The 51,368-nt window shown below is 62.5% G+C and carries 53 protein-coding genes, 1 tRNA gene and 1 pseudogene; 28 read left to right on the top strand and 27 right to left on the bottom strand.

The genetic code is table 11. The features are described 5' to 3' along the window. Positions 1-98: 98 nt before the first annotated feature. The 5 genes from B2V90_RS11605 to B2V90_RS11625 form a co-directional block, all read right to left on the bottom strand. Positions 99-371 (bottom strand): hypothetical protein, encoded by a 273-nt coding sequence (locus B2V90_RS11605; protein WP_037516067.1) that lies wholly within the window; start codon positions 369-371, stop codon positions 99-101. A 12-nt stretch (positions 372-383) separates the two neighbouring features. Continuing rightward, entirely contained in the window at positions 384-668 is a 285-nt protein-coding gene (locus B2V90_RS11610) for a hypothetical protein (RefSeq protein ID WP_037516064.1), read from the bottom strand. Next, positions 668-985, bottom strand: coding sequence for a hypothetical protein (locus tag B2V90_RS11615; protein ID WP_037516061.1), 318 nt, complete (start codon positions 983-985; stop codon positions 668-670). Before B2V90_RS11615 ends, B2V90_RS11610 begins: the two co-directional genes overlap by 1 nt. Before the next feature lie 266 nt (positions 986-1,251). Continuing rightward, positions 1,252-1,785 (bottom strand): hypothetical protein, encoded by a 534-nt coding sequence (locus B2V90_RS11620; protein WP_037516058.1) that lies wholly within the window; start codon positions 1,783-1,785, stop codon positions 1,252-1,254. 413 nt (positions 1,786-2,198) lie between these two features. Continuing rightward, a complete protein-coding gene (locus B2V90_RS11625; RefSeq protein WP_245892687.1) occupies positions 2,199-3,509 on the bottom strand; it encodes an alginate export family protein in 1,311 nt (436 codons plus the stop codon). 79 nt (positions 3,510-3,588) lie between these two features. On the opposite strand from B2V90_RS11625, the gene B2V90_RS11630 reads away from it, so the two are divergent. The 3 genes from B2V90_RS11630 to B2V90_RS11640 are packed head-to-tail and all read left to right on the top strand — an operon-like array spanning position 3,589 to position 6,681. Then, positions 3,589-4,542, top strand: a complete 954-nt coding sequence (locus B2V90_RS11630; RefSeq protein ID WP_080727134.1) for a chromate resistance protein ChrB domain-containing protein — start codon at positions 3,589-3,591, stop codon at positions 4,540-4,542. Then, entirely contained in the window at positions 4,539-5,951 is a 1,413-nt protein-coding gene (chrA, locus tag B2V90_RS11635) for a chromate efflux transporter (protein ID WP_037516055.1), read from the top strand. The genes B2V90_RS11630 and chrA overlap by 4 nt, the downstream gene beginning before the upstream one ends. A gap of 4 nt (positions 5,952-5,955) precedes the next feature. Continuing rightward, on the top strand, positions 5,956-6,681 hold the full coding sequence (locus B2V90_RS11640) for a superoxide dismutase (RefSeq protein WP_037516052.1): 726 nt from the start codon (positions 5,956-5,958) through the stop codon (positions 6,679-6,681). Between the two features lie 10 nt (positions 6,682-6,691). Here the strand turns inward: B2V90_RS11640 and B2V90_RS11645 are convergent, their stop codons facing one another. Then, on the bottom strand, positions 6,692-6,961 hold the full coding sequence (locus B2V90_RS11645; RefSeq protein ID WP_037516050.1) for a metal-sensing transcriptional repressor: 270 nt from the start codon (positions 6,959-6,961) through the stop codon (positions 6,692-6,694). A 91-nt stretch (positions 6,962-7,052) separates the two neighbouring features. Here B2V90_RS11645 and B2V90_RS11650 point away from each other — a divergent pair, with 91 nt between their 5' ends. From B2V90_RS11650 to B2V90_RS11670, 5 genes are all read left to right on the top strand, one after another. After that, entirely contained in the window at positions 7,053-8,387 is a 1,335-nt protein-coding gene (locus B2V90_RS11650) for an MFS transporter (RefSeq protein ID WP_103097443.1), read from the top strand. A gap of 65 nt (positions 8,388-8,452) precedes the next feature. Next, complete coding sequence (locus tag B2V90_RS11655) at positions 8,453-8,830, top strand: hypothetical protein (protein ID WP_103097430.1); 378 nt, start codon at positions 8,453-8,455, stop codon at positions 8,828-8,830. Between the two features lie 53 nt (positions 8,831-8,883). Beyond that, positions 8,884-10,152 carry a TolC family protein gene (locus B2V90_RS11660; protein WP_037516042.1) on the top strand — a complete coding sequence of 423 codons (1,269 nt, stop codon included), beginning with the start codon at positions 8,884-8,886 and terminating at the stop codon, positions 10,150-10,152. Continuing rightward, entirely contained in the window at positions 10,149-11,300 is a 1,152-nt protein-coding gene (locus B2V90_RS11665) for an efflux RND transporter periplasmic adaptor subunit (RefSeq protein WP_037516039.1), read from the top strand. Before B2V90_RS11660 ends, B2V90_RS11665 begins: the two co-directional genes overlap by 4 nt. Further along, entirely contained in the window at positions 11,297-14,539 is a 3,243-nt protein-coding gene (locus tag B2V90_RS11670; RefSeq protein ID WP_037516031.1) for an efflux RND transporter permease subunit, read from the top strand. Before B2V90_RS11665 ends, B2V90_RS11670 begins: the two co-directional genes overlap by 4 nt. A 435-nt stretch (positions 14,540-14,974) precedes the next feature. On the opposite strand, the gene B2V90_RS11675 is transcribed toward B2V90_RS11670, so the two are convergent. Next, complete coding sequence (locus B2V90_RS11675; protein ID WP_252364876.1) at positions 14,975-15,907, bottom strand: hypothetical protein; 933 nt, start codon at positions 15,905-15,907, stop codon at positions 14,975-14,977. A gap of 386 nt (positions 15,908-16,293) precedes the next feature. Between B2V90_RS11675 and B2V90_RS11680 the strand changes: the two are divergent. Next, positions 16,294-16,818, top strand: a pseudogene (locus B2V90_RS11680) (GIY-YIG nuclease family protein); the annotation flags it as partial. Between the two features lie 34 nt (positions 16,819-16,852). Here B2V90_RS11680 and B2V90_RS11685 read toward each other — a convergent pair. Further along, positions 16,853-17,089: a hypothetical protein gene (locus B2V90_RS11685; RefSeq protein ID WP_037516025.1), complete on the bottom strand. Its 237-nt coding sequence runs from the start codon at positions 17,087-17,089 to the stop codon at positions 16,853-16,855. Positions 17,090-17,328: 239 nt separating this feature from the next. Here B2V90_RS11685 and B2V90_RS11690 point away from each other — a divergent pair, with 239 nt between their 5' ends. The 5 genes from B2V90_RS11690 to B2V90_RS11710 all read left to right on the top strand — a co-directional run bounded on the left by B2V90_RS11690 (position 17,329) and on the right by B2V90_RS11710 (position 24,694). Beyond that, a complete protein-coding gene (locus tag B2V90_RS11690) occupies positions 17,329-19,644 on the top strand; it encodes an AAA family ATPase (RefSeq protein ID WP_037516022.1) in 2,316 nt (771 codons plus the stop codon). After that, positions 19,641-21,545, top strand: coding sequence for a UvrD-helicase domain-containing protein (locus tag B2V90_RS11695; protein ID WP_037516019.1), 1,905 nt, complete (start codon positions 19,641-19,643; stop codon positions 21,543-21,545). The genes B2V90_RS11690 and B2V90_RS11695 overlap by 4 nt, the downstream gene beginning before the upstream one ends. A 334-nt stretch (positions 21,546-21,879) precedes the next feature. After that, the gene (locus B2V90_RS11700; protein ID WP_201282443.1) at positions 21,880-22,335 is read left to right on the top strand and encodes a DUF6932 family protein; all 456 of its coding nucleotides are present in this window, start codon (positions 21,880-21,882) and stop codon (positions 22,333-22,335) included. Beyond that, the gene (locus B2V90_RS11705) at positions 22,332-23,597 is read left to right on the top strand and encodes an XRE family transcriptional regulator (protein ID WP_037516014.1); all 1,266 of its coding nucleotides are present in this window, start codon (positions 22,332-22,334) and stop codon (positions 23,595-23,597) included. The genes B2V90_RS11700 and B2V90_RS11705 overlap by 4 nt, the downstream gene beginning before the upstream one ends. Positions 23,598-23,608: 11 nt before the next feature. Beyond that, the gene (locus B2V90_RS11710; RefSeq protein WP_146037329.1) at positions 23,609-24,694 is read left to right on the top strand and encodes a beta family protein; all 1,086 of its coding nucleotides are present in this window, start codon (positions 23,609-23,611) and stop codon (positions 24,692-24,694) included. Here the strand turns inward: B2V90_RS11710 and B2V90_RS11715 are convergent. Continuing rightward, positions 24,651-25,283: a sce7726 family protein gene (locus tag B2V90_RS11715; protein WP_146037330.1), complete on the bottom strand. Its 633-nt coding sequence runs from the start codon at positions 25,281-25,283 to the stop codon at positions 24,651-24,653. The two genes, B2V90_RS11710 and B2V90_RS11715, sit on opposite strands and share 44 nt — an antisense overlap. Positions 25,284-25,425: 142 nt before the next feature. Here B2V90_RS11715 and dut point away from each other — a divergent pair, with 142 nt between their 5' ends. Genes dut through B2V90_RS11740 form a run of 5 tightly spaced genes read left to right on the top strand, consistent with a single transcriptional unit; the run spans position 25,426 to position 28,032 of the window. Next, positions 25,426-25,896 carry a dUTP diphosphatase gene (gene dut, locus B2V90_RS11720; protein WP_037515999.1) on the top strand — a complete coding sequence of 157 codons (471 nt, stop codon included), beginning with the start codon at positions 25,426-25,428 and terminating at the stop codon, positions 25,894-25,896. 58 nt (positions 25,897-25,954) lie between these two features. Beyond that, on the top strand, positions 25,955-26,506 hold the full coding sequence (locus B2V90_RS11725) for a dUTP diphosphatase (RefSeq protein ID WP_293921389.1): 552 nt from the start codon (positions 25,955-25,957) through the stop codon (positions 26,504-26,506). Positions 26,507-26,510: 4 nt separating this feature from the next. Beyond that, a complete protein-coding gene (locus B2V90_RS11730; RefSeq protein ID WP_009820773.1) occupies positions 26,511-26,915 on the top strand; it encodes a hypothetical protein in 405 nt (134 codons plus the stop codon). Further along, complete coding sequence (locus tag B2V90_RS11735) at positions 26,912-27,679, top strand: HesA/MoeB/ThiF family protein (RefSeq protein ID WP_228221841.1); 768 nt, start codon at positions 26,912-26,914, stop codon at positions 27,677-27,679. Before B2V90_RS11730 ends, B2V90_RS11735 begins: the two co-directional genes overlap by 4 nt. Further along, on the top strand, positions 27,667-28,032 hold the full coding sequence (locus B2V90_RS11740; RefSeq protein WP_228221842.1) for a DsrE family protein: 366 nt from the start codon (positions 27,667-27,669) through the stop codon (positions 28,030-28,032). Before B2V90_RS11735 ends, B2V90_RS11740 begins: the two co-directional genes overlap by 13 nt. A 5-nt stretch (positions 28,033-28,037) precedes the next feature. Here B2V90_RS11740 and B2V90_RS11745 read toward each other — a convergent pair whose 3' ends face one another. The 3 genes from B2V90_RS11745 to B2V90_RS11755 are packed head-to-tail and all read right to left on the bottom strand — an operon-like array spanning position 28,038 to position 29,007. Next, the gene (locus B2V90_RS11745; RefSeq protein ID WP_009820770.1) at positions 28,038-28,214 is read right to left on the bottom strand and encodes a hypothetical protein; all 177 of its coding nucleotides are present in this window, start codon (positions 28,212-28,214) and stop codon (positions 28,038-28,040) included. Then, positions 28,211-28,420 (bottom strand): helix-turn-helix transcriptional regulator, encoded by a 210-nt coding sequence (locus B2V90_RS11750; RefSeq protein WP_009820769.1) that lies wholly within the window; start codon positions 28,418-28,420, stop codon positions 28,211-28,213. Before B2V90_RS11750 ends, B2V90_RS11745 begins: the two co-directional genes overlap by 4 nt. Continuing rightward, positions 28,417-29,007, bottom strand: a complete 591-nt coding sequence (locus B2V90_RS11755; RefSeq protein WP_228221843.1) for a hypothetical protein — start codon at positions 29,005-29,007, stop codon at positions 28,417-28,419. Before B2V90_RS11755 ends, B2V90_RS11750 begins: the two co-directional genes overlap by 4 nt. A 140-nt stretch (positions 29,008-29,147) precedes the next feature. Here B2V90_RS11755 and B2V90_RS11760 point away from each other — a divergent pair, with 140 nt between their 5' ends. Next, on the top strand, positions 29,148-29,822 hold the full coding sequence (locus tag B2V90_RS11760) for a glutathione S-transferase family protein (RefSeq protein WP_228221844.1): 675 nt from the start codon (positions 29,148-29,150) through the stop codon (positions 29,820-29,822). Between the two features lie 2 nt (positions 29,823-29,824). Next, the gene (locus tag B2V90_RS11765) at positions 29,825-30,499 is read left to right on the top strand and encodes a hypothetical protein (protein ID WP_228221845.1); all 675 of its coding nucleotides are present in this window, start codon (positions 29,825-29,827) and stop codon (positions 30,497-30,499) included. A 55-nt stretch (positions 30,500-30,554) separates the two neighbouring features. Here the strand turns inward: B2V90_RS11765 and ndk are convergent, their stop codons facing one another. The 4 genes from ndk to B2V90_RS11785 form a co-directional block, all read right to left on the bottom strand. Then, positions 30,555-30,977: a nucleoside-diphosphate kinase gene (ndk, locus tag B2V90_RS11770; RefSeq protein WP_009820765.1), complete on the bottom strand. Its 423-nt coding sequence runs from the start codon at positions 30,975-30,977 to the stop codon at positions 30,555-30,557. A gap of 71 nt (positions 30,978-31,048) precedes the next feature. Beyond that, positions 31,049-31,474, bottom strand: a complete 426-nt coding sequence (locus tag B2V90_RS11775) for a hypothetical protein (protein WP_293921393.1) — start codon at positions 31,472-31,474, stop codon at positions 31,049-31,051. 39 nt (positions 31,475-31,513) lie between these two features. Next, a complete protein-coding gene (locus tag B2V90_RS11780) occupies positions 31,514-31,951 on the bottom strand; it encodes a DNA polymerase III subunit chi (RefSeq protein ID WP_228221847.1) in 438 nt (145 codons plus the stop codon). Between the two features lie 10 nt (positions 31,952-31,961). Next, positions 31,962-33,401 carry a leucyl aminopeptidase gene (locus B2V90_RS11785; protein ID WP_228221848.1) on the bottom strand — a complete coding sequence of 480 codons (1,440 nt, stop codon included), beginning with the start codon at positions 33,399-33,401 and terminating at the stop codon, positions 31,962-31,964. 239 nt (positions 33,402-33,640) lie between these two features. Between B2V90_RS11785 and B2V90_RS11790 the strand changes: the two genes are divergently transcribed. The 4 genes from B2V90_RS11790 to rsmA all read left to right on the top strand — a co-directional run bounded on the left by B2V90_RS11790 (position 33,641) and on the right by rsmA (position 39,181). Next, positions 33,641-35,872 (top strand): LPS-assembly protein LptD, encoded by a 2,232-nt coding sequence (locus B2V90_RS11790; RefSeq protein WP_414711602.1) that lies wholly within the window; start codon positions 33,641-33,643, stop codon positions 35,870-35,872. 85 nt (positions 35,873-35,957) lie between these two features. Next, positions 35,958-37,346 carry a peptidylprolyl isomerase gene (locus B2V90_RS11795; RefSeq protein ID WP_009820760.1) on the top strand — a complete coding sequence of 463 codons (1,389 nt, stop codon included), beginning with the start codon at positions 35,958-35,960 and terminating at the stop codon, positions 37,344-37,346. Beyond that, positions 37,324-38,349, top strand: a complete 1,026-nt coding sequence (gene pdxA / locus B2V90_RS11800) for a 4-hydroxythreonine-4-phosphate dehydrogenase PdxA (protein WP_228221849.1) — start codon at positions 37,324-37,326, stop codon at positions 38,347-38,349. The genes B2V90_RS11795 and pdxA overlap by 23 nt, the downstream gene beginning before the upstream one ends. Continuing rightward, positions 38,342-39,181, top strand: a complete 840-nt coding sequence (gene rsmA, locus B2V90_RS11805; RefSeq protein WP_228221850.1) for a 16S rRNA (adenine(1518)-N(6)/adenine(1519)-N(6))-dimethyltransferase RsmA — start codon at positions 38,342-38,344, stop codon at positions 39,179-39,181. The genes pdxA and rsmA overlap by 8 nt, the downstream gene beginning before the upstream one ends. A gap of 3 nt (positions 39,182-39,184) precedes the next feature. Here the strand turns inward: rsmA and B2V90_RS11810 are convergent, their stop codons facing one another. The 4 genes from B2V90_RS11810 to rpoZ all read right to left on the bottom strand — a co-directional run bounded on the left by B2V90_RS11810 (position 39,185) and on the right by rpoZ (position 42,193). Further along, complete coding sequence (locus B2V90_RS11810; RefSeq protein WP_228221851.1) at positions 39,185-40,735, bottom strand: M56 family metallopeptidase; 1,551 nt, start codon at positions 40,733-40,735, stop codon at positions 39,185-39,187. Next, complete coding sequence (locus B2V90_RS11815) at positions 40,732-41,100, bottom strand: BlaI/MecI/CopY family transcriptional regulator (protein WP_009820756.1); 369 nt, start codon at positions 41,098-41,100, stop codon at positions 40,732-40,734. Before B2V90_RS11815 ends, B2V90_RS11810 begins: the two co-directional genes overlap by 4 nt. A 107-nt stretch (positions 41,101-41,207) precedes the next feature. Continuing rightward, on the bottom strand, positions 41,208-41,612 hold the full coding sequence (locus B2V90_RS11820; RefSeq protein WP_293921401.1) for a PilZ domain-containing protein: 405 nt from the start codon (positions 41,610-41,612) through the stop codon (positions 41,208-41,210). A 236-nt stretch (positions 41,613-41,848) separates the two neighbouring features. Next, the gene (rpoZ, locus tag B2V90_RS11825) at positions 41,849-42,193 is read right to left on the bottom strand and encodes a DNA-directed RNA polymerase subunit omega (RefSeq protein ID WP_009820754.1); all 345 of its coding nucleotides are present in this window, start codon (positions 42,191-42,193) and stop codon (positions 41,849-41,851) included. Between the two features lie 90 nt (positions 42,194-42,283). On the opposite strand from rpoZ, the gene B2V90_RS11830 reads away from it, so the two are divergent. Next, positions 42,284-43,522 (top strand): phospholipase D-like domain-containing protein, encoded by a 1,239-nt coding sequence (locus tag B2V90_RS11830; RefSeq protein ID WP_228221853.1) that lies wholly within the window; start codon positions 42,284-42,286, stop codon positions 43,520-43,522. A gap of 40 nt (positions 43,523-43,562) precedes the next feature. Here the strand turns inward: B2V90_RS11830 and B2V90_RS11835 are convergent, their stop codons facing one another. The 6 genes from B2V90_RS11835 to ald all read right to left on the bottom strand — a co-directional run bounded on the left by B2V90_RS11835 (position 43,563) and on the right by ald (position 49,209). Beyond that, positions 43,563-43,943 carry a hypothetical protein gene (locus B2V90_RS11835; RefSeq protein ID WP_228221854.1) on the bottom strand — a complete coding sequence of 127 codons (381 nt, stop codon included), beginning with the start codon at positions 43,941-43,943 and terminating at the stop codon, positions 43,563-43,565. A 174-nt stretch (positions 43,944-44,117) separates the two neighbouring features. Further along, entirely contained in the window at positions 44,118-44,672 is a 555-nt protein-coding gene (locus B2V90_RS11840) for a hypothetical protein (protein WP_228221855.1), read from the bottom strand. Further along, a complete protein-coding gene (locus B2V90_RS11845; protein WP_323132796.1) occupies positions 44,669-46,018 on the bottom strand; it encodes a HAMP domain-containing sensor histidine kinase in 1,350 nt (449 codons plus the stop codon). Before B2V90_RS11845 ends, B2V90_RS11840 begins: the two co-directional genes overlap by 4 nt. Then, positions 46,011-46,721: a response regulator transcription factor gene (locus B2V90_RS11850; RefSeq protein WP_009820749.1), complete on the bottom strand. Its 711-nt coding sequence runs from the start codon at positions 46,719-46,721 to the stop codon at positions 46,011-46,013. Before B2V90_RS11850 ends, B2V90_RS11845 begins: the two co-directional genes overlap by 8 nt. A 192-nt stretch (positions 46,722-46,913) precedes the next feature. Next, the gene (locus B2V90_RS11855; protein WP_228221857.1) at positions 46,914-47,744 is read right to left on the bottom strand and encodes a sulfite exporter TauE/SafE family protein; all 831 of its coding nucleotides are present in this window, start codon (positions 47,742-47,744) and stop codon (positions 46,914-46,916) included. A 349-nt stretch (positions 47,745-48,093) separates the two neighbouring features. Continuing rightward, positions 48,094-49,209 (bottom strand): alanine dehydrogenase, encoded by a 1,116-nt coding sequence (ald, locus tag B2V90_RS11860; protein WP_228221873.1) that lies wholly within the window; start codon positions 49,207-49,209, stop codon positions 48,094-48,096. A gap of 156 nt (positions 49,210-49,365) precedes the next feature. Here ald and B2V90_RS11865 point away from each other — a divergent pair, with 156 nt between their 5' ends. Next, positions 49,366-49,839, top strand: coding sequence for an Lrp/AsnC family transcriptional regulator (locus B2V90_RS11865; RefSeq protein ID WP_228221858.1), 474 nt, complete (start codon positions 49,366-49,368; stop codon positions 49,837-49,839). Here the strand turns inward: B2V90_RS11865 and B2V90_RS11870 are convergent. After that, the gene (locus B2V90_RS11870) at positions 49,823-50,716 is read right to left on the bottom strand and encodes a peptidylprolyl isomerase (protein ID WP_228221859.1); all 894 of its coding nucleotides are present in this window, start codon (positions 50,714-50,716) and stop codon (positions 49,823-49,825) included. The genes B2V90_RS11865 and B2V90_RS11870 overlap by 17 nt on opposite strands. Positions 50,717-50,869: 153 nt before the next feature. Here B2V90_RS11870 and B2V90_RS11875 point away from each other — a divergent pair. Then, positions 50,870-50,960, top strand: a tRNA-Ser gene (locus B2V90_RS11875). Positions 50,961-51,368 lie beyond the last annotated feature (408 nt).

A 51,368-nucleotide genomic window follows, 5' to 3' on the forward strand; every position in this document is an offset into this window, starting at 1 on the left:
TGGGGCTGGGACAGCGCTTACGATTCAGTCGATGGACTTCGGGAATGTATCTGGCTTCATTCCGGTGAGGAGCTCGTCCAAGTCATAGGACCGCCCCGCTAGTCAATGACGACGCGCCCTTGCGCATTGCGAATTTGATCGAGCACCCTCTTTACAAGCGCCCAAGGTCCATCGCTGCGAGCATGCGAACGTACCTGCGTGCGAAGATCGAATGCTGCCACCTGCAATCGCGGCGTGTCTCGCTGAATAATATGGGCGGAATAGCCGCTCACCTGCGATAGACCGCTCTCATTGACGACTTCCATGCGCCCGATTTCAAACGCACTGGCTTCATGGCCTCCCGGCCATATTTCGACTTTCACGACAAGCATCTGATCTCCTGCTCAGTCGAGCGTGATATCCTCCCGCGTGCCTCTCTCGCGGAGACGATAGCGGGTGTTCTGAGTACGTATCAGCCCGCGCGGCACAATAAGGCGCATCGGTGTTCGGAGAGCCGAGGTGATGACCCATTTGCCATCAGGGTAGCGCTGGCGTTGATCATTGAAGATTCTCCCCGCCAAGCGCAGTTCCTTGCGGGCCGGATCAAACGTTCTCATACTGGTGACGAGCAGCCATTCAGCGAGGTCAGCATCAGGGGGAACCGGCGACCGAGGCTGTACTTTTGGCATCAGTCATCTCGCCCCCAAAACATCGCAAAGCCGTCATGATCGAGTTCGTCCGGCCGATCTCGCAGTTGCAAATGCTTCGGCAGTGCAAAGGTCGAAGGTATCCCTCGCTCAAGGATCTCTTCCGCAGGAATGGACAAGCTGACGATCCGGGCATCAGCATTTATGATCTGCGTTCGGACCTCGCCCCGCCACGCACGAAGGTTGAGCGAAACCTCGTCAATCTGAGTGATCCCCTCCCGCTCGAGGAACTCCATTAAAGGGCCAGTGATCTGCTCGAGGCTGCTGGGGCTAAGCTTGCCGTTAAATTTCAAGTGCATTGGGTCACCCCTCTGTTTCGACAAGGGCGACCGGCAAAAGCCGGGTGTTGGAAACCTGATCGGTAGAGCAGGCGCATGCGCCTTTACCCTCACGGGTTGGACATGCGCGCATGCCACCCGGCCTCATAGAGAAACCGAGTCTACCGAATTCGGGGTTTCCACGCCCCATCGCCGGGTTTGATCGACGACACTGCGTAGGTCGCAGATCATCCGCGCATCTGCAAGTCGTCAGTTCGCGTTAACAGCGGCTGCTGTGGAGATCCGCGTTAGGCACGATCGTCACGCCAAACGGGTCTCCATCCGCCTGTCGATCTCAATGTACTCCATGTCGATCGAGAATTTCCAGCTATGACGGGCTGGAAGAAGTGCCACTGCTCGGTCGCGGTATCAGCCAAAAAGACGTAATCTGGGCAGTCGCTCCGTCCAGCGAGCGCGGCTTCGAGCGCGCGGCCTATGACCACATGGTTGCTGAGCGCAATGTCGGACCATTCGAGAATGAGGAAGGTCGTATCGCCCAGAACCGTGCATTCAGTCAGCTTGGGCAGTTTCTTGTCCAAGGCCGTCCGCATACGAATCAGTCGCTGTTCCTCAATATCAACCCCTGCCTTTCGCGAGAGAAACAGCGCCCCGTCGTGGCGCCCACTTTCGGACCAGTGCACACGCAGCGACAGCGTTAGCGGGATGCCATCGACGACGGATTCCCGCCGCCCTTGATAGCCGTGCGGGGCGTGATGACGATCCTTACGGAATGGGCACTCTTCGTGAAGCTCCTGGCCGGCTTCGATGATCCAATCGAGCAAACGCTCCCGCAGCTGCTCATGTGTATGTTCCCGGATGCGAGAGCGTGTTTTCCGAAGGAGGCGCATGTGTCCGGCTCTGGCCGGTAGGCGACCGTCCGGTTCCGAGTTGGGTTTCTGAGATAGCTGACGCTCACTCGGTGTCGGCTGCCGACCAGACTCAGTCGTTCACAACTGCTCCCTATAAGGTCTGGGTATGCCGAAAGCGGCCGATCATTCCGGTCCAAGCGGACCATCAGCATCGCGCCCCATCATCGGTCGTCAGCAATCTATCGAGAACGCCCGAACTTTGCGAGACAGCTTGGCGGGCTCAGCCCGATGAAGATGGGCAATATGCCTACGCTACAGCGCTACGATAGCGTCCGCCATGCGATCCACTCACATTGCCCGGCTCCCAGAACAAAATTCTAAGTCGCTTAGAAAACGGCGGTGAGATTGAATGACCCATAGCGCGTCCATCCCTTTGCCGGTGCGTTGGGCGCTTCACGGAGCAAACGCCCCTTCGCCAGCAAAAGCCCATCAAATTCGAAACGTAGTCGATCAGGAACAAGCCAGTAACGAAGCCGCACTTCAACTTGATTCCCGGCAAAGCTTCCCGACAGCCCGCCGGCATCGCGGACGCCGGTCGTAGAAAAACTGTCTTCACGCGCGTCAGCCCACATCGCGCGATAAACGACTAACCAGTCGAGCCGCTTGTTCGGTGTCGCCTCTAGTCGAACACCAGGTGTCACGAGATTGGCGCGCCCGATGGCATTATACAGGCCGGCCGGTGCCAGCTCGGCGCGGCGCATGCCGAAAAGCGTATCGAAGCGCCCGTAATGGCCACCTGGTTTGTGGCCGCTCGCCCGATCGAATTCGATCGATAGGCGCGGTTTCCAAGGACCGGCAAAGCTAAAGCCGACATCCGCGTGCAGAAAGCTCGCCCTTACCAACTGCGAAGGCGCAAGCGCGGCCGTCGACATGCTGATGTGACCGGTCTGATAGAGTGCTTCCATCTCGAAATCGACCTTGCCGGCGCGCGGTTCTGCGATGAGCCGGCCACCGATGGTATCGAGCGACCGATCTCGGGTCGGACGGCCTGGCGCATCGCGCTCCCCCAAATGAAAATAGGTCATCTCAGCCATCGCCGGGCCGATCGCCTTCGCCTTACTGATCTGGCCGCCCCAGAGCACGAGATCGAAACTCTCGCGGTCGAGCCTGACCTTGCTGCTGCGCAGGCTGGCATTGTCGTCAGGAAGCCGAACCTGCGGCAACGTGTATATCAGCGTCGCCTTCCAACCGCCGCGCGCCGATATATCCGCGCGAAGCCCGGAATAGCCATTGGTAGTGTTACGATAGTCGTCGGCGGCGACCAGCCGGCGCGAGCCGAGATTGAGCATCATGCGCCCGGCGGTCAGCGTCAGCTTCGAACCCTTCCCGAACACATTGTCGAAGTCGCCCGCGACATAGGCTTGGACCGGCTCGAGCGTGTTGACCTCGTTGGTGGTGACGGGCGTCCCATCACCCTCGCCCCACACGCGGCTGTCGTAGAGCTCGATCGCCGCACGCCAATGGTCCGAACGATATTCGGCGAGAATGTTGGTGCGCAGGTTCACGAGATCATCGCTTTGATTGAATCCGACACGCGGCTGACCGTCGATGACCTCGTAGCGCAGGCGCATCGCGCCCGAGAGCGACAAGCCGTCGCCTGCCTGCTGCGCCTGCGCGGCGCCTGGAGCGGTAGCCACGACCAGCGCTGATACCAGCCAAGTTAGTTGTGATATATGTGTTCTATCGAATCGCATTGTATGATATACATGCACCATTATGGCATCGATCGAAACTGCGAACTGGCTGGCTCTGCTCCATCAGCTCCCGACCAAGCCACCCTATCTGCGGGTGAAGGTCTGGCGGAGGCTCCAGACGATCGGGGCGGTGCCGCTCAAGAATGCTGTGCACGTCCTTCCCAAGAGCGATGCGAACGAAGCGACCCTACGCGTCTTGCTGGAGGAGATCGTCGTGGCGGGCGGCGACGCCATCCTGCTCGATGCGATCCTGCTGGCGGGACAGAGCGATGCCGACGTGCGCGGATTATTCGATGCCGCGCGCGATGCCGATTATTCCGAGATAGCGCAGGCGGCCCGCCTGCTGCTTGAAACCGGGCCGGCAAGCGGCGCCGAGATCGTGAAGCTGGAGAAGCGCCTCGGCGACGCCGCAATGCTCGACTTCTTTGGGGCACATGGGCGGCAGGATGCCGAGGCTGCGCTCGCCGAGCTTGACCGTCAGCGCTACCAGCATCCCGACGTCAGTCGGTCGATGCCGGCCTCGGACGAACCGCGCGATCTAATCGGTAAAACCTGGGTGACCCGGCGCGGCGTGCATGTCGATCGCATCGCCTGTGCCTGGCTCATCCGCCGGTTCATCGACCGCAATGCAGTCTTCAAGTTCGTCGATGGACGCAGCTATGCGCCCGAAGCCGGAGAGCTTCGCTTCGACATGGCCGATGCAGAGTTCACTCATGAAGAGGATCGGTGCAGCTTCGAGACCATCGTCATGCGCGCAGGCCTGGGCGAAGACGCCGGACTCGTCGCAATCGGCGAGATCATCCACGACCTCGACATTGCTGACGCCAAGTTCAACCGGCCTGAAACAGCGGGTCTCGGCGCGATGCTGTCGGGCGTGTGCGCATCCACCGACGACGATCTGGAGCGTATCGCAAAGGCCGGCGATGCGCTCGACCAGTTCCACGCCTTTTTCAGTGCCCGGAGGGTCGAGCGATGAGCAGCGTTATCACCGACGAGCAGATCGCGCTCCGGCTCAAGGCGCATGATCACGGCATTGCCTTTGGCGAAGCGGTGCGGGTTTGGGCGCGGATCGCAGCACTGAGTTTCGGCGGCCCGGCCGGGCAGATCGCGGTGATGCACCGCATCCTCGTCGATGAGAAACGCTGGATCGGCGAGGAGCGATTTCTCCACGCGCTCAACTACTGCATGCTCCTGCCGGGGCCGGAAGCCCAACAGCTCGCCATCTATATCGGCTGGCTGCTCCACAAGACGAAAGGCGGGCTGGTCGCAGGCACATTGTTTGTGCTGCCGGGCTTCCTCGCGATCCTCGGGCTCAGTTACGTTTACGTATTACTCGGGCATGTCCCGCTGATCGAGGGCCTGTTCTTCGGGCTCAAGGCCGCCGTGCTGGCGGTGGTGGTACAAGCGGTGGTTCGCGTCGGATCGCGCGCGCTCAAGAACAGTGTCATGCGCGGTATCGCCGTCGCCGCCTTCGTCGCGATCTTCTTCCTCGGCGCGCCGTTCCCGCTGATCGTGCTGCTCGCCGGCATTGTCGGCTATGTCGGCGGCCGATCTGGCAGTCCAGCGTTTCGCGGCGGCGGGGGCCATGGTCCGGGCGGCGGCGCGATCGTGCATGACCGTGATACCGCGCTGGGAGAAGCGCTGCCCGAGCATGCCCGCGCCAATCTCGGGTGGTCGCTCAAGATCTCGGGCGCGCTGCTCATGCTCTGGCTTGCACCAGTGCTGGCGCTCGTCCTGTTGCTTGGTTCCGACGACGTCTATGCGCGCATCGCCACGTTCTTCAGCCAGATGGCGGTGGTGACCTTCGGCGGCGCCTATGCGGTGCTCGCCTACGTCGCGCAGCAGGCGGTCGACCAATATGGCTGGCTCAAGCCCGGCGAGATGCTCGACGGGCTCGGCATGGCGGAGACCACGCCCGGGCCGTTGATCATGGTCACGCAGTTCGTCGGCTTCCTCGCGGCCTATCGCGATGCCGGCGGGCTGGCTCCGCTAATCGCCGCGACGCTCGGCGCCATCCTGACCACCTGGGTCACCTTCGTGCCGTGCTTCCTCTGGATCTTTGCCGGTGCGCCGTTCATCGAGCGGCTGCGCGGTAACAAGGCCTTGTCGGCAGCACTGACCGCGATCACGGCCGCGGTCGTCGGCGTCATCCTCAACCTCGCCATTTGGTTCGCGATCCACACGCTGTTCGGCCGCGTGCAGCCGATCGGAATCATGGGCCACCGCTTCGACGCGCCGGTGCTGGCCTCGATCAACTGGCCGGCGGCGCTGCTGTCGGCCGCCGCCGCACTGGCGATCTTCCGCTTCAAGCTAGGTGTGCTCACCGTCCTCGCCGGCTCCGCGGCGATCGGCGCGGCCTGGTTCCTTTTCGCTCAAGGAGTATGAGCCCATGACCGACGTTACACGACGAGGTGCTGTAAAAACCCTTGGAGCGAGCGCCTTGCTCGTCGCCGCAGCCGATGGTGCGGTTGCGCAATCGGGCGTCGCCGCTCCCGTACCCGCCTTCACCGGCAGCTTCCAGCCCAAGCCGCTCAAGTTCGATCCCGCCAAGCTGCCCGGCCTTTCGGAGCGACTGCTGAAATCGCATTGGGAGAACAACTATCAGGGGTCGGTCAAGACGCTGAACGCAGTGCGGTCGCGTCTTGCCTCGGCCCTTGCCGACAAGGATGCGCCGCCAGCGATATATGGCGGTCTCAAGCGCGAAGAGGCGCACCGGACCGGCTCGGTCGTGCTGCACGAACTCTATTTCGACGGGCTTGGCGGCAACGGTCAGGCGGGCGGCCGGATCAAGCAGGCGATCGACGCCGCCTATGGCTCGTTCGCGACCTGGGAGGCCGAATATCGGCGCACTGCCATGTCGCTCGCCGGCGGATCGGGCTGGACGATCCTCTCCTACAATCTCCACACCGGCGCGCTCGGCACCAGCTGGTCGTGGGACCATATGCATGCGCCGGCCGCCGGCATTCCGCTGCTGGTGCTCGATATGTACGAGCACAGCTTCCACATGGACTATGGCACGCAGGCCGCCAAATATATCGACGCCTGGTTCGCCAATCTCGACTGGGAGGAGGTCGACCGGCGTTACGCGCGGGCGGCTGCCATCGCGCGCGGCTGACGAGAGCCCCTCACCAATATTTGGAGATGGCGCGGAACTGGTCGATCGCGTGCTGTGGGCCTTCGCCTTCCTCGGCGTGGACGAGGCAGTGATCGATATGGTCGTTGATCAGCGCTCGCTTGGCGCTGGCGATAGCGTTTTCCACCGCCTGCAATTGCTGGGCGATGTCGACGCAGGCGCGCTCCTCCTCGATCATCCCGACAATGCTCTTGAGGTGCCCCGCCGCACGATTGAGGCGCTTGATGATCGCGGGATGGGAGGAATGGGTCTGATGGGCCATGCAATCCTATCCCACGGGCGACGATCGCTGTCGAGAAAATATCCCCCCGGGGGGATAGACATGTATCCCCCAGGGGGGATATGGGATGTGGGTGTTCGAGGTGCTCGCCAATCGCGTCTATCGCCATCTGTTCCTCGCCCAAGTGATCGCGCTGGTCGGCACCGGCCTCGCGACGGTGGCGCTCGGGCTGCTTGCCTATGACCTTGCCGGCGGCAATGCCGGTGCCGTGCTCGGCACGGCGCTCGCCATCAAGATGGTCGCCTATATCCTCGTCGCGCCGATTGCGGGCGCCTTCGCCGATCGCGTACCGCGCAAGGCCCTGCTGGTGGCGCTCGACCTCGTCCGGGCCGGCGTCGCGGTGTTCCTGCCGTTCGTCAGCGAAGTCTGGCAGATCTACGTCCTGATCTTCGTCCTGCAATCGGCATCGGCCGCGTTCACACCGACCTTTCAGGCGACCATTCCCGATGTGCTGCCGCAAGAGCGCGACTATACCCGCGCGCTCTCTCTTTCCCGGCTCGCCTACGACATGGAGACACTGACCAGTCCGGTCCTGGCGGCCGCGCTGCTCACCGTGATAAACTTCCACTGGTTGTTCTCGGGCACCGCCCTCGGCTTCCTTGCATCGGCCGCGCTCGTCGTCAGCTCCGGCCTGCCCAGCCTCGTCAGTCAATCGACCGCCGTCCGCGACGGCATATATGCCAAGACCACGCGCGGCATCCGCATCTATCTGCGCACGCCGCGTCTGCGCGGCTTGCTCGCGGTCACGCTTTCCGCCGCTGCCGCGAGCGCGATGGTCATCGTCAACACGGTCGTGATCGTCCGCGCGCTCGGGCTCGGCCAGCGCGAGGTCGCGATCACGCTCGCCGCCTATGGCGGTGGTTCGATGCTGGCCGCCTTTGCACTGCCGCGCATTCTCGACCGGTTTTCCGATCGGCGCGTGATGCTGATCGCGTCGGTGGCGCTGGCCATATTGCTCGCGGGCCTTGCCGCAGCCGGCTTGACGGCGCCGGGCCACTCGCTCGCATGGCCGGTCATTCTCATCGGTTGGCCGTTCCTCGGCATGGCTTATGCGGCAAGCATCACGCCATCGGGCCGCCTCATCAAGCGCTCGGCGAACGCCGAGGACCGGCCGGCCCTGTTCGCGGCCCAGTTCGCGCTCAGCCATGTCTGCTGGCTGATAGCCTATCCGCTCGCCGGGCAGCTGGGTGCGGCCTCTGGGTTGTCAGCGGCGTTTGCCGCCATGGCGGGTCTGGCGGCTTTCGGTACGGTTGCGGCTTTGCTGGTCTGGCCGGCACGCGACGCGACCACGGTCGAACACAATCATGACGATCTTCCGGCCGATCATCCGCACTGGCGCGATCACGGAAAGTCGGGACACGACTATGTGATCGACGATCTTCATCCACGCTGGCCGCGCCGGTCATGACAGCAATATTTGCGATAGTGCGGGATTACTTGCCGCTCATGCACCGTGGCGATAGGTTGCGCGCCATGGCCCGACCGTTGGTCCTTGCTTCCCGCCGCGCGCCGGCGAGCCGTCTGCAGTGCGTCGCCGCATTGTTGGGACTGCTCGCCATGATCGGCGTGATCGGGCTTGCGACCTGGCATGACGGCCTGCCGCACAGCCATGCGCCAGTTCATGCCGCGAGCATCGATACCGACCACCATGACCATGCTCCCTCGGATCAGCCCGATCCGTCGGACGCGCTCCATCTGGCAGCTCATGCCGTTGCCCAGACCGTGGACCTCTCTTCGCGACCGCTGGTTAGCGTAACGCTGTTCATCGTGTCGCTGCGCTGGACGCTGGTCACCACCAGCCTGCCGGTCTCGGCGAGGCCCGTCGAGATATTGCGACCCCCACGCGGCTGAACGCTCGGCGCCGATCTGGCGCGCGTTCGACATGCCGTTAAGGGGATTGATCCATGAGAGCCTATTCAGGCCGGCTGCCGCGCATTGCGGTGACCGGCATGCTGGTCGCGAGCGGCGCGCTGCTGCTTGTCCAGTCAGTGCGCGCGCAGGTTGCGCCGCCCTTCGCCACCTTGCTGCGCGACAGCGAGAACGCACCCCGTTCGGCAGCGATTGCCGCCGATGTCGCTCGCGCCGAAGGGCTTGCCGAACAGGCTCGTGCCCGCCCCAACCCGACCGTCAGCGTGATGGCCGAGAACATCGCGGGCCGCGCGCCCTATCGCGGCTTCGACGGGGCGGAGAACACGCTCCAGTATAACCAGCCGTTCGAACTGGGCGGCAAGCGCTCGGCGCGTATTGCTGCCGGAGAGGCCGAGGTTGGCGTCGCGAGAGCAAGAGCCTCGGGTGCCAGGGCGACCTATGCCCACGATCTCGCGCTCGCCTACGCCATGGTTGAAATCGCCCAGCGCCGCGTCGAACTGGCTGATGACGAGGTCGAGGAAGCCGAGGCCGACCTGAAGCTCGCACGCGCGCTGGTTGATGTCGGCAAGGAAGCAAGATTGCGGAGTCTTCAGGCCGAGTCCGCGCTGAACGCGCTGCGGGCCGATCGCGACCTCGCACGCGCCAATTTGACCGGCGCGCTGGCGCGGCTGTCCGCCCTTGCCGGTGCGCCCCAGACCTTTACCGGCATCAGCGGCTCGGTGCTCGCCATGTTCGAGCGGCCGGCGATCGTCGGCCCGGTCGATGCCGGCAGCTCGGCGATCTACCGGTTGGCGCTCGCCGAACGCGACGCGGCGGCGCTGCGCATCCGGGTCGAGGAGAAGCGCGCAATCCCGGACGTCACCGGGCAGCTCGGCGTGCGCCGTCTGGAGCGCGACAATGCGACCGCGATGATCGTCGGGGTCTCGGTGCCCCTGCCGCTGTTCGACCGCAATCGCGGCAATGTCGCCGCGGTCCGCGCCGAGGCGCAGGGAGCGGCCTCGCGCGCCGAGGCTGCGCGGATCGAGACCGAAGCCGAACTGCGCGGCGCCATCGCCCAGGCCGAGGCGAGCGAGAGCCGCGTGACGGCCGCGCAAGCGTCGCTCGCAACGGCCGATGAAGCCTATCGGCTCGCCCGGATCGCCTATGAATCCGGCAAGGCACCGCTGATCGAATTGCTCACCGCCCGCCACAATCTCGGCAGTGCTCGCGGGGTCGTGCTCGACACGCTCGCCGCGCGCTTCGCCGCCAACGCTACGCTCGCCCGCCTCCAGGGCCGCACCATCACCGGAGACCTGATCCCATGACCTCCGACAAGAACCGCCTGTATATCGGCTCCGCCGTCGCTCTCCTGCTTGCCGCCGGCGCCGGGTTCGGCATCGCCCGTTTCACCCAGCCCGCGCCACCCGCTGCGCAAACCCCCGCCGCCGAGGCGAAGCCGGGCGACGATGTCGCCATCGACGCTGCTGGTATCCGCAGCTCGCAGATCGTGGTGGCGCAGTCTGCCTCAGGCGAACTCGACGCCGCGATCGCAGCCAGCGCCACGGTGGATTCGACTCCCGACGCCGAAGCGGTGCTGACACCGCGCGCGGCCGGTACCGTCGTTCGCATCTTCAAGCGCATCGGCGATCCGGTGCGCGCAGGCGAAACGCTGGCGCTGGTCGAGAGCCGCGACGCTTCGGCGATCGCCGCCGACCGCTCGGCGGCAAGTGCCCGGGTCACGCTCGCCACGAAGCAGCTGGCGCGCGAGCGCAGCCTGCTGGCCCAGGGCGTCAGCCCGCGCGCCGATTATGAAACCGCCGAAGCCAATCTCGCGGTTGCCCGCGCAGATGCGATGCGTGCCAGCGCCGCCGCAGGGGCCGCGCGGGTGGCGGGTGACGGCCGCTCGGTCGCAGTGGTGAGCCCGGTCAGCGGGCGCGTGACCGCCGCGTCGGCAAATCTTGGCCAGTTCGTCTCCGCCGAAGCTGAGTTGTTCCGCGTCGCCGATCCCAGCCGGTTGCAGATCACGGCGAGCGTGCCGCCCGCTGATGCGACCCGCGTGCGGGTGCGTGACCGCGTCGAGTTGAGCCTCGCCGATGGCGCGATCATCGCCGGGCGGGTCCGGTCGTCGACCGGGGTCGTCGATGCGCAAACTCGGGGGGCGACCGTCGTCATCGAGGCGAGTGCCGGGAGCAGCGTGCTTGCGCCAGGGCAGCTCGTGCAGGCGCGTATCTTCGCCAGTGGCGGCGCGACCAAAAGCGGCGTGATGGTGCCACAGGATGCGGTGCAGACGCTCGGCGAGCGCACGGTAGTGTTCGTTCGCACAGCCGCCGGGTTCAGGGCGCAGACGGTGCAGGCAGGCGCGCGCAGTGGCGGGCTGGTCGCGATCGTCTCCGGCCTCAAGGGCGGGACACAGATCGCTACGACCAACGCCTTTCTGCTCAAGGCCGAACTCGAGAAGGAGTCGGCGGAATGATCGGTCGCATCCTTGCGCTCTCGGTTCGCGGACGATGGCTCGTCGCGTTCCTCACGCTCATCGTCATCGGCTTCGGCGCGTGGCAGATCACCAAACTGCCGATCGACGCGGTTCCCGACGTTACCAACCGGCAGGTGCAGATCAGCACCTTCGCGCCCACGCTCGGTCCAGTCGATATCGAGAAACAGGTGACCTTCCCGGTCGAGACCGCGCTCGCCGGTATTCCCGGGCTGCAGATGACGCGCAGCTTCTCGCGCAACGGCTTCAGTCAGGTGACCGCCGTGTTCGAGGATTCGACCGACATCTATTTCGCGCGCCAGCAGGTGACCGAGCGGATCGCGCAGGCGAAGGACAGCCTTCCGGCCGGCGTCCAGCCCAATCTCGCGCCGCTCAGCACCGGCCTTGGCGAGATTTTCTTCTATTCGGTCGCCTTTCGTCACCCCGACGGCAAGGGCGGTGCCGAGCATGTCGATGGCAAGCCCGGCTGGCAGACCGACGGCAGCTACCTCACGCCCGAGGGTGAGCGGCTGACTACCGAACTGGCGAAGGCAGCCTATCTGCGCACCGTGCAGGACTGGATCATCCGTCCGCAGATGCGCAACGTGAAAGGCGTTGCCGGCGTCGATTCCAACGGCGGCTATGTGAAGCAATATCTGGTCGAGCCGAACCTCAATGCGCTCGCGACCTACGGCCTCTCGATCACCGAGCTGGCCGATGCGCTGGAGAAGGCCAATTTGTCGGCAGGCTCCAACTATGTGCGGCGCGCCGGTGAAAGCTTCCTTGTGCGTGCCGACGCGCGGCTCCGCTCGATCAGCGAGATCGAAGAAGCGGTGGTCGCGACCCGCGGCGGCACCCCGGTGCGGGTCAAGGATGTCGGGCAGGTCGTGATCGGCGGCGCGGTGCGAACCGGCTCGGGCAGTCGCATGGGATCGGAGGCGGTCATCTCGACCGTGCTGATGCTGGTCGGCGAGAATAGCCGCATCGTCGCCAACAGCGCCGCCGAGCGCCTGACCGAGATTAACAAGGCGCTGCCGCCCGACGTCTTCGCCGAGCCGGTCTACAACCGATCGAAGCTGGTCAACGCGACGATCGCGACGGTCGAGAAGAACCTCGTCGAAGGCGCATTGCTGGTCATCGTTATCCTGTTCCTGCTGCTCGGCAATGTCCGCGCGGCCCTGATCACCGCGGCGGTCATCCCGATCACCATGTTGATGACGGCGGCGGGGATGAATGGCCTCGGCGTCTCGGGCAATCTCATGAGTCTGGGCGCCCTCGACTTCGGCCTGATCGTCGATGGCGCGGTGATCATCGTCGAGAACGCCCTGCGGCGCCTTGCCGAACGACAGGAGCATGAAGGGCGGTTGCTGAGCATGGACGAGCGGCTTGAAGAGACCACGCTTGCGGCCAAGGAGATGATCCGCCCAACTGTCTATGGCCAGCTCATCATCTTCCTCGTGTTCGTGCCGTTGCTCACCTTCCAGGGTATCGAGGGCAAGACCTTCTCGCCGATGGCGGTGACGCTCATGGTCGCGCTGGCGAGCGCGTTCGTCCTGTCGCTGACTTTCGTTCCGGCGATGCTGGCGATCCTCATCAAGGGCAAGGTCAGCGAGACAGAGGTCAAGCCGATCCGATGGTTCAAGGAGAAGTACGCCCCGCTGCTCGAACGCGCAGTCGCTCGCCCTTTGCCGTTCGTACTCGGCGGCGCGGGCATATTCCTCGCGGCCGTGCTCGCGTTCGGGCTGCTCGGTGAGGAGTTCATGCCTCAGCTCGACGAGAAGGACATCACGGTCACCAACTTCCGGGTGCCGTCCGCCTCGATCGATCAGTCGACGCAGATGCAGCTCCAGATCGAGAATGCCCTCAAGACCCTGCCCGAGGTGGCGCTGGTCTTTTCCAAGAACGGCAACGCCGATCTCGGCACCGATCCAATGCCGCCAAATGCTTCGGACACCTATGTCATTCCCAAGCCCGAGAGTGAGTGGCCGGCCGAGGTGCGGAGCAAGGAGGATATCCTCAAGCGCATCGAGGCGCGGATGAAGCCGCTGATCGGCAACCGCACCGAGATTCAGCAGCCGATCCAGATGCGGTTCAACGAGTTGATTGCGGGCGTGCGCGCCGATGTAGCGGTCAAGCTTTATGGCGACGATCTCGACCAGATGAGCGGTGAGGCGCGGCGCATCGCGGGCGTGCTGCGCTCGATCCCCGGTGCGGGAGATGTCAGCGCCGAACAGACCGACGGTGCGCCGACGTTCGACGTCAAGATCGATCGACTGGCGGCGGCCCGCTACGGTCTGACGGTCGAGGAGGTTGCGAACACGGTATCCGCGGCGCTCGGCGGTCGCGAGGCCGGCCTTCTGTTCGAAGGCGACCGACGCTTCTCGGTCGTGGTCCGGCTTCCCGACGCGCAGCGCGACGATCTCGAAACGCTGGGGGCTATCCCGATCATGCTGCCCGCTTCGGACGGGCAGGTCGCGCGATCGATCCCGCTGAGGGAAGTGGCGCGGTTCAGCTACACGCAGGGTCTCAACCAGATCAGCCGTGAGAATGGCAAGCGCATGGTCACCGTTCAGGTGAATGTTCGCGGTCGCGATCTGGGCGGGTTCGTCTCGGACGCGCAGGCACGGATCGGGGCGATGACGCTGCCGCCGGGCATGTACACGGAATGGGGCGGCACGTTCGAGAGCCTGCAATCGGCACGGCTGCGGCTTTTGATAGTCGTGCCGATCTGCTTCGTCGCGATCTATGCGCTGCTCTATCTGGCGCTTGGCGGGTTTATTCCCGCAGCCATCGTGTTCTCGGCCGTGCCGATGGCGCTTGCGGGCGGCGTCTTCGCGCTGCTGTTGCGCGGCATCCCGTTCTCGATCACTGCGGCGGTAGGGTTTATTGCATTGTCAGGCGTCGCGGTCCTCAACGGCCTCGTGATGATGAGCGCAATCAGTAAGCGACGGGACGACGGTGCGGGCGGGGACAAAGCAATCATCGATGGCGCCATGGAGCGCGTGCGTCCCGTGCTGATGACGGCACTGGTCGCAAGCCTCGGGTTCGTTCCGATGGCGCTAGCAACCGGAACTGGCGCGGAAGTTCAACGACCATTGGCGACCGTCGTGATCGGAGGTCTCATAACCTCCACGGCGCTCACATTGCTCGTGCTTCCGGCAATTGCTGCATTCGTCGATCGATGGCGGACCCGATTTGATGGAGTGCAAGCGCAGACCCCAGTCATTTCACAATCTGGCTGAGACGTCGCAGCTGCGGCCGCTTTTGACAATAGCCGCCATTGGCGCTGCGGGCGCCAAATGGCGGCTTAGTCCCAGCCCCGGTCACAAGCGGACTGGCGACTCATGGGCACGCCATTTTCCCAGTTGAACGGCTTGGTTGGGCGCGTAGAAGCCTTTGCCGCCCTCGACCCATCGTTGCCTTTCAGGTTCTCATTTCAGTTTCCCAGAACCAAACATTCTCTGGAGCCCCGACCACGGCGGAAAGCCGGTGTAAACGACTGTCCAATCAGGAGCCGGATTGCGGGAATAGCTGACGCTTACTCTGACTCCGCTGCCGACGAAAAAAGGTCGTTTAGATCTGCCTGGCAGACGTCCAAATCAAAAAGCAACTGTCGATGGGGCGCCACTAGGGCAACTGCCTGATTGCCTCAATTTGGACATGAGCGAGGAAGCATCTCAGTCTTCCCGCAAAATCTTTTCCTGCATGTGAGAGCAGTAGGAGCAAAGCCCTTCATCGAGCCCGTCTAGATAATCCTGTATGCTGATGCCTGCTCCGCAGCGAAAACATTCAGCGTTAAAATCCAAAGCTTCGCCGCAGTTCGCACAACCGTCTTCCCCTTCCAACAACGTCGACCGCCCGCAAACGGGACACTGATAGATCGGGCCATCCTCGAATGCATCCTTGTAACGGACATACGCCTCGGCTCCATGCGCCTTCTCGATCGCCTGTTCGATGGCATCGGCTACATCTACATCTTGCCCGCAGGTCTTGCAGCGCAGCTGTGCGTAATCTTGGCTCTCGTTTTCGGGTTCGACCTGCTCGACGAGCTCGGACTGACAATCTCCGCATTTGATGACTTCAGCCATGATTGAGGAAGATCGCCATCTAATTTTCTCTAGTGTGGCCCGCGCTTCCCGGAGCTCTTGGTCGTACAACTCCTTAGTTTCCAGCATGGTTGTCCATGCTTCTCCCAAAAGCGCGACTGGATCTTCCTCCATCTGGCGAAACAGGGAAGCCACAACCGGAAAACCCTTGCTGATCGCCGCGCGGATCGCGGTCGCCGACTCCGATGTGTAGTGATGTTCCATATCGTTGCGGATGGTGTTGAGCGCTTTGAGCGCCTTATGGTCCAAGGATATTCCGAAATCTTTGGCGCGTTCACCGATTTGCTGAAAGTCTATGGTCGAATGGCCTACTTGTGCCAGCTCGATGCCGCCCTGACCGTCTGGCACAGGCTTAAGCTTGGCACCAATGACGTGCTGCGGATCAGCATTCGGGACTGCTCGGATCAGCGCCTCCTTCGCAAGCAGGAGCACACCCGCATAGAAATTACGGACCGCTGAAATATCGCGATCGTGATCCTGCTGGCGGAAATCCTCGACTCCCATCCGGATCGAAGCAGTCGCGTTCTCTAACAATGAAGGCATAGTCTCTCAGGAGATTGCAATGAATGCCTGCCAATTAGATGATTGGCGATGATTCTTCTATCGGCCAAGCGAAGTTCGGGGCGAGGAAACTGACTCGCTCCGGCAGTGAGGCATAACTCAGCGTGTAGACAAAGTGTTGAGTGGAGGAAATGGACGTGATGATATGTCGCGTAGGAACGACCCGCATCAGCGAACTTCCGCCCCGCCCAATAGAGATTTCCGTCAGTGCTCAAACTGAAAGTGCAAGAGCTATGCCTGTCTACTTCATCTACCAATTGAGCGCTGGCGAGCCGTTGCTGAAAATTGGACGCGCCAAGGACATTTAACAGCGCCGCGACGCGCTACAGACCGGAAATCCGCATACGCTGGTGCTGGTTGGGTGGATTGAGTCCAATACGGAAAGCCTCCTTGAGGCAGAGTTGCACCGCAAGTACCATGCCCACCGCGTCGCAGGCGAGTGGTTCCATCTCGAGCCCGGCAAAATTCTGGAGGATCTGGTGCACGCCGGCAGCGATGGCTTCGTCGCTCGGCATGCCGACGCATTCGAAATCATCGGCCATGATCGTGACGCCGTCCCAGAATATCTCGGTGTCTGGGAATGGGCGGACCTCGAATTCGAAGAATGCTGTCCATTCTGTGGTGCCATGTGCGGGATGCACTTCCAGGAGGCATCCCAAGCCTATCATTGCATCAGCTGCGGACGTCTGAGCGACTTCTCCCATCAGACGCCAGACTTCGACACTGAAGAGGCATATCGCGCCTGGCTGGCGGACAATCCTCCGGCTCCCCCCACAGGAATGGACCGGCTCGCGATTTTGGGCGGCGCACCGGATTATCCCGAGCATCTTCGCCGCAATGGACGTCTGCGTTAGTCCGTCAGCGCCAAGCTGAGATCCGTGATCGCATCTACATCTCGATCCAGAGATGATTGATCTGGATTGGTTCGAGGCCGACGCACCGGTGATGGCGCGATCGCAACGCTGCCGTGCGCCGCAGAAGACCACCTAACTTCGCCAGCGTCGCCGCCCGGTCGAATTTGTCCAACCGCGCGGCGAGCCTCGGCAGGCGCTGCTCGACCGCGCCCACCGTCATTGCGCCGCCCGCCGACATCATCGCGTCAAACATCATTTCCATGCCAGCCATCGACCTCTCCTCGCCCGGCGAAGCTGACGCGTTATAGCGAAGGGCCGACGAAACACCCTGGAGATGGTGGCGACAACAGCGCCGCGAAAGAGCGGTTGTGAAATTGGGAAAATCCACAACGGTCTCACGGCTTGGCTTTGGCTTCCCAACTCAGATGCGGCAGCAGGTCAGGCGCCAATAGTGTTGCGTCTCAAGAATTTGGCGTCACATTATATAGCCCAAAAGCCGGGAGGGTCCGCGTGCACATCGAGTTTGTCGAGATTGCCAATTTTAGGAAGCTGCTGTCCGCGCGTGTCGATCTTTCTACCACAACAACGCTGTTTGTCGGGGCAAACAATAGCGGCAAGACCTCGGCGATGCTTGCAATGCGGCGGTTCCTCTCGCCGCGACGCTGCCCGTTTGAGATTCACGACCTGACTCTATGCCACTGGCCGAACCTTATTACGCTCGGTGAAAGCTGGATTGCAGCACGCGATGCGGATGAAGTCGTCGATCTGACGATCGCACCGTGGGTGAGTTCGTTGCCGACGCTCGATCTCTGGCTTCATGTCGAGACGGGCGAGATGCACCATGTGCGCGATCTCATACCGACGCTAGACTGGGAGGGCGGCCGTCTCGGGGTCCGGCTACGGTACGAGCCCAAAGATCTCGGGCTGCTCTACAAGGATTTCATGGGCGCCGTGACCGATGCCGAGGCCATGAAGGCCGCTGCCATCGCCGCGGTCGCGGTCGAGCACCCGGACGTCGATCCGCAGCCCGACCCGCCCAAGCTAACGGTATGGCCGACCAACCTGATCGACTTTCTCAGCAAGCGGCTCTCTGCGCATTTCACGATCCGCGCCTATACGCTCGATCCGGCGCTGCTTGTCGACCCGGTCAAATCACAGGCCCAACCGCAAGCACTGCCTCTCGCCTCGTTGCCGATCGAGGGCGATCCGCTGAAGGGTCTTATCCGGGTCCATGATATCCCCGCCCAGCGCGGCTTCGGCGAAGAGCAGTCGGGGGACGATGATGACGATACGCCGGTGTCCGCATCGAGCAACCGGCTCTCGGACCAGCTGCGCAGCTATTATGCGAAGCATCTCGACCCGACCAAGGGCCCCGACCCTAAGGATCTCGGTGCTCTGCAGGCAATTGAAGCTGCGCAGGACGCCTTCGATAAGCGGCTGACCGAAAGCTTCACGGCGGCGTTCAGCGAGGTCGAGGGCATGGGCTATCCCGGCGTCACCGATCCCCGGCCTCGAGTCTCGACGCGGCTCAAGGCAATTGACGGGCTCAACCACTCAGCCGCGGTCAGCTTTGAAGTCGATGTCATCGCAGAGGATGGTGTGACCATGCCGCTTCTACGGCTACCCGAGGCTAACAACGGCTTAGGCTATCAGAACCTCATCTCGATGATCTTTCGGCTTATGAGCTTCCGCGACGCCTGGATGCGGGTGGGCAAGGCCTCAAAGGGCGGTGTCATTAATAGCACCGAACCATTGCACCTCGTGCTCGTCGAAGAACCCGAGGCGCATCTGCACGCCCAGGTGCAACAGGTCTTCATCAAAAAGGCCTATGCGGTGTTGCGCGCGCATGACGACCTGATCGGCAATGACAAGCTGCGCACCCAGCTCGTCGTCAGCACCCATTCGAGCCACGTCGCACACGAGACGTCGTTCGCCTGCCTGCGTTACTTCCGCAGGCTGCCGGCCGGCATGGTGGCAAAAGTGCCGGTCTCGACGGTCATCAACCTCTCCGAGGTATTCGGGACCAGCAACGATACCGAGCGGTTCGTGACGCGCTACCTGCGTGCTCAGCATGCCGATCTGTTCTTCGCCGACGCGGCCATCTTGGTCGAGGGTCCGGCCGAGCGCATGCTGCTGCCGAACTTCATCCGCGCGCATTACGACGAGCTCAACCAATGCTACATCACGCTGCTCGAGATTGGCGGCAGTCACGCGCATCGCTTGAAATCGCTGATCGATCATCTTGGCCTACTTACCCTTATCGTTACCGACCTCGACACGCTCGACAAAACGGGCGGCGCATCGGTGCAGCCGGCAATGGGTGTTGATCAGAAAACCAACAATGCGACCCTCAAGACCTGGGTGCCGGGCACCGATGACGTCGACACGCTGCTCGATGCACCAGTCGCGTATAAGATCCAGTCGCAGCCTGAAGATCAGCTCTTTGCGGTGCGTGTCGCTTATCAGACCCCGCTTACCGTGACGCTGCCGGGAACCGATGCCCCGGAGATCGCTCTGCCCTACACGTTCGAGGACGCGCTGGTGTTCGAGAATTTGGCGTTCTTTGCTGCGTTGAAGGGCACCGGTCTCGTACGCAAGTTCAGCGACGCAATCGAGGCAGGCGGCGGGGCCGCCGCAATCGGCGAGCAGATGTACCTTGCCCTCAAGAATGGCAAGAAGGCTGAATTCGCCCTTGACGTGATTGAGACCGAAGGATTCAAAGATCTTGTCGTTCCGCGATACATCGCTGAAGGGCTCGAGTGGCTGCTACTGCAGCTCAAGAAGAAGCGCGTCGAGATCCTGCCCAAGGTGGAGGTAGCCGTGTGAGCACCGTGCCTGACGATGATGTCTTTGACGCTAAGGCCGACGAGACCATCCTTGCCTGCCTTGATCTCGACAAGCCTAAAAGCTTCTTCCTCTATGCCGGTGCGGGGTCCGGCAAGACGCGATCGCTGGTCGAAGCGATCCGTATCGTGTGCCGTGAACAGGGGCGGCGTCTCTCGCTCGCCGGACAGAAGATTGGTGTCATCACCTATACCAATGCCGCCTGCGACGAGATTAAGCAGCGTCTTGAGTTCGATCCCCGCGTAGAGGTCTCGACCATCCACGCCTTCGCCTGGTCGCTGATCGGCGGCTACGACGGTGACATCCGCAAATGGGTCGCTGCCCGAATGCTGCAGGACATCGCGGAACTGGAAAAAGCGCAGGCCAAGGGCCGCGCGACGAGCAAGGCCGCGATCGATCGTGCCCGTTCGATCGAGAGTAAGCGCCGACGCCATGCCGGGCTCGATGCTATTCAGCGGTTCATCTACAGCCCAACCGGAGACAACCGCACACGCGATGCCCTCAATCATGCCGAGGTGATCGCGATGACAGCGGAGTTCTTGACGGCCAAGCCTGGTCTACGTCGGCTGTTAGTTACGCGATTTCCAATCCTGCTGATTGACGAGAGCCAGGACACAAGCCGACGGCTGATGGATGCGCTGCTCGACGTTCAAGCGGCGCATCGCGAAAGCTTCATCCTGGGCCTGTTCGGTGACACGATGCAGCGCATCTATGCCGATGGAAAGACCGGCCTTGCCGAAGCCATTCCAGAAGACTGGGCAAAGCCGCGTAAAGAGATGAATCACCGCTGTCCGACGCGGGTCATTGAGCTTATCAACAAGGTTCGGCGTGACGATGACGGCCAAGAACAGCGGCCGCGCGCCGATGCGCAACCGGGGGTAGCCCGGCTCTTCCTGCTTCCCCATACGACCGCAAACAAGTCAGCGGCGGAAGCAGCGATCGCGCAACGAATGGCTGATATTGCTGGAGATCCAGCCTGGGCAGACGGTTCGGAAGCGATAAAGACGCTGGCGCTTGAGCATATGATGTCGGCGCGCCGGTTCGGGTTCGAGCAGTTCTTCGAACCGCTCTATGCCGTCCAGCGTATCAACACCGGGCTGCTCGACGGGACTGGTGCTGGCCTGGGCATCTTTACGCGTGAGATCCTGCCGTTGGTCAAGGCCCTACGAGTTGGCGATCGGTTCGCGACGGCGGCAATAATCCGCAAGACCTCGCCGCTGCTTGACCGTGACGCGCTGAGGGATGCCGGCGAGGCGCAGCAGGACCTGCTCGATCGAGCGAAAGGGGCCTGTTCGGGGCTGCTGGCGCTGGTCGACGGGCAACCCTCGGCGAGCCTGCGTGACGTGTTGCGCTATGTCGCCGAGCACCGATTGTTCACTGTGCCGGACGTGCTGTTGCCCTTTGCCGCCGCCGACCCCGACCCCGACCCGGTAGACGGGAACGACGCGGACGAGGACGAGGAAGAAATCGACATTAAGAGTGAGATCGCCGCCTGGCGGCAAGCGCTTGAGGCGCCGTTCGGTCAGATCGACAAATATGACCGCTATGTCTGCGGCTTTTCGCAGTTCGACACCCATCAGGGCGTGAAGGGCTTGGAGTTTCCAAGGGTGATGGTCGTCATCAGCGACGAGGAGGCTCGCGGCTTCTTATTCAACTATGACAAGTTGTTCGGCGCAAAGGGGAAGAGCAAGACCGATCTCGACAATGAGGCGGCAGGCGAAGAGACGACAATCGATCGTACACGGCGCCTTTTCTATGTGACGTGCAGCCGCGCCGAGCGGAGTTTGGCAGTCGTCTATTACGCTGAGAATCCCACAGCATCGCGCGACGCGCTGCTGCAGCAGGGTTGGTTCGCAGAAGATGAAATCGAGATTGTGAACTGAGGCCGAGTGTCACAACCGAGTGGTTGCGAAACCTGTCAAATAGCCGCATTTTGCCTCCCGCAGCTGAAAGCAATATGTCAGCAGGCGGTCCAATCTCAGTCGGCCAAAAAGATTAGCGGTGCGATCGCAGAACGTCGGTATTTGACAATGCCCGCCGTTCGTCGCTTCGTCGGTGAATGGCGGTTTTGTTCCACGATGCGGAGTTTCGCTTTCAGCAGCAGCCGACGAGTCGCCGTCAAATGAGGCGAATGCTTGGTTCTCGCAAACCGCAAACGCCACTATTTCGCTGGACAGAAATGGACACAACGATATAGTTGTGTTCATGATACCAGACTTGATCGAGCTGGGCTCACCTTGCCCTTGGGCCGTGCTGCCGCCCGGCATTCACGACACGACCCTCGCTGAGGTAGAGGCTCGCTTCGCGACCACACCTCATCGCAAGTGGCTGTTCGATGGCTTCGTCCGCATGGTTCAGGTTCTGGCCGCCGCCGGCTGCCGTTATGTTTATCTGGATGGAAGCTTCGTGACCGCGAAACCGCACCCCGGTGACTACGACGGCTGCTGGGAGCATGTCGGGGTCGACCCGGCCAAGCTCGATCCGGTTCTTCTCGATTTCGACAACAAGCGAGCAGCGCAAAAAGCAAAATACCTCGGTGAGATGTTCATTGCCGGAATGCCCAACGGGCCGGGCGCACCCTTTCTCGACTTCTTCCAAGTCGAGAAGTCATCCGGCCAAGCCAAGGGCATTCTCCGCATTCCGCTCGCGCCGCTGAAAGGAGCGACGCCATGATCACCAACGAAAAGCAGTACAGGTCGTCGAAGGCTTCGATCGAAAAGCTCGCGGAAGCCTTTGCCGCACTCGAGACGCCGACCAGCGACTTCCCTGAAGTGTTCGCGAAGGCGCAGCGCTCGGCACTGCGCAGCCAAATCGACGAACTCGAGGAGGACGTGCGCTTCTACGAAGACCTCCGCGCGGGCAAAATTTCGGAATTCTCGGCGGATAGCCTTCACGATCTTCCTGATATCCTCATTCAGGCCCGCATCGCGCGCGGCATGAGCCAGAAGGATCTCGGGGATTTCCTCGGCGTCGCCGAACAGCAAATCCAGCGCTACGAATCCGACCGCTATCGCATGGCAAGCCTCGACCGACTCACGGAGGTGGCCGACGCCCTGAACGTGCGCATCGTCGAGCGCGCCCAACTGGTCGGAGGCCCGAGACTCGATAGCGTCGATCCGACGGTTTGGCAGGCATTCCCGGTCGCCGAAATGTATAAACGCGGCTGGTTCGAGGACTTCTCGGGCACGCTCTCACAGGCAAAGAAGACTGCCAGCGATCTAATCCCGTCATTCCTGCGGGGTACTCACTCGCAGTTTGCGCCGATGGCCCTTCACCGCAAGTCGGTACGATCGAGCGGACAAGTCCATGAAGCCTCCATTGCCGCTTGGGAAGCGCGAGTTCGGGCACTGGCCGATCGAAATCCGCCCGACTGCGCGTTCGACCGAGACCGTCTCACTGCGGAATGGGTGCGCGGCCTGGTCGGGCTCAGTCTGGAACACAATGGACCACGCCTTGCAGCCGACTATCTGCGCGATGTAGGCATATCGCTGGTGATCGAACGCCACCTGCCAGGCACGTTGCTTGACGGTGCCGCGCTGGCGTCAGCCGATCATCATGCCATTGTCGCGATGACCCTGCGTCACGACCGGCTCGACAACTTCTGGTTCACGTTGCTCCACGAGATCGGCCATCTGAAGCTGCACATCCGGTTGGGAGAATACGCGGCGATCTTTGACGACAACGACTCGCCGGCAGCCGACAAGGTTGAGCAGGATGCCGACTATTTTGCGCAGGAAGCCCTGATCCCAGAGGCAAACTGGAACCTTGCTGTGTCGCGCTTCACCCGCAACGACAAGGCGGTCGTGGCCGATGCCAAACGCTTTGGCGTGGCACCTGCGGTGATCGCTGGCCGGATCCGGCGGGACGCGAATGACTACACGCTGTTCCGGACGCTCGTCGGCAATGGCGAAGTTCGCCGCCAGTTCGATATTTGAGGGACGACGACATGCCAATTACGCACACCGACTACGTGCCGATCCTCAAATGGCGGCAGGGCGAGTACCAAGCGCTCTTTCGCCTGCCGGACGCCGTTAAGGACAGGACCGTTCCTCTTATCGAGATCACACCCCCGGATTTCGATTTCGAGGCGTGGACACCTTCGAAGTCGATCGACGATCACGTTGCAAAGTTTGCCGCTCGCTTTCGAGCCAAATGGGGAACGCGCCTCGCGCTGCTCGACTGCGGCCTGCTGGATCCGGCTGAGGTGATGCAGGGCGGAAAGCATCCAATGCTATACCTGTGCGAGGAGGCTTTCGCACAGGGAGCCACGCTTGTCCCGGTCATTAGACTGAACAGCAACGCAGGCTATCGCACGGCCGTGAGAGCCGCGAACGCATTGATGCAGACCGGAGTGATATTGCGCTGTTCTCTGGACGAAGCTCTGGATCCCGATTTCGACCGCAATGTTGGTGTAGCACTTCAGCAACTCGGTGTGACCATCGCCGAATGCGATGTGGTTCTCGACCTCGAAGCCCCTGCCTGGGATCCTCAGGACGTGCTGATCAACATAGTCACCGCTGCGATCCAAGCATCGAATGCCATGGCGACTGCGCGCAGCCTCATCCTCGCGGGTACATCATTTCCCGCTTCTATGGGCGAGGTGACCGGACCCATTCAGTTCTGGCCTCGGCGGGAATGGACGTTTTTCCGGGCGCTACTGGCTAATCTGGGCGAGACCCTCCGCAAACCGACATTTGCTGACTATGCCATTGCCGCCAATGGGTACTCACAAATGGACATGAGGAAAGTGAAGCCTTCGGCAACGATCCGCTACGCCTGTGACGATGGCTGGATTATTGCCAAGGGTGTCAACGTGCGTGACAACGGGTTCGGGCAGTATCGGGGATGCAGCGGCACCGTTACAGGATCAGCCCACTTTCTGGGTTCGGGTTTCTCGCCCGGCAGTGACTATATCGAGCAGTGCCGAGACGGGATTGCCGGCACCGGGAGCCTGTCCACATGGCGGTGGGTAGGCTCGAACCATCACATCACAAAAGTGGTGGCCGATCTCGCCACGATGTTCGGGCCTTGAGAGTCTCGCGGACAGTCTGCGATAGACGGCGCAGCGGCAGCCTATCCACCAACATCTTGTAGAGCGTCGCGCGTGGAGCGCGGAGTTCTCGCTCCGAGACGCCAAGACTTCTCAGGATCGCTTGCGCTTCAGGTCGCCACAGCAGACGAGCCAGAATAAGTGGATCGATACCCTTGTTTGCTCGTTCCGGTCTGACACGACGGAACCGCACGCCCTGGGTCGCGCCGCGCTCGGCGACCATGATGCCCCACCAATCAGGCACCATCGTCATGGCCGATGCGAGATGTTTGGGATCGACGATCAACAAGGCCTTATCGACGACCTCGCCATAGGCGGCCACCTGCCTGGGCAGGCGCTCGAGAGTGTCAGCCTCTGCCTTGATTTCGACGCCACGGATGTGCCCGTTGATCACAGCAATGTCGATCCGGCAGTTGCCGTGATCGAGGCCGAGTTCGTCGATGACCAGAGTATCGGGACAGGCTCGGGCGTGCGTCAGCAACCGCCGATAGGCGGCCTGCCTGATATCACTGTCTCGAAGCCGTCTCAAAGCCATCCCGAATCGATAGCCGTGGTTATAGCTGAGTGGCAACGGTCAATGTTACGCCGGGCCTGCCATGACTTATCGGATTGGGAATGTACGGTGTGTTGGTGCCCCCCTTTATAGCTCTGCGAGGTTAGGCTAACCTAGGTGCCTAGCCAGATTTAGAAAACAAATTTTCGAAGGAAATGAGTTGAACACCCCTGAATTTGAACTGCGCGTGCTTGATGAACGAGTCAGAGAATGGGGCCTTCCCTCGTTTCAGACGGATATGTCGGCAGGTATCGACATGTATGCATGCCTTGATGAGCCACTCGAACTTCAGCCTCAAGCTGATGCGGTGCTTATCCCAACCGGCGTGGCGATACTTATGAACGACCCTAACATTGTCGCTTTTCTTCTCGCTAGGTCGGGGCTGGGTCACAAAAAGGGTGTCATACTCGGCCAGTCCGTAGGCACCATCGATGCTGATTATGCCAATCAGATCTTTATTAGCACGTGGCTGCGTACCCCGCCGGGGAGCGATCCGGTCATGATCAATCCGGGCGATCGCATCGCACAACTCGTCTTCTTGCCTATCCTGCGACCTTCGTTCCGCGTTGTAGAGGAATTTTCAGCCACCACCTCTCGTGGGATGGGTGGGTTTGGCTCAACCGGTGTTTGAGATCGAAAGGTTTCAGTAGATCACTCCCAGACATTTGGGCGCTCGCCGGCGTTCAAGGATGGGGGCGAATCTGACGGAACTGAAAGAGGACATTAAAGTGACCAGTGCGGCTCTTAGGCGACAACCCTTCAAGTGGCATCCAAGCGGTGAAGTACCTGGCTTTAGCCCGGTCACCCGCGCTCCTTGGCTTGCCCGCAGGCGCTTCCTCAGCGACACCAGTGCACTTGGCGAGCGAGTTGCCGCCTTCGGCGGTTACGATCGGTTGACTTCGAAAATAAATTTCGAAGTCAACCGATCGTCCAGAATGGGCGTCGGTCTTACCAACAACCGTCGCGAATCAGGGGTCAGGTTCACCCAAAGAAAATGGGTGAACCTACAAACACCCCTATTCCATATAGGGTTCACCCAAACTGGTGACCTGAAGCCTGACTATCGCGGCGAAGTGAAGATCATCCTTATCAATTTGGGCGACGAGCCCTTTGCCATCGCGCGCGGCGACCGGGTCGCCCAATTGGTGGTCGCGCCGGTCCAGCTTGCCAGTTTCGCAGAAGTCGATAGTCTCGACGATACCGCCCGGGGAAAGGGCGGCTTTGGTTCGACCGGAGTGTGACGCCATGACCATCCTGCTTTCCCTGATGCTGGCCGCGGCGCCTGTACCGGCGGCGCTACCCGCGATGCCGCAGGATCTGAGCCAGGTTCCGGTCATCGACCGCTGGCTGGGCCGCAGGATTTCGCCGCGCTGGTCGGAAGATGTGGCGCGTCAATATCGCAAGGGCAATTGTTCGGGCGCGGTGCCCTATGAAGGGTCCAACCTGCTGGAAATCGACATGCTGTTCCTGCTGTCGGGTGATGGCAAGCCGCTCAAGGTCGCGCCGGTCAACGCCCAATGCCCCGAAGTCGAACAGTTTGTCAGCAATCGCATCCTGGGATCACTGCGCGGGTCATTCCCGAAAAGCGGATCGGCAGAACCGCACTGGATGCGATCGCAGGTGCGTTTCCTCTGGTCGGACGCACCGTGACGCTCACCGACGCGCAACTGGACCGCTATGCCCGGCATATCGTGTTGCGGGAAATTGGCGGTGCGGGCCAGATGCGACTTCTGAACGCGGACGTCGTTGTTATCGGCGCGGGCGGCATCGGCAGCCCCGCGATCCTGTATCTGGCGGCTGCGGGCGTTGGCACGATCCGCGTGATCGACGATGATGTGGTGGCCCTGTCCAACCTGCAACGGCAGGTGCTGTTCGGCACCGACGATATAGGGAGTCCTAAGGCGGAAGCGGCAATGGCGGCGGTGGCGCGGATCAACCCCGACGTGAAGCTGATCCCCATCAACGCGCGGATCGATGCCGACAATGCCGGCCTGATGTTCCGCGACGCGGACGTGGTGCTGGACGGGTGCGACAATTTCGCGACCCGGTTGATCGTCGCCGATGCCGCGCAGCGACTGCGCATCCCGCTTGTGTCGGCGGCCGTCGGCCCGTTCGAGGGTCAGATGGCGACCTATCGGGGGTGGGAGGCCGACAAACCCTGCTACCGCTGTCTGGTGGGCGATCCGCAAGATGCGCCGGAGCGCAACTGCGCCGAAACCGGCGTGATCGGCGCGCTGACCGGCACGATCGGCAGTCTGGCGGCGCTGGAGACGATCCGCGCGCTTGTCCCGTTCGGGACGGACATGGCCGGCCAATTGCTGATCGCCGATCTTTTGACCATGCGATTTCGCACAGTGGATGTTGCCAAGGACCCGGCCTGTTCGGGATGCGCGATGGAACTATGCGCGCCCTGACCATCATCGTTGCGGCACCGGACCCGGAGCGTTTGCGCGGTGCGCTGACATTGGCGGCAGCGCAGGCGGCGCTAGGCGGACAGGCGCGGCTTTTCCTGCAACTGGATGCCGTCGCACTGCTTCGTGCACCGATCGCGGCGCCGCGTGATGCCGGTCATAAGGCTGCGGGACTGCCGTCGCTTGAAGAACTGCTCGCAGAGGCGCTTTCGCTGGGCGTCGCATTGAGCGCCTGCCAGAGCGGGATGAGCCTTGCCGGCCTATCCCTCGCCGACCTGCCCCTAGGGACAGAGGTCACCGGGCCGATCGCCCTGTTGCAGGCCCAGACCGAGGCAGATCGCCTGATCTTCGCCTGAACCGATCAACGCAGGATCGGCAGGCGCCAATGGAGACCCGGCGGCCGGGCGTGGACTACGGGGCCGGGCGACAGGGCTTCCGCCCGCCAGCCTAACGCCACGGGCAGCACGCCGACATGCGCCGCGCCCCATAAGGCGGCAAGGCATATCAGGATAGCCGCACTGGCGCGCACCAGCTTCATTCCCCCGCTCCTTCTTCGTCGCGCAGGAAAATATCCTCTATTTGCAGCGCAAACAAGTCAGCGATGCGGAAGGCGAGCGGGAGCGAGGGATCATATTTCCCGGTTTCGATCGCGTTGACGCTCTGGCGCGAAATGCCCAGTCGCGTAGCAAGCTCCCCCTGGCTCCAGTCGCGCTCGGCGCGCAGCAACTTGAGCCGGTTCTTCACGCCCGCGCCCAGGTCAGGCAGCGGGACACGCCGATCGCGATGACGAAGACGGGGATGGCCGCCCACGCAGGCACATGAGGAACGAGTCGGAATTGCTCGAGGAAACCCCAGATGGTTGCCAGCACCAGCAGGGCTCCGGTGCCGAACAGGGCGGATTGCGCCAGTTTCAGGCGGAGATACTCATCCTTCTCCTCGATCAGCAACCGCGCCATCGCGGCGACCATGGCCAAGGCGCCGGCGGCCGGCAACAAGGCAAGCCCCCAGAGCAGCGCGCCTGTCGGTTCCCAGTTTTTGTAGGCATAGACCGCCAGGAACAGGCCCAGCGTGTAGAGCAGGCTGCCCGCCACCATCCGGCGATTGTAGCGGCGCATGGCGGGCGACAGATTGCCTTCGAACCGTGCCGACCGCTCGGCCGCCCGGACGATCGGAATGGTCATGCCAGTGGCGGTCAGCATGATCGCCAGCGTCCCGGCCCAGCCAAGGTCGAATTTGTGGACAATGAGGCCTGCAACACCCATCGCGCCGCAAAAGGCGAGGCACCACAGAAGGACGGGATGCCGCGAACGGGCGGTCGGAATAGGCGGCATGGCAAAGCTCCTTTGACATAATGTAAAGCTTCATTGACATACACGAATGCAGATTGTCAAGGACAGTTGACATTGCGGTTCATGGTCGAGACTCGTCTTCCCGCTCGACTTGGGTCCGGCCGGGGCGCTAAGAAGGGCGCATGATGAAGCTCTTTATCGGCAACAAGGCCTATTCCAGCTGGTCGCTACGCGGTTGGCTGGCGTGCAAGCTGTCCGGCCTGCCCTTCGAGGAAGTCGTCGTTCCGCTCTATGACCAGGCATGGGAGCAGCGGCGCGAGGGCGACGAATTCGCGCCATCATCAGGCAAGGTGCCGATCCTGTGGGACGGCGACGACATCGTCGTGTGGGACAGCCTGGCCATCGTCGAATATCTGAATGAAAAGAGCGGCGGCGACCGGTTCTGGCCGGCCGATCCCGCGCCGCGCGCCATGGCGCGGTCGATGGCGGCGGAGATGCACAGCAGCTTTGCCGCGCTGCGCCGCGAGCACAGCATGAACATCCGCCAGATCTACCACCCCGTCCCGCCATCAGACGGCGTCGCGCAGGATATAGCGCGTATCATGGAATTATGGGCGCAGGCGCGCGCGCGTCATGGCGGCGAAGGCGATTTCCTGTTCGGCGAATTTGGCGCGGCCGACATCATGTTCGCGCCGGTCGTGACCCGATTCATCACCTATCAATTGCCCGTCGCGCGCTTCGCCCAGGGCTATATGCAGGCGATCATCGCCCATCCCTGGATGCAGGAATGGATTGGCGGCGCGCAGGCGGAGGATTGGGTGATCGACCGTTTCGAAAGCCCGCCGCAAACGGTGTGAGCATGACGGACGAACCGGAAGCAGTCAGCGAAACGGCCAAGGAAGCCCGTGCCAAGGAAGCCGCCGCGATTCGGCGGCGCTGGATCACTCTGGGCGAAGGCATTGCGGTGCTGGCGGTCACGATTTCGGCCCTGACGCTTTATATCAACTGGTCGGACAAGCAGGACCGGCGCGCCGAGAAAGCGGCGGAAAGCCAGGCGGCGTCCGTGCGCGCGGCGCGGCTGGTGCTGCATGCCGATTCGGTAGAAGGCGACCGCATCCGGCTGCGCACGACCGACCCGGCCCAGATCGTGCAGAGCCAGACCATCCTGTTTCCCAAGGCGCTGGAGCTGACGCCGGTCGATACCACCGGCGAACCGCGCATCGAGGCGGACTGGTTCGCCAATCCCCTGAAGCGGGCGCGGGAACAGGCGAAGCTGCCCGATGACAGCGTGGGCGACGAAAAGCTGCCCGTGGCGATCGTCACCCGCTTCGTGGTCGATGGCGAGCCGCATGAAAGCGCGGCGCTGTACGATATCGGCTATGGCATTACCGGCCGTTGGCTGGCGGGGCATCGGTTGAGCCTGCGCGGTCTGTCGCTGGTGGACGCGGTCACGGTCGCGGGTGCGCAAAAGGCGCTGGACCGGCGCTGGGCGGGGATGCCGGCGGGGCGGCCAGCCCAAAAGCCCGGCGCATAGAAAAAGGGGCCACCTTGCGGCAGCCCCTGTTCATCCTGAACGGGTCAGGCGTCGATCAGCCGACGATTTCCTCGGGCTTGAAGAAATAGGCGATCTCGATTGCGGCATTTTCCTCGCTGTCCGAACCATGGACCGAATTGGCTTCGATCGATTCGGCATAATCCTTGCGGATCGTGCCTTCGTCCGCATTGGCGGGGTTGGTGGCGCCCATGATGTCGCGGTTGCGCTTCACGGCGTCCTCGCCTTCCAGCACCTGGACGACGACCGGGCCGGAGATCATGAAGGCGACGAGGTCGGCGAAGAAGGGGCGTTCCTTGTGAACGGCGTAGAAACCCTCGGCCTGTTCGCGGCTCATTCGGATACGCTTGGAAGCGACGACGCGCAGGCCGGCCTCTTCCAGCTTCTTGGTGACCGCGCCGGTCAGGTTGCGACGGGTCGCGTCGGGCTTGATGATCGAAAAGGTGCGCGTGACGGCCATGGCCCTCGTAACTCCGGATTGTTGGAAAGTTGCGCGCCCTTTAGACGCGGGCGGCATGGGCTGCAAGAGGCTTAACCTTGCGCCTTATCCTCATCGTGATCCCCACTCGCTTGACTATAAAGCAAATGGTGGACAACCAATATCAAACCGACAGCTATCCCTGACATTGCGGCCAGCGCAATCGAAAGGAAAGGGAGGGCTACGACGGCCGTAGATTCTGTCGATCGACGAACATCCTGCAAAGCGATCCAATACACCGCGATCATCGCCAGGGACGCCGCGACGAATAGCAACTTTAAGCCCTTATGTTCAGTTGCCAAAATGGCCACAAGCATGGCGATCTGCGGTGCACCGAAGAAAAAGCCCGCGATAAGCAGCAGGAAAGGAAGCGCCACCCAGCTTACGTCATCGGGCAAAGCCATTACAAAGCTGGTAGCAACCAAGCAAGCAGGGCATAGGAATGCCCCAAATAAGGCATATGCGTCCCATTTGAACATGCGCTACGTATAAGCTTGTGCAGGACAGGCAACAACCGCCTACGGCCCCTGCACCCACTTCCGTCCCTCCTGCCGCCAGAAGCGCGGTTCGACACCTTCCGCCTTGCTGAGCGTGCGCCAGCTGGCCCGCGCGCCGTCGATGGTGTCGGCGTCGAAGAAGTAAAAGGCGCGATCGAAGCCGAGCGCCTCCTCGCGCCACAGGCCGTCGGCCAGCGCGATGTGGCGCGCGCCATTGCCCGCATTGCAGGTGTCGCTCAGCAGGATCGGCTGGTGCGCCTCGCCGCCTTCGCCGGTGCGGCCATGGGCGAGGAAGCTTTCGGGCGGCCCCGCCCACAGGCCCTGCGAAATCCGGTCGAGCCGGTCGCCCTCCCCCGCCACCACCAGCAGCCGCGCGCCCATCGCCAGGATGCGCCCGGCGATCGCGGGCAACACCTGCTCGACCGGATCGCGGCTTAGCTGGTAGAAGTCGACCTGCATCGCCGGCGCGTCAGCGTTCGAACCGGTCCGTCACGAAGCGGTCGAGCAGGCGCACGCCATAGCCGGTCGCGCCCTTGTCCCATGTCGCGCCGGGCTTGTCGGACCAGACCATGCCGGCAATGTCGAGATGCGCCCATTTGACGCCTTCGTCGACAAACCGCTTGATAAACTGGGCGGCGGTAATCGACCCGGCATAGCGCGGACCGATATTCTTCATGTCGGCGATCGGGCTGTCGAGCAATTTGTCATAGGCGTCCGACAGCGGGAAGCGCCACAGCTTTTCCCCCACGCTCTGCCCAGCCTTCGCCAGCGAATCGGCAAGCGCGTCGTCATTGGCGAACAGGCCGCCATGTTCATGGCCCAGCGCGACGATCATCGCCCCGGTCAGCGTCGCCAAATCGACGATCATGTCGGGATTATAGGTTTTCTGCGCCCAGGTGACGGCGTCGCACAGCACCAGCCGCCCTTCGGCGTCGGTGTTGAGCACTTCGATCGTCTGGCCAGACATGGAGGTAACGACGTCGCCCGGCCGCTGCGCATTGCCGTCCGGCATGTTTTCAACCAGGCCGCAAATGCCCACGACCCGCGCCTTCGCCTTGCGCCCAGCCAGCGCCTTCATCGCGCCCGCCACAGCGCCCGCGCCGCCCATGTCCCACTTCATGTCCTCCATGCCCGCGCCGGGCTTGAGCGAGATGCCGCCAGTGTCGAAGGTCACGCCCTTGCCGATGAACACCAGCGGCTTGTCCTGCGCGCCGCCGGTGCCGTCCCATTCCATCGCCAGCAGGCGCGGTTCGCGCACCGAACCCTGCGCGACGCCCAGCAATGCGCCCATGCCCAGCTGCGTCATCGCATCCTTGTCGAGCACGGTGATCTTGACGCCCAGCTGTTCCAGATGACGGCAGCGTTCGACAAAGCTTTCGGGATAGAGGATGTTAGCGGGTTCAGCGACCAGTTCGCGCGTGAAGGCGACACCATCGGCAAGCGCGGCCTGCCGTTCCCAAGCCGCGTCGGCATCGCTGGCAACGATAGTGATGGTCTTGAGCGTGGGCTTGGCCTTTTCACTCTGGCGCGTGCGGTAAGTGTCGAAGCGCCAGCTGCGCAGACGGGCGCCGAACGCCAGGGTAGCGGCAGCCTCCCCGTTCAGACCTTCGACCGCGGCATGGGTCGCGCCACTGGTCGCCAGTTTCGCGACCAGCGCGCCGCCGGCCTTTTCCAGATCCTGGTCGCCGCCAGCCCCGGTGCCGAGCAGCAGGATGCGGACCGTCCGGCCGCCTTCTTCAGCGAAACTTTCAAAGCTGCTGCCTGCTTCACCGCTAAACCGTGACGCTGCTGCGCCCGCTGACAGCGTCGGTGCGGCCGCCAGCGGCAGGGAATCGAGCCCGCCCTTGGCAACGGCCAGGACCAGAGTGTCGGCGGCTTCGGGGCGGGTCGGGCTAAAACGGATATCCATCGGGGCGTTTTTCCTCTTGTCGATGTATCGGTGGCTACGGCAGGCGCCGCGCGGCTACTTCCGCAGATAGTGCCGCCCGGCGCGTCTGGCAAAGGCGTTCGACCGATTTTGCACGATTCGATCCACGGCTGGCGATTGCGGAGCGCGCAGCAGTGCGATAGGCGGGAAGGCCAGACGCGCCGTCCATAGAGGCCCATTGCTTGCAGACCGCCTTGCTTTTCCCATCCTTCAGCGCCCCCATTCGCGCCGTCCTGCTGGGCGGCGTGGCGCTGGTCGCGTGCCAGCCGGCGCTGGCGCAGCAGCTCAACGAACCGCAGACGCCGATCAGTGCGCCCGACGCGCCGATGCCGGCCAGCGAGGACCAGATCGGCTTTGCCGCCGACACGCTGGAATATAATAGCGAGACGGAGATGGTCACGGCCAGCGGCAACGTCCAATTGCTGCGCGAAGGCAATCGGCTGCGCGCCGACAAGGTCGTGTGGGACCGCAACAGCGGCAAGGTGGAAGCGCAGGGCAATGTGTCCGTCACCGACCCGGACGGCAATGTCGCCTATGGCGACCGCTTCGACGTCACCGATAGCCTGAAGGACGGCGCGGTCGACAATATGCTGCTGGTGCTGCAATCGGGCGGTCGGCTGGCGGCGGTCAAGGGCACGCGTACCAACGGCGTCTATACGCTGGAGCGCGCCGCCTATACCGGCTGTTCGGTCGAGGATAGCGATGGCTGCCCCAAGGAACCGACCTGGCAGATCAATGCCGTGCGCGTTGTCTATGACCCGACCCGCGAGCGCGTCACCTATCGCAACGCCAATATTGAATTATTCGGCCTGCCGCTCATACCACTGCCTGGTTTCAGCCATCCGGTCGGCGACAATGGCGGCAGCGGCCTGCTGGTCCCCAATCTGCGCTATGACCGCAATAACGGCTTTGAAGTCGCGCTGCCCTATTATTTCAAGTTGGCGCCCAATCGCGACCTGACGATCACGCCGCATGTCTATACCGACACGCTGCCGATGCTGGAAACCAATTTCCGGCATCTCTACGATCGCGGCGCCTACCAGATTACCGGCTATGTGACCCATGGCCGGCGCGTCGCCACTGGCGAAAGCCCGGTCGGCACGACCATCGCCGACAGCGAAAAGGACATTCGCGGCTATCTCGATGCGTCAGGGGCGATGCAATTGTCGCCCGAATGGAGCCTGGACGGGTCGATCCGGGTGGCGACCGACCGCACTTTCCTGCGCCGCTACGATATCAGCCGTGAGGACCGCCTGAGATCGACCATCGGCGCGCAGCGTATTGGCGAAAACAGCTATTTTTCGATCCGCGGCTGGGCGGTGCAGACGCTGCGTCCCGGCGATTCGCAGGGCCAGACGCCGATTGCGCTGCCGGTCATCGACTATCGCTTGCGGATGAAGGACCCCTTGCTGGGCGGCGTGCTCCAGCTTCAGGCCAATACGCTCGCGATCACCCGCACAGCCGGTCAGGATACGCAGCGCGCCTTTGCCGGGGCGGAATGGAACCTGCGCACATTGACGGGGCTGGGCCAGGAAGTGACCTTTACCGGCTATCTGCGCGGCGACGTCTATCATAGCAGCGACAATGCACTGACATCGGTAGCAAGCTATGCCGGCGATCCGGGCTGGCAGGCGCGCGGCATTGCCGCGGCGGCGGTGGACATGCGCTGGCCGTTCGTGGGCGAAGCCTTTGGCGGCGTGCAGCGGATCGCGCCGCGCGTGCAGATCGTTGCGTCCCCGCATCTCGCCAATCTGTCGCTGCCCAATGAGGACGCGCGCGCGGTCGATCTGGAGGACAGCAACCTCTTCGCGCTCAACCGCTTTGCCGGCTATGACCGGTTCGAGGATAGTTCGCGCATCACCTACGGTCTGGAATATGGGCTGGACCTGCCCAATTTCTCGTTGAGCGCGATCATCGGCCAAAGCTATCGGCTGGATCGGCAGGAAAGCATCCTGCCCGACGGCACCGGCCTGTCGGATCGTACGTCCGACATCGTCGGGCGCACCACCGTTCGCTACAAGGATTTCGTCAGCCTGATTCATCGCTATCGGCTGGACAAGGACAATCTGTCGGTGCGCCGCAACGAAATCGACGCGACCGTGGGCAGCAAGAAAACCTATGCGATGGTCGGCTATCTGCGGCTCAATCGCAATGCGCTCACCGGGCTGGAGGATTTGCAGGATCGTGAGGAATTGCGCCTGGGCGCCCGCGTGCAATTCGCGCGCTTCTGGTCGGTGTTCGGATCGACCGTCGTCGACCTGACCGATGCGAAGGAAGATCCGGTCAGCGTATCGGACGGCTACGAACCGGTCCGGCACCGGCTCGGCATCGCCTATGAGGATGATTGCCTGACGCTGGGCTTCACCTGGCGGCGCGATTACCAGACCAATGGCGACGCGCGAAAGGGCAATGGTTTCCAGCTACGGCTAGCTTTCCGCAATATTGGCATATAAGGAACGGGCTTCGTCCTCTCGTCAGGGCCGGTTAAGGCGGGGCTGTGCATCAGGCGCGGAACCGCATTGGAGTTTATTGCCGACGATGCTGCCTGCCGTTTCCTCGTCCAGCCGCCTGACCCGCGGCGCGCGTATCCGCTTGCGCACCCTTGTCCTGTCATCGGCCCTGGTCGCCGCGGGCATCCAGCCCGTCGCCGCGCAGACGGTCGATGACGACGACGCAAGCATGGCCGCGCAGCAACTCAACCTGCCCAAGGACGTCACCGTCTTTGGCCAGAGCGACCCCAATGTTCGCAAGGCCACCGCGATCGTCAATGGCCGCATCATCACCGGCACCGATGTCGACCAGCGCCTGGCGCTCATCATCACCGCCAATGGCGGCAAGGTGTCGGATGAGGAAAAGGAGCGGCTGCGCGTTCAGGTGCTGCGCAACCTGATCGACGAAACGCTCCAGATACAAGAAGCGGCCGCCAACGACATCAAGATTGCGCCCGAGGAAATCGAGCAGAGCTATCAGCGGGTTGCGGCGAATTTCCGCAAGTCACCGACCGAGTTCGACGCCTATCTGCGCAGCCAGGGCAGTTCGGCCGCCAGCATCAAGCGCCAGATCGAAGGCGAGCTGGCGTGGAGCCGCCTGCTCCGCCGCAACATCCAGCCCTTCGTCAACGTGTCCGAGGACGAAGTGAAATCGGTCATCGACCGGCTGAACGCGGCCAAGGGCAGCGACGAATATCGGATCGGCGAAATCTATCTGTCGGCAACGCCGGAAAATCAGGCGCAGATCGTCGCCAATGCCCGCAACATCATCCAGCAGATCCAGCAGGGCGGCAGCTTCCAGGCCTATGCCCGGCAGTTTTCCGAAGCATCCACGGCCGCTGTAGGCGGCGACCTGGGCTGGATTCGCCCCGCGCAGTTGCCGTCCGAACTGGCGCAGGCCGCCGCCGAAATGCAGGTTGGCCAGATTGCCGGACCCATCGAGACGGTGGGCGGGGTGTCGATCATCTATGTCATGGACAAGCGCAAGGTGCTGACCGCCGATCCGCGCGACGCGCTGCTTAGCTTGAAGCAGCTGTCCGTGCTGTTCCCCAAGGGCACCACCAAGGAACAGGCTGGTGCCAAGGCTGCGGAATTTGCCGCGGCGGTGAAGGAGATCAAGGGTTGCGGCCAGGCCAATGAAATTGGCGCGCGCATCGGCGCGGACGTGGTCGACAACGACAATGTGAAGGTTCGCGACCTGCCGCCGCAGTTGCAGGAAATCCTACTGAACCTGCAAGTGGGCGAAACAACCCCGCCCTTCGGGTCGATCGAGGACGGTGTGCGGGTCCTGATTGTGTGCGGTCGCGACGATCCGGCATCGGCGAACGCGCCCAATGCCGATCAGATCATGGCGCAGTTGGAAGAGGAACGGGTCAACAAGCGGGCGCGCATCTATCTGCGTGACCTTCGCCGCGATGCCGTCATCGATTATAACTGACGCCGCGCCCCTGCTGGCGCCCTTCGCCGTGTCGCTGGGCGATCCGGCAGGGATCGGCCCGGAAATCGTCGCCAAAAGCTGGGTGATGCGCGAAGCGCGCGGCCTGCCGGCCTTTTTCGCGGTAGGCGACGCGGCGTCGCTGCGCGCTGTGTGGCTTGGCCCTGTCGAGCGGATCGACAGCCCGGAAGAGGCGGCGCAGGTCTTCCCGCGCGCGCTGCCGTGCCTTCAAGTCGGAGAAGCCGGCGAGGTCATTCCGGGCGCGCCCGGCGTCGATGGCGCGCGGGTCGCCTTCCAGTCGCTCGAGGCCGCGGTCGGTCTGGCCCGTTCGGGCTCGGCGGCGGGGATCGTGACCGCGCCGGTCGGCAAGGAACAGCTTTATGGCGTGGGCTTCACCCATCCCGGCCAGACCGAATTCATCGCCGAACGCTGCGGCGTGGCCCCGCACAACGCCGTGATGATGCTGGCCGGGCCAGCGCTCAAGGTCGTGCCGATCACGATCCATATCGCGCTGGCCGATGTGTCCGCCGCACTGACCATCGACCTGATCCGCGCCCGGGCGCTGACAACGGCCAAGGGCTTGCAGCGTAATTTCAACATCGCCCACCCGCGCCTGGCGGTTGCGGGGCTTAACCCCCATGCAGGCGAGAATGGCGCGCTGGGCCGCGAGGAAATCGAGGTCATTCGCCCCGCTATCGATCAGTTGCGCGCCGATGGGCTGGATATCGCCGGGCCGCTGGCCGCCGACGGCATGTTCCACGCACGCGCGCGCGAAACCTATGATGCCGCTCTGTGTATGTATCATGATCAGGCGCTGATCCCGATCAAGACGCTGAATTTCGATGAAGGGGTCAATATCACGCTGGGCCTGCCAATCGTCCGCACGTCGCCCGACCATGGCACCGCCTTCGGGATAGCCGGCACTGACAGCGCCAATCCCGGCGCCATGATGGCGGCGCTACGAATGGCGGCGGAGGCGGCACGAGCGCGCATCCTGCATGGCTGACGATCGACCGGCGCTGCCGCCGTTACGGGATGTCATTGCGCGACACGGGCTGGCCGCAAGCAAGGCGCTGGGACAGAATTTCCTGCTTGATGAGCAGTTGCTGGACCGGATCGCGGCCATTCCTGGCCCGCTGACGGACGCCTCCGCTTTCGAGGTCGGCCCCGGCCCCGGCGGCCTGACGCGCGCCATTCTGCGGGCGGGCGGACGACTGGTCGCGGTGGAGCGCGACGATCGCTGCCTGCCTGCGCTCGCTGAACTGTCGGATGCCTTTCCGGGCCAGTTAAAGGTAATCGCGGGCGACGCAATGCAGATCGACGCCCAGGCGGAAGCGGGCGATGGCGCGCATATCATTGCAAACCTGCCCTATAATGTCGGCACGCCGTTGCTGGTGGGATGGCTTTCGGCGGCCTGGACGCCGCTCCCCTGGTGGTCGAGCCTGACGCTGATGTTCCAGATGGAGGTGGCGGAGCGCATCGTCGCAAAGCCCGACACGGATCATTACGGCCGGCTGGCCGTCCTGTCGCAGTGGCGCAGCGATGCCCGGATCGCGATGAAAGTGCATCGCAGCGCCTTCACTCCCCCGCCCAAAGTCATGTCCGCGGTTGTGCACATAACGCCCAAGCCCACCCCCGAAGGCGTGCAGCTGAAGCTGCTGGAGCGACTGACGGCGGCTGCATTCGGCCAACGGCGCAAGATGATGCGTCAGAGCCTGAAGGGGTTGCCGGGCGCGCTGGACGCGCTGGACGCGGAGGGCATTGATCCCCAGCGCCGCGCCGAAACCGTCAGCGTCGAGGAATTCGTCGCTATTGCACGCCGGATGGGTCGCAACTGAGGCCTAATTGCCTTGGCCATCCAGTTCCGCAATATTGTCGTCAATCTCCCGCAGCGCTTCAGCGCGGGCTTGCGCGGACATGCGGGCGGCCGCTAGTTGCGCGCGCGCCGCGATCAAGCCGCTGCGCGCCGCCACCTTGCCCACATGTTCGGCCCGGCGCGCCTGCGCTTCGATCGCATTTTGGCAGATGCGCACGCGAATATGACGGCGGCCATTGGCATCGACCGTTTCGCGATGACTGGTGATGCCCTTGCCTTCGCACCCTTCGCGCACATCGACGACCGGCACCATACGGGTAATCTCCTCCTCTGTCGGGACGCGGTGCGTCACGACACGGCCATCGGCATGGGTGACGATGATGCGCCCCTTTTCGCTGCGCACCGTGACGGGCGGCGTCGGCGGCACCGGAGGAATAGGCGGCGTCATGTCGGCGGCCGGAGGAACAGCCGCGATCGGAGCCAAGGGCGTAACCGCCGGTACAGGCTCGCCCTCGGGCGCAGCCGGAGCAGCAAGAGGTGAAGGCATGTCACGGGCGGCAGGTAGGGCCGCAGCGTTTATGGTCGCATGGGCGGGCTGCGCAACGAGATCGGTCAGGCGCGTCAGATCGGCCTGCTCCACCTTTTGCGTGATTGCCGCCATCTGCTTCGCGGCGCGACTGCCCGATGCCGTCAGCGCCAGGCCGGCTGCGGTCGCCACTGCGACGGCGGCCATGCCCCAGCTGATGCGACGCAGTGAAGTTTCATGACTGGACAACATTTTCAGCCTCCCTTTGAGCGTGGCGAGACGGGTGAGATGGCAGGCGGCGGCATATTGGCGACCACCGGCGGCTTTAAGAATGGCGCGGCCATAGGCATGAGCTTGGTCGCTGCCATAGAGAGCAAGGACGCGGGCGTCGCAGGCTGTTTCCTGGTCGGCGCGGTAGGCCCGATAGGCGATCCAGGCGATAGGATTGCACCAGTGCAACGCCAGCAGCAGGAGCGCGATCATGTTGGCGACAAGATCACCACGTTCATGATGCGCCCGCTCATGCGCGATCGCCATGTCCTGCTCCTGCGGATCGTAGCGCAGGGCGAAATCCTGTGGCAGCACGATATGCGGATGGACGATACCGAATGCGAGCGGACCGGAGGCATGAGGACTGATCACGACATGGAGGCGCCCTTCCCAACCGACCGACGTTGCACCTTTCAAAATCATCCTGCGAAATCGTAGATAGCCAACCGCCTGGATGAAGACGAAGCTCACCATGCCAAGCAGCCAAAGGGCCATCACGAGTTCCAGCCAAGGCACGGCCGGACTGGTTTCTACGGTTTGCGCAGCGGCAGTTGGCACCAGAATGGCTGGCAAGCCCGACTGGTTCATGACCTGGTGCAGGGGCGAGGCATCTGCAACCTGATCAGGAAGAGCAGGCATCAGCATCCGTGCCAATGGCAGAATCCACAACATATAGGCAGCGCCCGCCCCCAGCCATCGTGCCAGGGGGCGCCGGACCATCATGACCGCTGCCATTAGCAGGCTGGTTGCAACCAGCGTTTCGGCAAGCCAGATGATCATGGCTTCAACCCTTTCAGAATATCCTCAAGTTCGGCAATATCGTCCGCCGTCAACTGATCCTGGCTCGCAAGCTGTGCGACGAGCGGGGATATGCGGCCGCCGAACAACCGGTTGACCAGCCGGCCCGATTCACTCGCTACATAGTCGTCCCGCTGGATGAGGGGGCGGTACAGAAAGCGACGGCCATCCTGGTCGGCGGCGATCACATCCTTGGCCATCAGGCGGGACAATAAGGTCTTAACCGTCTGCAGGCTCCAGCCGCGCCGTTCCACGACGCGATCGGCAACATCATTAGCGGTCTGGGGCGCGCATTCCCAAAGCGCCTCCATCACCACAAGTTCGGCTTCGCTGATTTTCTCGCTCACGACCCGGCCTCGACTCCGCCACAACCACAGTTGTAATCGCATCGTTTACAGCTGTAGTCAACAGGAAGGCGAAAGGATGTGAGCGATAGCGGTCAGGACGCCTGGCTTTAGCCAGTGACGCGTAACCCGAAAACAGCACGGCGGTCGGTCGGGCGGACCGTGCCATGCGAAGATGCTTTCGCCTGCCCGGGATAATCCGATGTCAGCGCAGACGCATAGACCGGCTTGTCCGGAGCCTTTTCAGGACCGGTCGCCTTCATCACCTCGTCGACATTTATGGGTTTGTCGAACGCAACACCAAATTGGGCGTCGCCGCACCATACGACGCGTGCGGGAATCGTGAAACGCCCGCGCGTCAGGATGATCTGGGTGCCGACGTCAAGCATAGGCCCCTGCACCTTGGCGCCACCGGCAGAAATATCCCGTATCCGCACAAGCTGGACATCCGATGTATCATTTTCGGTCTTCAGGCTCGCGGCCATGAAGACGTTGGAGCGTTTGGGACGATCCATGATCTTTCTCGCAACTGGCGGCGCGGATGAGACGCCCTGCGATCGCTTGCGCCGTCCGTCCCACCATGGCGGGACAATGCGACCCGGGTCGGCTGCTACAGGTGGAACGAATGGACAAGGCCAAAAGGTTCCGTTTCGATCACCAAACTATAGCAACGACGAAGCCCCGTAAAGGTCGGGGCCCGGTCCTGCTTGCGCAGGCCGGGCCCCATTCCCTCTCCAAACGGGTTCAGCGATCAGCCGTCGTAATCGCCACCGATATTCTGGTTGCGCGGCGGAGCAGCAGCGGTCAGGCGCAGCGCCTCCGCCGACTGAGCGATCGAGCCAATCTCATCAGGCGTGTCGTCATCATCGATCTGCACCTTCTGCAGCGATCCGATCAGCGAATCATGCAGCTCATCGGGAAGGACGGTTTCTTCCGCGATTTCGCGCAGGGCAACGACAGGATTCTTGTCGCGATCGCGATCCAGCGTAAGTTCGGCGCCGCCCGAAATTTCGCGGGCGCGCTGAGCAGCAAGAAGGACCAGGTCAAAACGATTGGTAACCTTGTCGACGCAATCTTCGACGGTGACGCGGGCCAAACAGGGCCTCCTGAATACAACGAATGGAAAAGCGTGAACCGGGCAGCTAGCAGGCTCGGGACAGAGAGTCAATGAAAAGGCCATTAAGCCATGGCCATAACGGCCAGGAACGGGCATGAGGCCGCTATGGCGACAGCAAATCTTCGTCCCGATGCTGACGGCGAGCCTGACATATCGGCAACGCTGGAGGGCAATCGCCTGCGCCTCATCACGCGTGGAGCCGCGCTGAGAGAGGCGCTCATCGCCCTCATCGAGGGTGCCAACTACAGCCTTAAACTTTATTATTATATCTTCGCCGATGACGCGAGCGGCGCGATGGTGCGCGACGCGTTGAGCGATGCTGCGCGGCGCGGCATATCGGTGACGCTGATGATCGACGCATTCGGGTCGGGCAAAACGCCAGACAGTTTTTTTACGCCGCTGATCGAGGCCGGAGGGCATTTCGGACGCTTTGGCGCGCGGCGATCGACGCGATATCTCATTCGCAACCATCAAAAGATGGCCATCGCCGACGATGCCCGTTTGTTGATCGGCGGGTTCAACGTGGAAGACGGCTATTTCGGCATTCCTCGAGAGGATTGCTGGCGGGATTTGGGCCTATTGGTCGAGGGCGAGCAGGTGGAGGCCATGACCCGCTGGTATGGCGGCCTGTGGCGGTGGGTCTCAACGAAACGGCAACGGTTCAGGACATTGCGCGCGATGGTACGGCAATGGCATCCGGCGCTGCACTACGATGAGAGTTCAGCGTTTCGATGGCTGATTGGTGGCCCCACAAGGCGGCTTAGTCCCTGGGCGCAGGTCGTGAAGCAGGATCTTCAAAAGGCGCGGCGCGTCGATATGGTCGCCGCCTATTTTTCCCCCGGACGGGGCATGCTGAAACGTATCGCACGCGCCGCCAAAGCGTCAGGCGCGCGCATCATCTTGCCGGCTGTTTCGGATAACGGAACAACTGTCGCGGCGGCGCGACTTTTATACGGTCCGTTGCTCCGGCGCGGTGTCGAAATTGCGGAATATCAGCCCTGCAAGCTCCACACGAAACTTCTCGTCATCGACGATGCCGTGTTTGTCGGATCCGCCAATTTCGACATGCGCAGCCTTTTCCTGAACCTTGAGGTCATGCTGCGGATCGAGGACAAGGCGTTCGCTGACCGGGTCCGGGATTTGATCAGTAGGGAAATGCGCGACAGCCGGCCTATCGATCTGAAACAGTATCAGTCCAGCCGCAGCGGTATCACCCTGGTAAAGCAGCTCATCAGTTATCTGCTGGTCGGCATATTGGATTATACCGTGACGCGGCGATTGAATTTCCGCAATCTGGATGCCGATTGAGGAGGGACGACATGCCCGCTCCTCAATCGTTCCGGCCGATTTATCGGCCGTTATTGGCCAGCACGCGCACCTGACCGATCGGATAGCCCTTTTCCGCCATTTCCTTGGCATAATCGCCGCGGGCGTCGGCCAGTTCGGCCCGATATTCGTCCCAGGCGTCACGATTATCCTCCGCGTCCGAAGAACGGCGTAAATCCTTGGTCAATTCCTTACGTGCCTCGGCGAGATCGGTCTGGTAATTGAACCAATAGTCATTTTCTACGCCGGCGATCGGGGTCTGGTAGACCAACTGGTCCTCGACCTGAGCCAACTGCTCTTCATAGCTGATCGGCCCCTCCGGGCTTTGCGCCGCAGCGCCAGCAGGGAGGATCGCGGGTGCAAGGCCCAACAGGGCGGCGGCAAGAAACGTCGAACGAGTCATCGGTTCTTCTCCTCTTTGCTGATCTGAACCATGACTGGCACAACGCGCCAACCCGCACATTTTGAGCCTGAACGAATGTGCAGAATGGATAGACCGAGCCCGAGCGGAGACAGGCGGAGTGACTAACACCCGCCCGGCATCGCCATGTTATGCCATAGAGTCAGAAACTTAAGCCTATCTGACCAGCAGATAGAAACTGGCCGACGCCTCTCCGACATTTTCAATCACGATGCTGTAGCGGTCGGTGAACAGCGGCATCCAGGCGCAATCCGCCTGGGGACCGCCGACGGCCTTCTGGCACAAGGTTTCGCCTTGCGCGCCCTCCACCCGGATCGACAAATGGCCGCTTCCCTCTCCCACAGGCGCCACCATGATCTGCGCACGCTGGCCGCCAAGGAAAAGCTGCCGCATCGTCATGCTGCCACCGGGCACAAGCGATCCGCGACGATAGGCGGGACCCAGAGCGCGCCCACGAAAGGGCGGCATATCGCCAGTCGCGCCAACACCTTGCGCCTGCCTGCGCCAGAGCGCTGCAAGATCCTCCTGCCCCCGCGCCGGCGCTGCGCCCAGCACCGACAGCATCCGCGCTTTCCGACCGAGCGATGCGCTGTCGCCCTGCGCCTGCGCGGCCTCCCCTTCGACCAGCGCACGCAATATGGGATCGGACGGACGAGGATCGGCGGGTGACGCCACCGCGGCGAACAGCAAGGGCAACAGGACGGTGATCACAGGTCATCCTCCGGCCGGACGACAAAACGCGCGCCTGGCTCCGCATCCTCGACATGGAGCGAAAGCCCATGCCGCTGCGCGATCGCCAGCGCAAGCGCAAGCCCCAGACCATGACCGCCGTCCGCCGCCCCATCCAGACGAACATAACGCTCAAATATTCGCTCGCGGTCCGCCGCAGGGATACCATCGCCATCATCCTGAACGATGATGCGCGGCCCGGCAGACAGTTCGAGCGACACGCTACCGCCGCTGGGCACATATTTGAAGGCGTTGTCGAGCAGGTTCGACATGAGGCGCATCATCTGCATGGCATCGGCGCGCAACCGGATGCCGGGCGCAATGCGGGCATAAAAGCCTATCCCCAATTCTTCTGCGCTTGCACCGTAGAGATCGGCCAGATTTTCCGCGATCTCGCTCAAGCTGACCTCCGCCAGGCCACGCATGTCGCCGCGCATCGCCTGCGTGCCGGCAATGTCGAGCAGGGAATCGAGCAGGCGCACAACGCTGCGTATCTCGGCTCTTGACCGCTCCAGCGTTGCCAGCAGCAGATCGTCTTGCGCCGCCTCCATCGCCTTGAGGATGCGCGTATCCAGATGCATGAGCGGGGTGCGAATTTCATGCGCCGTTTGGTCAGACACAGCGCGCTGCGCCTCGATCAACCGTTCGACCTGGTCAAGCATATCGTTGGTATTGGACGCCAATTCCGTAAGTTCGTCGCTGTCCCCCGCACCCGGCACGCGCGCTTCGATATGACCGGCACGGACCGCGGCGAAGGTGGCGTTCACGGCCTCCACCCGATTGCGTAGGCGTCGAGCGGCGAAATGGCCCGCGACAAGGCTGAGCCCCGCGATCAGCGCGCCCGCCGTCGAGAAAGCCATTGCCAGCCGTGCAAGCAGCGCCTGCCCGCGATAGTCGCTGCGCCCCACCACCAATTGCATGTCCGGACCAAGCCGCGTCGCCCGCGCGAACATGCGCTCGCCTTCGGCCAAGGTGACGAACCGGGCTTCCGATATGTCGGGCGCAATGCGCGGCCAGTATGTCAGATTGCCAGCTATGCGATCACCATTGTCGCGGGCCAGCAGATACCAGACACGCTCGCCATCCTGGCGCTCTACCGCAAACCGGTCGGCAATTCGCGCCTTCAGGTCTTCGCCGCCGGCGCTGACGTAAATATCGGCAAGGCCGGCAAGGTCGGTATCAACCTCCCGCGCGAGCATGGCGCGCGCATCATTATCAACGATCTGACGCACGACGAGGAAGAGCGCCAATGTCGAAAGCAGGCTGACCAGCAACGCCGACATTGTGACCCGGCCGAAGATCGACCGGAAAAGGCCAGGCCTAGCCACGAGCCGCGTCTGCGCGAGCAATCAGCCGGTAGCCCGTCCCCCACACCGTTTCCAATACCGGTGTATCGAAGCCCTCCTCCAGCTTACGTCGCAAGCGGCCGACATTCACGTCAACGACATTGGTCTGCGGATCGAAACTCAGCTTCCAGACATGGCGCAGCAGCATTTCGCGCGTCACCACTTCTCCGGCATGATCCATCAAATAACGGAACAGTTCGAATTCCTTGGGCGACAGCGGAAGATGCCGTCCCTGCCGAAAAGCCGTACGCGCCTTCACATGACATTCGAGGTCGCCGAACAGCAGCACCGATTCATGGCTGCGACGGCTGGCGCGGCGCCAGAGTGCACGGACGCGGGCGACCAGTTCATCCGGTTCGAAGGGTTTGGCGAGATAGTCGTCGACGCCGCTTTCCAACCCCTCGACCCGATGTTCGCTGCGGCCCAAAGCCGACAGCATCAAGACCGGCGCGCCAATTCCTGCGAGACGCATGCGCGTGACAATGTCGATGCCCGACAGATGCGGCAACATGCGGTCAAGAATCACGACATCATGTCCGCCGCTGCCGGCGCGATTGAGCCCGGTTGGCCCATCGGCAGTCTGTTCCACCGTCATGCCCGCGGCGGTCAGAATAGCCGCGATCGTCGTGCGCGCCGCCTCGTCATCTTCCACCAGCAAAACGGAAATTTGATCAGACTGCCCCATGATCCCCCCGGCTTAGCCTTAACGGCAAAGCCCGCCAGTGACAAAGCCTGTTAGAGGGCGCGCGACCGGGCATCGTTTCGGCCATGGCTTAATCTGCCCACGGGATGGCGCATCCGCTCTGCCCATCCCTCCTTCAACGAAAAACGGCCACCGTGCCGGCAGCCGTTTTCGCACATTTGATGATCGAGCAGATTACATGTTGAGCCCGTTGCGCAGCATCAGCAGGCCGATGATGAGCAGATAGACGCCGAAAATCTTTTTCAGCGGCCCCGCCGGCAGGCTGTGCGCCGCAGCGACGCCCAGCGGCGCGGTCAGCATCGACATAGACGCAATCGCCAGCGTTCCGGGGATGTTGATATAGCCCAGCGACCCCCAGGGCAGACCCGTTTCCTTAAGACCAATGATGGCAAAGCCAATCGTCGTGGGAATGGCGATCAATGTGCCGATGCCGGACGCCGTCGCGATAGCGCGGTGGATGGTCCGTCCGCACAGCGTCATCACCATGATCGCGATGGTGCCGCCGCCGATTCCGAGCAGCGAGGAAAACGTGCCGAGGCCACCGGCGATGCCGACCCGGACGATACCGGACGGCATCGTGTCGCTGACCACCTTGCCACTGACCTTGGGCAACAGGAAATTGAGCGACATCAGGACCACGCCGCCCCCGAAGATCATCTTGAGTGTGCGGCCATCGACATGGCTGGCGAGCAGGACGCCCGCGCCGCACCCCAGGATGATCCATGGCGCCCAAGCCTTGAGCACCTCAAATTCCACCGCCCCGCGTTTGGCGTGGGACATCAGCGACCGGATCGACGTGACGATGATGGTGGCGGCAGACGTGCCGATCGCAACGTGGGCGATGGCATCCTTGGTCCCGCCCAGCAGCGGCAGCACGACCAGCAAGGCCGGCACGACAACAAAACCGCCGCCAATGCCGAATATGCCTGCGGCAAAGCCGGCCAGAAGCCCGGCCGCCAGCATGGCGACAAGCGGCACCAGCCATGTCGTGATTTCAGCGGACATCACAGCCCCCCTGTCTGCGCAGGCCCGCCCGCGCGCATGTGGATGCCATCGCCCTGCGGGATCAAGGCGGCGAAAATGGGGTAATCGTCCATGATGTAAGACCATGCCTCTCTTCGGCGGAACCAGAATGCATGGGAGGCATGCGGCGATGTCCCCCTGCCCGCTCAACGAACGGGGACGGAGAACCCGCAACGAACTTCGCATCACGCCAGTTACAAACTGGAAACAATTGCCAGCCGGGCGCCGCGAGGCAAAACAAAAGCGCCAGCCCCGATGAAAGGGCTGGCGCTTTTCGCCACGGCGTCGGTGCACGCAGCGGTCGTTTGCCGGAATGAAGACCGTGCCAGGATCAGGCCACGGCGTCTTCCGCTGGCGTATAGGGAAGCCCCAGATCCTCAGCCACCGCCTGATAGGTGACTTTGCCGTCCCATATGTTCAGGCCGGCGCGCAGATGCACGTCGCGGCGCAGCGCCTCCTTCCACCCCAGCTCGGCAATCCGCAGCGCATGGGGCAGCGTGACATTGTTGAGCGCATAGGTGCTGGTGCGCGCGACCGCGCCGGGCATGTTGGCGACACAATAATGCACGACATCGTCCACGACATAGGTCGGGTCTGCATGGGTCGTCGGATGGCTGGTTTCGAAGCAACCGCCCTGATCGATCGCGACATCGACAAGAACCGCGCCCTTCTTCATGGTCTTGAGCATATCGGCGGTCACGAGCTTCGGCGCAGCGGCGCCAGGAATGAGAACCGCGCCGATCACCAGGTCAGCATCCGCCACGCAATCGGCGAGATTTGCCTTGTTCGAAAAGCGCGTCTTGGCCCGTGCTTCAAAATACATGCCCAGTTTTTCGAGCACCTCAGGGCTGCGATCCAAAATGGTGACGTCCGCGCCCAGGCCTGCCGCCATTTGCGCCGCATTGAATCCGACAACGCCGCCGCCGATCACCGCGACCTTGGCGGGCAGCACGCCGGGCACGCCACCCAGCAGCACCCCCCGGCCGCCATGCGCCTTCTCAAGCGCCGTCGCGCCCGCCTGGATCGCCATGCGGCCGGCGACCTGGCTCATGGGCTTGAGCAGCGGCAGGCCACCGCTTGCGTCGGTCACGGTTTCGTAGGCGATGCAGGTCGCGCCGCTGGCAATGAGGTCGCGGGTCTGGTCCGGATCGGGCGCCAGATGCAGATAGGTGTAGAGTATCTGGCCAGGACGCAGCATCGCGCGCTCTGCCGCCTGCGGCTCCTTGACCTTTACGATCATGTCGGCCGTGGCGAAGATTTCGGCGGCTGTGGCGACGATGTCGGCGCCCGCCTTGACGTAAAGATCATCGCCCGCGCCGATGCCGTCGCCAGCACGGGTTTCGACCAGCACGCGATGGCCATGAGCGGTCAGTTCATGAACGCTTTCAGGCGTCAACCCGACGCGATATTCGTGATTCTTGATTTCCTTGACGGTGCCGACGATCATCATGTCTCTCCGAAAACAAGGGGCAGCGCTCTGCTGCGCGTCCTTGAGCGTCAGCATAACGCAAAGCCGACGACGAGTGGTCCTGCATTTCCGGGTTGGAAAAAGGATTTAGTGAATGATATGCCGCGATACGGCTCATGATCGGGATGAGATTGCGTGGATCGGTTCGATATTGCCATACTTGAAGCGTTGCAAAGCGATTCCCGGCGATCGATGGCTGACCTGGGGGAACGGATCGGCCTGTCCGCATCCGCCTGCCATCGTCGGATCAAGGCAATGGAGGAAGCGGGTCTGATCGCCGGCTATGCCGCACGGCTCGACCCCAAGGTTCTGGGACTGGACCTCCAGGCTTTTGTCGAAATTTCGCTGACCAGCCAGAGCCGCGAGACCATGGATCGGTTCGAACACGCGGTGGCCGACTTTCCCGAAATATTGGAATGCCACCTGATGGCGGGACAGGCCGACTATCTGTTGCGCGTGGCCGCAGCGGACCTAAAAGGATTCGACGCCATCCACCGCGACTGCCTCGCCCGTTTGCCCGGCGTCTCCGCCATTCGCACCAGCTTTGCGATCCGCCGCATCCGCGACTGGCAGGGCTATCGCTTGCGCGGGCTCAGGGCGCCGGCCTGACCGGCACGGGCGCGTTGCAAAGATCGACGCCGCCCGCAGGTCGCTCGTAGAAATCATCCTTCCGGTTGGCGCGCAGGCGCAGATACGCCGCAAAGCTGGGCGATGTGGTATCCATTTGCTGGAAATGCGGTTGCTGCGCAGCGGGCAGGTCGCTCGCCAAGCGCATGGACAATATTGGCACCGGGCGCTCTGATCCTGTGTAGAAGCCCAACTCCCCCGATCCGCGCGGCAGGCTGGACAGATGCGCCGTCCCGTCGATCACCCGTCCGACAACCGCGATGTTGCGATCGAGCTGACGCGGGGCCTGACCGATCACCGTATAAAGTTCCGCGCCAGTACCCGCGTCTGGCGACAGGTTGCGCCCGACCCCGACATAGCCATAGCAATGCGGCAGCCAGGCGGCATTTCCATCCATCGCTACCGGCCAGCCCGCAACGAAACCGGTCTTTGGCGCATAGGCATCGGGATAGGGCAAGGGCGTCACGCGCAGTCGTCGATTGGCAAGGGGCAACGCATAATCGGCGGCGCTGGTCTGCAGAAGCCCGGCGGGCAACGGCTTTTTTTCGGTCGCGTCGCCCCATTGCGCGACATAATTATCCTGCACCCGATTGATGCTGGTCCCGTCCCACCAGTGCGCCCGGGCGAGTGTGCGGATATTGGCGACGTGGCGTGGGGCCATGGCCGGGGCAAGCTGGACGATGACCTGTGCGCCGCCATCGATCGTCATGACGATCAAATCTTCCGTAGAAATGTCTGCCCAAGCGTCGGCAGGTGATGATGCGACAAGAGCGGCAGGCGTGGCTGACGGTTCGCCGGCCGCCTGAACGGTAACAGAGGCCAAGGCTGCGGTCAGCGCGATGCGAAGCGGACGGATCATCGGGCCATCAAACAAGGCCTATTCAACAAAGTAAAGCTCTGTTGCTGATGCCCCTTGCCACCTCGCCCGCCCCGCGATAGGGAGCCGCCTTCCAGTGCGATTGGATGAAAGAACCCGAATGATGCCGCTTGCAGCGGCAGCCGGGTTGCGTGCGGAGCGGTGGCCGAGTGGTCGAAGGCGCTCGCCTGGAAAGTGAGTATACGTCAAAAGCGTATCGAGGGTTCGAATCCCTCCCGCTCCGCCACCTAGTCATTCAGTGACAGAGAATTCAGCCATATGGCGGCTCAAAACGCGCAGTTGCGCCCCTTCCAGAATCCAAACCGTAGCGCAGAGAATTTTTCTCACTGAAAAAATCCGCATTTTATTGGGACTTTCTCCGGGCTAACTCGCCCCACTACGCTTGAGACACGCGGCCTGTTTTGCCCCCATCGTTTTCCCTGCTTCCCGTCGGTTTACAGGGAAAATGATGTAACTCGAAGCGATAGGCCCATTTTCTGGCTCTTAAAACCTCGGATCTACACGGCCTGGCGGAGAAATTCCCTGCTCGCGATAACAGGGAATTTAGACCAGCAAGGTCATTCGAAACAGCAGCTAAAGCGACGGAAAATAGCCGTTATCAGCCTAAACGCCTTGATCTGCCCCCACCGAGTGG

The sequence above is a fragment of the Sphingobium sp. UBA5915 genome (genome assembly GCF_002431195.1).
Taxonomy (GTDB): Bacteria; Pseudomonadota; Alphaproteobacteria; order Sphingomonadales; family Sphingomonadaceae; genus Sphingobium; species Sphingobium soli.

Excerpts from the sequence above, each read along its gene's own strand:
- B2V90_RS11605 (WP_037516067.1), bottom strand. The coding sequence starts at position 371 with ATGCTTGTCGTGAAAGTCGAAATATGGCCGGGAGGCCATGAAGCCAGT.
- B2V90_RS11610 (WP_037516064.1), bottom strand. The coding sequence starts at position 668 with ATGCCAAAAGTACAGCCTCGGTCGCCGGTTCCCCCTGATGCTGACCTC.
- B2V90_RS11615 (WP_037516061.1), bottom strand. The coding sequence starts at position 985 with ATGCACTTGAAATTTAACGGCAAGCTTAGCCCCAGCAGCCTCGAGCAG.
- B2V90_RS11630 (WP_080727134.1), top strand. The coding sequence starts at position 3,589 with ATGGCATCGATCGAAACTGCGAACTGGCTGGCTCTGCTCCATCAGCTC.
- chrA (WP_037516055.1), top strand. The coding sequence starts at position 4,539 with ATGAGCAGCGTTATCACCGACGAGCAGATCGCGCTCCGGCTCAAGGCG.
- B2V90_RS11640 (WP_037516052.1), top strand. The coding sequence starts at position 5,956 with ATGACCGACGTTACACGACGAGGTGCTGTAAAAACCCTTGGAGCGAGC.
- B2V90_RS11645 (WP_037516050.1), bottom strand. The coding sequence starts at position 6,961 with ATGGCCCATCAGACCCATTCCTCCCATCCCGCGATCATCAAGCGCCTC.
- B2V90_RS11655 (WP_103097430.1), top strand. The coding sequence starts at position 8,453 with ATGGCCCGACCGTTGGTCCTTGCTTCCCGCCGCGCGCCGGCGAGCCGT.
- B2V90_RS11660 (WP_037516042.1), top strand. The coding sequence starts at position 8,884 with ATGAGAGCCTATTCAGGCCGGCTGCCGCGCATTGCGGTGACCGGCATG.
- B2V90_RS11665 (WP_037516039.1), top strand. The coding sequence starts at position 10,149 with ATGACCTCCGACAAGAACCGCCTGTATATCGGCTCCGCCGTCGCTCTC.
- B2V90_RS11670 (WP_037516031.1), top strand. The coding sequence starts at position 11,297 with ATGATCGGTCGCATCCTTGCGCTCTCGGTTCGCGGACGATGGCTCGTC.
- B2V90_RS11675 (WP_252364876.1), bottom strand. The coding sequence starts at position 15,907 with ATGGGAGTCGAGGATTTCCGCCAGCAGGATCACGATCGCGATATTTCA.
- B2V90_RS11685 (WP_037516025.1), bottom strand. The coding sequence starts at position 17,089 with ATGGCTGGCATGGAAATGATGTTTGACGCGATGATGTCGGCGGGCGGC.
- B2V90_RS11705 (WP_037516014.1), top strand. The coding sequence starts at position 22,332 with ATGATCACCAACGAAAAGCAGTACAGGTCGTCGAAGGCTTCGATCGAA.
- B2V90_RS11710 (WP_146037329.1), top strand. The coding sequence starts at position 23,609 with ATGCCAATTACGCACACCGACTACGTGCCGATCCTCAAATGGCGGCAG.
- B2V90_RS11725 (WP_293921389.1), top strand. The coding sequence starts at position 25,955 with ATGGGGGCGAATCTGACGGAACTGAAAGAGGACATTAAAGTGACCAGT.
- B2V90_RS11730 (WP_009820773.1), top strand. The coding sequence starts at position 26,511 with ATGACCATCCTGCTTTCCCTGATGCTGGCCGCGGCGCCTGTACCGGCG.
- B2V90_RS11740 (WP_228221842.1), top strand. The coding sequence starts at position 27,667 with ATGCGCGCCCTGACCATCATCGTTGCGGCACCGGACCCGGAGCGTTTG.
- B2V90_RS11745 (WP_009820770.1), bottom strand. The coding sequence starts at position 28,214 with ATGAAGCTGGTGCGCGCCAGTGCGGCTATCCTGATATGCCTTGCCGCC.
- B2V90_RS11755 (WP_228221843.1), bottom strand. The coding sequence starts at position 29,007 with ATGCCGCCTATTCCGACCGCCCGTTCGCGGCATCCCGTCCTTCTGTGG.
- B2V90_RS11760 (WP_228221844.1), top strand. The coding sequence starts at position 29,148 with ATGATGAAGCTCTTTATCGGCAACAAGGCCTATTCCAGCTGGTCGCTA.
- B2V90_RS11765 (WP_228221845.1), top strand. The coding sequence starts at position 29,825 with ATGACGGACGAACCGGAAGCAGTCAGCGAAACGGCCAAGGAAGCCCGT.
- ndk (WP_009820765.1), bottom strand. The coding sequence starts at position 30,977 with ATGGCCGTCACGCGCACCTTTTCGATCATCAAGCCCGACGCGACCCGT.
- B2V90_RS11775 (WP_293921393.1), bottom strand. The coding sequence starts at position 31,474 with ATGTTCAAATGGGACGCATATGCCTTATTTGGGGCATTCCTATGCCCT.
- B2V90_RS11780 (WP_228221847.1), bottom strand. The coding sequence starts at position 31,951 with ATGCAGGTCGACTTCTACCAGCTAAGCCGCGATCCGGTCGAGCAGGTG.
- B2V90_RS11785 (WP_228221848.1), bottom strand. The coding sequence starts at position 33,401 with ATGGATATCCGTTTTAGCCCGACCCGCCCCGAAGCCGCCGACACTCTG.
- B2V90_RS11795 (WP_009820760.1), top strand. The coding sequence starts at position 35,958 with ATGCTGCCTGCCGTTTCCTCGTCCAGCCGCCTGACCCGCGGCGCGCGT.
- pdxA (WP_228221849.1), top strand. The coding sequence starts at position 37,324 with ATGCCGTCATCGATTATAACTGACGCCGCGCCCCTGCTGGCGCCCTTC.
- rsmA (WP_228221850.1), top strand. The coding sequence starts at position 38,342 with ATGGCTGACGATCGACCGGCGCTGCCGCCGTTACGGGATGTCATTGCG.
- B2V90_RS11810 (WP_228221851.1), bottom strand. The coding sequence starts at position 40,735 with ATGATCATCTGGCTTGCCGAAACGCTGGTTGCAACCAGCCTGCTAATG.
- B2V90_RS11820 (WP_293921401.1), bottom strand. The coding sequence starts at position 41,612 with ATGGATCGTCCCAAACGCTCCAACGTCTTCATGGCCGCGAGCCTGAAG.
- B2V90_RS11830 (WP_228221853.1), top strand. The coding sequence starts at position 42,284 with ATGGCCATAACGGCCAGGAACGGGCATGAGGCCGCTATGGCGACAGCA.
- B2V90_RS11835 (WP_228221854.1), bottom strand. The coding sequence starts at position 43,943 with ATGACTCGTTCGACGTTTCTTGCCGCCGCCCTGTTGGGCCTTGCACCC.
- B2V90_RS11850 (WP_009820749.1), bottom strand. The coding sequence starts at position 46,721 with ATGGGGCAGTCTGATCAAATTTCCGTTTTGCTGGTGGAAGATGACGAG.
- B2V90_RS11855 (WP_228221857.1), bottom strand. The coding sequence starts at position 47,744 with ATGTCCGCTGAAATCACGACATGGCTGGTGCCGCTTGTCGCCATGCTG.
- ald (WP_228221873.1), bottom strand. The coding sequence starts at position 49,209 with ATGATCGTCGGCACCGTCAAGGAAATCAAGAATCACGAATATCGCGTC.
- B2V90_RS11870 (WP_228221859.1), bottom strand. The coding sequence starts at position 50,716 with ATGATCCGTCCGCTTCGCATCGCGCTGACCGCAGCCTTGGCCTCTGTT.